Raw genomic sequence first — 57,671 nt, 5'->3', positions numbered from 1 at the left:
CCGGCAAGTGAAGCTGTCGCCCTGTATGAAGAGACGGCGGAAAGTATCGAAAAGCGTGAAAAAGTGGCCCTGGCGCGCAAAATGAACGCCCTGACCATGCCGCACCCTGACAGACGTCCGGACAAGAAAGAACGCCGCGACCTGATGAGATTTAAACACGGCGAGAGTGAGTAACTCGCGCCAGAAAGAGAGATGATTATGACTCAACACGATCAATTACATCGTTATCTGTTTGAAAACTATGCCGTACGCGGCGAGCTGGTGACGGTGTCGGAAACCCTGGAACAGATTCTGGCGAATCACACCTATCCGCAGCCGGTGAAAACGGTGCTGGCGGAACTGCTGGTCGCCACCAGCCTGCTGACTGCAACGCTGAAGTTTGCTGGCGACATTACCGTTCAGCTGCAGGGCGATGGTCCTTTACAGCTGGCGGTGATCAACGGCAATAACCAGCAGCAGCTGCGCGGCGTCGCGCGCGTGCAGGGTGATATTGCGGACGATGCAGATCTGAAAACGATGGTTGGCAACGGCTATCTGGTCATTACCATCTCCCCGAAAGAGGGTGAGCGTTATCAGGGTGTGGTCGGTCTCGAAGGCGATACGCTGGCCGCCTGCCTGGAAGATTACTTCCAGCGTTCAGAGCAGCTGCCGACACGCCTAATCATTCGCACCGGGGAACATGAAGGCCAGCCGATGGCCGGCGGGATGCTGCTGCAGGTGATGCCGGCGCAGGATGCCCAGACTGCCGACTTCGAACACCTGGCGACGCTCACCGAGACCATCAAGGCGGAAGAGCTGTTCACCCTGCCGGCGAACGATGTGCTGTGGCGTCTGTACCATGAGGAAGAGGTCACGGTCTACGAGCCTCAGAGCGTCGAATTCAAGTGCACCTGCTCTCGTGAACGCTGCGCTGGCGCGCTGAAGACTCTGCCGGATGAAGAGATAGATAGCATCCTCGCTGATGAGGGCGAGATTGATATGCACTGCGACTACTGCGGTAGCCACTATATCTTCAATGCCATGGATATTGCCGAGATCCGTAATAACGCCTCTCCGGCCGACCCGCAGGTCCATTAATCCCCGCGTCTTCCACAGGCACAGGGCGGCGATGTTGTTCATCGCGCTGTGCCTGACTTCCATTTATTCACGAGTTGAATCGATTTTCGCTGAAAGAGTTACGTAATTTTATTCCAGGAAAGCGATTACATTCACATTTCAGCAGTTTTTTTAATTACTTTTTAACCATTAATAAACATCTACCCCCAATATCCGCCCATTTCCTGAGATAATCCACTTCACTTCGTGACAGGAGTCACCGTTTTTTTCGTCATTCTGAGGAATGTCGAGATACGTAAATCTATGAGCCTGGTCGCGGTCAATACCCGGTAATAAACCCTACAATTTACAGCAGTACATCTTGGCTAAGGAGCAGTGACATGCGCGTTAATCATGGTTTAACCCCGCAGGATCTCAAGGCTTATGGTATCAATGACGTTCAGGATATCGTCCACAATCCCAGCTACGATATGTTGTTTCAGGAAGAGCTCGACCCCAGCCTGGAAGGTTACGAACGTGGCGTATTAACCAGTCTGGGTGCTATCGCCGTCGACACGGGCATTTTTACCGGTCGTTCTCCGAAAGATAAGTACCTCGTTCGCGACGACACCACCCGCGATACCGTTTGGTGGTCTGATAAAGGCAAAGGGAAAAACGACAACAAGCCGCTTTCACAGGAAACATGGCAACATCTGAAAGGACTGGTCACCCAGCAGTTGTCTGGTAAACGCCTGTTTATCGTCGACGCCTTCTGTGGCGCCAACGCCGATACCCGTCTCAGCGTGCGCTTTATTACCGAAGTGGCCTGGCAGGCGCACTTCGTTAAAAACATGTTCATCCGCCCGAGCGACGAAGAGCTGGCAGACTTCAAGCCCGACTTCATCGTGATGAACGGCGCGAAGTGCACCAACCCGCAGTGGAAAGAGCAAGGTCTGAACTCGGAAAACTTCATTGCCTTCAACCTCACCGAGCGCATCCAGCTGATCGGCGGCACATGGTACGGCGGCGAAATGAAGAAAGGGATGTTCTCGATCATGAACTACCTGCTGCCGCTGAAGGGCATCGCCTCCATGCACTGCTCAGCCAACGTCGGCGAGAAAGGCGATGTCGCCATTTTCTTCGGCCTCTCAGGCACCGGCAAAACCACCCTCTCCACCGATCCGAAACGCCGCCTGATTGGCGATGACGAACATGGCTGGGATGACGACGGCGTGTTTAACTTCGAAGGGGGCTGCTACGCCAAGACCATCAAGCTCTCTGAAGCGGCCGAGCCAGATATCTATCACGCCATCCGCCGCAACGCCCTGCTGGAAAACGTGGTGGTGCGCGCCGATGGCACGATCGATTTCGATGACGGTTCGAAGACCGAAAACACCCGCGTCTCCTACCCCATCGACCATATCGACAACATTGTTAAACCGGTTTCCAAAGCCGGCCATGCCACCAAAGTGATCTTCCTGACAGCCGATGCGTTCGGCGTACTGCCGCCGGTCTCCCGCCTGACCGCCGATCAGACGCAGTACCATTTCCTGTCCGGATTTACCGCCAAGCTAGCCGGTACCGAGCGCGGTGTGACCGAGCCCACGCCAACCTTCTCCGCCTGCTTTGGCGCAGCCTTCCTGTCGCTGCACCCGACGCAATACGCCGAAGTGCTGGTCAAACGCATGCAGGCGGCTGGCGCGCAGGCTTATCTGGTCAATACCGGCTGGAACGGCACCGGCAAGCGCATCTCGATTAAAGATACCCGCGCCATCATCGACGCCATCCTCAATGGCTCGCTGGACAACGCAGAGACCTTTACCCTGCCGATGTTTAACCTGCAGATCCCAACGGCGCTCCCGGGCGTGGATACCCAGATCCTCGATCCGCGCAACACCTATGGTTCCCCGGAGCAGTGGCAGGAAAAAGCCGACCAGCTGGCGAAGCTGTTCATTGAGAACTTTGAGAAATATACCGATACGCCAGCGGGTGCCGCGCTGGTAGCGGCAGGACCGCAGCGCTAACGGGCGCAGAGGTGAAAAAGCCGGGCTTGCCCGGCTTTTTGTTGTGCAACGTCCTGATTGGCCAACCTCGGCCGCACTCAGCTCTCTTTGGTGGGTTTCATCGGCGCCAGCATCCGGTGCACCGGCAGCCAGGCGCGGATCAGTAATCCGCCGCGTTCGCTGGAGCCAATCTCCAGCCGGCCATTATGATTGTCGATAATACGCTGAACAATCGCCAGCCCCAGCCCGGTGCCGCTGGTACTGCGGGCGCTATCGCCGCGCACAAACGGCTGGAACAGATGTTCGCGCTGCTCAGGTTTGATCCCCGGCCCGTCATCTTCCACCTGGAACCAGGCCCGGCTCGCTTCGCTGCCGCTGCTGACCTTGATCCAGCCATTGCCATAGCGAGCCGCATTCACCACCATATTCGCCAGCGCGCGCTTGATAGAAAGCGGGTGCATGCGTACCGGGATTTCACCGGCCTGTAAGGCGGTGGCGATCTCACGTTCATAGCCGCTCTCTGCAGCGATCACTTCGCCCAGCACGGCATTGAGGTCCGCCAGCTCCATCGGCATCTCCTGCCCGGTGCGCAGATAGTCGATAAACTGCTCGATGATGGCGTTGCACTCTTCGATATCTTTGTTGATCGACTCCGCGAGATAGCCGTCCTGCTCGCCCATCATCTCGGTGGCCAGACGAATGCGCGTCAGCGGAGTACGTAAATCGTGGCTGACCCCGGCCATCAGCAGCGTACGGTCGTCAGCCAGCTGCTTCACACCCGCGGCCATATGGTTAAAGGCGCGGGTCACAGAGCGCACCTCAGAGGCGCCGTACTCACGCAGCGGCGGCGGGATAATACCGCGCCCGACCTGCAGCGCCGCGTGTTCGAGATCTACCAGCGGACGGTTCTGAATACGGATAAACAGCCAGGCGCCGCCTATCGCCAACAGCATGATCGCCAGGGTATAGCGGAACAGCGGCGAGAAGTCGCCCTGATGGATCTCGGTCAGCGGTACCCGCACCCAGATATTGGGCGACAGCCAGGTCTTCAGCCACACCACGGGGGAGCTTTTATTGACCTCCACCCGCACCTCAGTGGGGCCGCCGAGCTGATGCGCCATCTGCTGGCTTAAGAATTCATAATGCTGCGCCCAGCGCAGCCCTGCGTCTTCCGCCGCTTCATTGGAATAGAGCGAAATCCCCAGCTCACGATAAATTTCACGACGAAACGCCGGGGGCACCACCAGCTGGGTGCCATCCTCCAGCTGCAGTTTGTCGGTCATCAGCATACGGACTTCGTAGGCCAATACTTTATTAAACTGCTGGAGACTCGGCAGGATCGCGAAATTCAGTACCACCAGATAGGTCGTCACCAGGCTGACGAACAGCAAGGTGACGATCAGGAGCAGCGTGCGAGCAAAGGAGCTGCGCGGCGAAAAGCGCACGCGTTTCATGCCTTAGAGCCGTCCGGGACGAAGACGTAGCCCAGACCCCAGACGGTCTGGATATAGCGCGGATGCGCCGGATCCTCTTCCACCATGCGGCGCAGGCGGGAGATCTGAACGTCGATGGAGCGCTCCATCGCAGAATATTCGCGCCCGCGGGCGAGGTTCATCAGCTTATCGCGCGACAGCGGTTCGCGAGGATGACTCACCAGCGCCTTCAGGACCGCAAATTCGCCGCTGGTCAACGGCATCGGCTCGTCTTCACGGAACATCTCGCGGGTGCCCAGGTTCAGTTTGAATTTACCAAAGGCGATAACCGCCTCTTCCTGCGATGGCGCGCCCGGCAGTTCATTCGCCTGACGACGCAGCACCGCCCGAATACGGGCCAGCAGTTCACGCGGGTTAAACGGCTTCGGAATGTAGTCGTCAGCCCCGATTTCCAGGCCAACGATCCGGTCAACCTCTTCACCTTTCGCCGTCACCATAATGATCGGCATCGGGTTGCTCTGACTGCGCAGACGACGGCAAATCGAGAGACCATCTTCCCCAGGCAGCATCAGATCCAGCACCATCAGGTGGAAGGATTCACGGGTTAACAGACGATCCATCTGTTCGGCGTTCGCCACGCTACGAACCTGGAAGCCCTGCTCGGTCAGATAACGTTCGAGCAGCGCACGCAGGCGCATGTCGTCATCCACAACCAGAATCTTATAATTCTCTTGCATTGTTTGTACTCCCAAAGGTTCACTGCAATAGTCAGTGCGTATTCTCAAAAAAGCCCGGCGCGCTCACCAGCTAAATCTGGTATACATTCCAGGCTAAATTGTTACAAAGCATATTTAACAGCAGGTTAAGTATACATTTAATCATAAGACACAGTATTTATCCTGTCGGTATTATTACGCGCTACAAATTGTGCGCAACGACAGACTGTCAGAAGGTTGAACTCACGATGAAAACGCCGCTGATCACCCGCGAGGGATATGAAAAACTGAAGCAGGAAATGGACTACCTGTGGCGCCAGGAGCGCCCGGAAGTGACCAAAAAGGTGACCTGGGCCGCCAGCCTTGGCGACCGCAGCGAGAACGCGGACTACCAGTACAACAAAAAGCGCCTGCGGGAGATCGACCGCCGGGTCCGCTATCTGACCAAATGTCTGGAGCAGTTAAAGATAGTCGATTATTCCCCGCAGCAGGAAGGCAAAGTCTTCTTCGGCGCCTGGGTAGAGATCGAAAACGACGAGGGTGACACCAAACGCTTTCGCATCGTCGGCTACGATGAGATTTTTGGCCGCAAAGACTACATCTCCATCGACTCGCCAATGGCGCGCGCCTTATTGAAAAAAGAGGTCGGCGATCTGGCTATCGTGAACACGCCGGCGGGCGAAGCCAGCTGGTATGTCAACGAGATCGAATACGTAAAATAGACAAGAACTTTCCGAGAGACACCGGGCGCGGCTGGCATTTTCAGCCGTCAGTCCGTATAACTAGTCCCTGATTTTTGACCCTAAAGATGAATTAAAAGCCATGATGAATGATTCGCTCTGCCGCATTATTGCGGGTGAACTTCAGGCCAGAGCCGAACAGGTAGAAGCTGCCGTTCGCCTGCTTGATGAAGGGAACACCGTGCCGTTTATTGCACGTTATCGTAAAGAAGTCACTGGCGGTCTGGATGACACGCAGCTGCGTAATCTGGAAACCCGCCTCGGCTATCTGCGCGAACTCGAAGACCGTCGTCAGGCGATCCTCAAATCCATCGGTGAACAGGGCAAACTGACCGACGCGCTGGAAAAAGCCATCACCACCACGCTCAGCAAAACTGAACTGGAAGACCTCTACCTGCCGTACAAGCCGAAGCGTCGTACCCGCGGACAGATCGCCATCGAAGCCGGGCTGGAGCCGCTGGCTGAGCTGCTGTGGAACGAACCGGCCCACGAGCCGGAAGCGGAGGCGGCAAAATACATCAACGCTGACAACGGCATCGCCGACAGCAAAGCGGCGCTGGACGGCGCGCGCTATATTCTGATGGAGCGGTTTGCCGAAGACGCCGCGCTGCTGGCTAAGGTCCGTGACTATCTGTGGAAAAACGCCCACCTGGTTTCCACCGTCGTTAGCGGCAAAGAAGAGGAAGGCGCCAAATTCCGCGACTACTTCGATCACCATGAACCGATCGCCACCGTGCCATCGCACCGCGCGCTGGCGATGTTCCGCGGTCGCAACGAAGGCGTGCTGCAGCTCTCTTTAAACGCCGATCCGCAGTTTGACGAGCCGCCGAAAGAGAGCCACGGCGAGCAAATTATTATCGACCACCTTGGCCTGCGCCTGAACAACGCCCCGGCGGACAGCTGGCGTAAAGGAGTCGTCAGCTGGACCTGGCGCATCAAAGTCCTGATGCATCTCGAAACCGAGCTGATGGGCACCGTGCGCGAACGCGCGGAGGACGAAGCCATCAATGTCTTCGCCCGTAACCTGCACGACCTGCTGATGGCGGCGCCCGCCGGGCTACGCGCCACCATGGGGCTCGATCCAGGCCTGCGCACCGGCGTTAAAGTCGCCGTCGTTGACGGTACCGGCAAGCTGGTGGCTACCGATACCATCTACCCGCATACCGGGCAGGCCGCTAAAGCGGCGGTGGCGGTTGCCGCGCTGTGTGAAAAGTACAACGTTGAGCTGGTGGCTATCGGCAACGGTACCGCTTCGCGTGAAACCGAGCGTTTCTTCCTCGACGTGCAGAAACAGTTCCCGAAAGTCACCGCCCAGAAGGTGATTGTCAGCGAAGCGGGCGCTTCCGTTTACTCCGCCTCCGAACTGGCGGCGCTGGAGTTCCCGGACCTCGACGTGTCGCTGCGTGGCGCGGTCTCCATCGCCCGTCGTCTGCAGGATCCTCTGGCCGAGCTGGTGAAAATCGACCCGAAATCGATTGGCGTCGGCCAGTATCAGCACGATGTTAGCCAGACCCAGCTGGCGCGTAAGCTGGACGCGGTGGTAGAAGACTGCGTGAACGCCGTCGGCGTTGACCTGAATACCGCCTCCGTTCCGCTGCTGACTCGCGTCGCCGGCCTGACCCGCATGATGGCGCAGAATATCGTCACCTGGCGCGACGAGAACGGCCAGTTCCAGAATCGCCAGCAGTTGCTGAAAGTCAGCCGTCTGGGGCCGAAAGCCTTTGAACAGTGTGCGGGCTTCCTGCGTATCAACCATGGCGATAACCCGCTGGACGCCTCCACCGTGCACCCGGAAGCCTATCCGGTGGTCGAACGCATTCTGGCCGCCACCCAGCAGGCGCTGAAAGATCTGATGGGCAACAGCAGCGAACTGCGTCATCTGAAGGCCGCGGATTTCACCGATGAGAAGTTCGGTGTTCCGACCGTCACCGATATTATCAAAGAGCTGGAAAAACCGGGCCGCGATCCGCGTCCGGAGTTTAAGACGGCGAAATTCGCTGATGGTGTAGAGACCATGAACGATCTGCTGCCGGGGATGATCCTGGAAGGCGCCGTCACCAACGTCACCAACTTCGGCGCGTTTGTCGATATCGGTGTCCATCAGGACGGACTGGTTCACATTTCGTCGCTTTCTGACCGGTTTGTTGAAGATCCACACACCGTGGTGAAAGCGGGCGACATCGTGAAGGTGAAGGTCATGGAAGTCGATCTGCCACGTAAACGTATCGCCCTGACCATGCGTCTCGACGAGCAGCCAGGCGACAGCAACGTCCGCCGCGGCGGCGGTCAGGATCGCCCGCAGGGTAACCGCCCGGCCGCGAAAGCCGCCAAACCCCGCGGTCGCGAGGCACAGCCTGCCGGTAACAGCGCGATGATGGATGCCCTGGCCGCGGCAATGGGTAAAAAACGCTAATCTCTCCCTGCCCCTGTTCAGGGGCAGTTTTTATTTTTCATACCCTGGCGATACGACCGCCATTACGCGCAAAACGGGTTCAGTCATTTCTGATAGCCTGCATTAATTCCGTCCAGGAAAGACAGCGAAATTATTATTTTCATTTCGTTAACTTAAGAAACCTTAATTAAACATTAAACCGACGAAATAATATTTCGCGCATTTTTGATTACAGCCGGACTTTGCGTCATATCAAAAAAAAGGTGATTTTCGCAATAAAAATAGCGTTTAGCGCATCATATGTATTGATGATAAAAACCATTCTCATTATCATCATTTTCAGTACGCTTTTTCCTTTTTCGTTGGCTACGGTCCCCGGCGCGGTTGTCCCAGACGCCCGGTCAATTCTTCTTCGGTTAGCGATACACAAGTAGGCCCTATGCAATTCACACCTGATAGTGCGTGGAAAATTACCGGATTCTCCCGCGATATTAGCCCAGCATACCGTCAGAAATTGCTTTCCCTCGGCATGCTGCCCGGTTCCTCTTTTCATGTGGTTCGCGTAGCGCCGCTCGGCGATCCTGTTCATATTGAAACCCGACGCGTCAGTCTGGTATTACGCAAAAAAGATCTCGCCTTAATCGAACTGGAAGCGGTTGCACAATAACGGCTGGCCGGCACAAGAGTGTGAAATATGAAAAAATTAACCGTTGGTTTAATTGGTAATCCTAATTCCGGCAAGACCACCTTATTTAATCAGCTGACCGGCGCCCGCCAGCGCGTAGGCAACTGGGCCGGGGTCACCGTTGAGCGTAAAGAGGGGGTTTTCGCCACCACTGACCACCAGGTCACGCTGGTCGACCTCCCGGGGACCTACTCCCTGACCACTATCTCCTCACAGACCTCGCTGGACGAGCAGATTGCCTGCCACTACATCCTGAGCGGCGACGCCGACGTGCTGATTAACGTGGTCGATGCCTCCAACCTCGAGCGAAACCTCTATCTGACGCTGCAGCTGCTTGAGCTGGGGATCCCCTGCGTCGTCGCGCTGAACATGCTGGATATCGCCGAAAAGCAACAGGTGCGAATTGATATCGACGCCCTCGCCGCCCGTCTCGGCTGTCCGGTCATTCCGCTGGTCTCGACCCGCGGACGTGGGATCGAAGCGCTGAAGATTGCCCTCGACCGTCATCAGGCGAACAGCGATATTGAGCTGGTTCACTATCCGCAGCCGTTGCTGCGCGAAGCTGACCTGCTGGCGCAGCAAATGTCAGCGCAGATCCCGACCCGGCAGCGGCGCTGGCTGGGTCTGCAGATGCTGGAGGGCGATATCTACAGCCGGGCCTATGCCGGCGACGCCGCCGATAAACTGGATATTGCTCTGGCGAATCTCAGCGACGAGATCGACGACCCGGCGTTGCATATCGCAGACGCGCGCTATCAGACCATCGCCGCCGTTTGCGACGCCGTCAGCAACACCCTGACCGCCGAGCCAAGCCGCTTCACCGCGGCAATGGACAAAGTGATCCTTAACCGCTTCCTCGGGTTGCCGATTTTTCTCTTTGTCATGTACCTGATGTTCCTGCTGGCGATCAACATCGGCGGCGCGCTGCAGCCGATTTTCGATGCCGGCTCAGTCGCGGTCTTTATTCACGGTATTCAATGGCTGGGCTACACCCTGCACTTCCCGGACTGGCTGACCGTCTTCCTCGCCCAGGGGATCGGCGGCGGTATCAACACCGTGCTGCCGCTGGTGCCGCAGATCGGCATGATGTATCTGTTCCTCTCCTTCCTTGAGGACTCCGGCTACATGGCGCGCGCCGCCTTTGTGATGGACCGCCTGATGCAAGCCCTCGGCCTGCCGGGGAAATCCTTTGTCCCGTTGATTGTCGGTTTCGGCTGCAACGTGCCGTCGGTGATGGGCGCCCGCACCCTTGACGCGCCGCGCGAGCGTCTGATGACCATTATGATGGCGCCGTTTATGTCCTGCGGCGCGCGGCTGGCGATCTTCGCTGTCTTCGCGGCCGCGTTCTTTGGTCAGAACGGTGCGCTGGCGGTCTTCTCACTCTACGTGCTGGGCATTGTGATGGCCATTCTCACCGGCCTGATGCTAAAGCACACCATTATGCGCGGTGAAGCCTCGCCGTTCGTGATGGAGCTGCCGGTGTACCACGTCCCGCACATCAAGAGCCTGATTATCCAGACCTGGCAGCGCCTGAAAGGCTTTGTGCTGCGCGCCGGGAAGGTGATCGTCATTGTCAGCATTTTCCTCAGCGCGCTGAACAGCTTCTCGCTGAGCGGTAAGGTCGTCGACAACATCAACGACTCCGCGCTGGCCTCGGTGAGCCGGGTCATTACGCCGGTATTTAAACCGATCGGCGTGCATGAAGATAACTGGCAGGCCACCGTCGGCCTGTTTACCGGCGCGATGGCGAAGGAGGTGGTGGTCGGTACGCTGAACACGCTCTATACCGCCGAAGATATCCAGAATGAGGAATTCAATCCGCAGACCTTCAGCCTCGGCGAAGAACTGCTCGCCGCCGTCGACGAGACATGGCAGGGACTGAAAGACACCTTCAGCCTCAGCGTCCTGGCCAACCCCATCGAAGCCAGCAAAGGCGATGGCGAAATGGCCACCGGCGCCATGGGCGTGATGGGCAATAAATTTGGCAGCGCGGCGGCGGCATACAGCTACCTGATCTTCGTCCTGCTCTATATCCCCTGCATCTCGGTGATGGGCGCCATCGCCCGCGAATCGAGCCGTGGCTGGATGACCTTCTCCATCCTGTGGGGGCTGAATATCGCCTATTCGCTCTCGACGCTCTACTACCAGACCGTCAGCTTTAGCGACCACCCGCGCTACAGCCTGGTGTGTATCCTGGCGGTGGTGTTGTTCAACGTGGTGCTCTTCGGCCTGCTGCGCCGGGCGCGCAGCCGGGTGGATGTCTCGCTGCTGGCCACCCGAAAAACGCCGGCCTCCTGCTGTTCCAGCCCGGCTGGCGATTGCCACTAAGGAGGGTCTGTGGCGTCGTTAATGGAAGTCCGCGATATGCTGGCCCTGCAGGGCCGCATGGAGGCGAAACAGCTCAGCGCCCGCCTGCGGACGCCTCAGCCGCTGATTGACGCGATGCTGGAACGGATGGAAGCCATGGGTAAGGTGGTACGGATCAGCGAAACGAGCGAGGGCTGTCTCTCAGGCAGCTGTAAAAGCTGTCCTGAAGGGAAAGCGGCGTGCCAGCAGGAGTGGTGGGCGCTGCGATGAAAGGAGTCATGCCAGGTCGTGCAACAAGGTAAATGAGTGAGACATCAGTGAAAAACGGGCCAGCAGGCCCGTTTTTTATGACTGGATTATTTATAAACGTCAGCGTTAGCGTGAACGGTTTTTTCGTTTTTCTGCCCGGCAATCACCACAAAGTATTTCCCACCCAGCTCATCCGCTTTTTTAGACAGATCGCGTCGAGCGTCCATCGGTGACGTCGTCCTGGAGGTCGTGATGCTGCCGACCTTGGTCAAATTCATCTTCGCCACGTCTTCTTTTTGGATCTCTTTCGCAGCGAATGCGCCAAACGACAGGGTGCCAATCACCAGAGATGCAACCATTCCTGTAACAAGTTTCATAGCCTCTACTCTCCATAAGGTTGTTATTGTAGGTCACGGTGGCGGAATGAAATAATCAACCACCGTAACAACCTAAGTATTGCTAGGAATGGCCCTTTTACCATGGCACGGCAAAAAAAATTACCCCAGCCGCTTTTTCAACGCCAGCAGCGGCTCGCAGAAGGCCGCGGGATGAGAAACAAACGGCGCATGCGCTGCCTTATCAAAGAGGATCGACTCGCTTTCCGGCCACAGCTTATCCAGCAGCGGAACAATCTTGCGCGGCACCAGTCCGTCCAGCCGACCATACAGCCGCAGCAACGGCATCGGCAGCCCGACCAGCGCCTGGCGCAGATCGACCGTTCTGAGGATCTCCAGTCCGCCGTTCAACGCCTCGGCGGAAGGCATCGGCAGCGAGAGCACCGCCTGCTTTAACGCCCGCGCATCCTGACGCGCGCTCTCTGTGCCCATGGTTTGCAGAGCGAGGAATCGCTCGACGGTGCGCTGGAAATCTTCGCTCAGCTGCTGCTGAAACCCGGCCAGCACCTCGGGCTTGATGCCGGGCCAGTCGTCACGGGCCGCGAAACAGGGGGAAGACGCGACCGTCACCAGCGCCTGCACGCGTTCCGGGTGCATCATCGCCACCTGGCTTGCCACCAGCCCGCCCAGGCTCCAGCCCAGCCACACCGCCTGAGGAGGAGCCTGCTCCAGCACCCGCTGCGCCATCGCCTCGAGCGACATCGCCCCATATCCGCCGCTGCGGCCATAGCCCGGCAGGTCCACCAGGTGGAGGGTAAAATGCGAAGCCAGCTGCGGCGTGATGCAATCCCATACCTGAGCGTTCAGCCCCCAGCCGTGCAGCAGCACAAGATGACAATCACCTTCGCCGATTGTTTGCCACCAGATGTCGTTCATCCGTTACCGTTCTCTTTTTTACTGGACAGAAGGCCAAATATGCTAACAGCACACAGCTTATGCTGGCTATGCCAAATGCCGCTGGCGCTCGCCCACTGGGGGTTCTGCTCTCGTTGCAGCCGCGCCCTGCTCGCCTGCCCCCCGCTCTGCCCGCAGTGTGGCCTGCCGGCGGCGACATCCCATCACCCCTGCGGCCGCTGCCTGCAAAAGCCGCCTCCCTGGCATCGGCTGGTGGCGGTCAACGACTATCGCCCACCGCTGAGCGGTCTGGTCCAGCAGTTGAAGTTTCACCATCGTCCGGAGCTGGGGCCCGCCCTGGCGCGTCTGCTGCAGCTGCGCCTTAAGCAGCGGCACGATTTGCCGCCGGTGGACGGTATGGTCGGCGTACCGCTGTGGCGCCGTCGTCGCTGGCATCGAGGTTATAATCAGTGCGACGAGCTGTGCCGGCCGCTAGCCCGCTGGCGAGGATGTTTTTGGCATCGCGATGGTCTGACGCGCCAGCGAGCCGGCGCCGTTCAGCATTCGCTTAATGCCCGTTTGCGCAGGCAGAACCTGAAAAATGCCTTTCAGCTTGAATTTGCCGTGCAGGGACTCCATATCGCTATCGTGGATGATGTCGTCACGACCGGCAGCACCGTCGCCGAGATATCCCGCCTGCTTTTGCGAAACGGCGCCGCGACGGTTCAGGTATGGTGTTTGTGCCGTACCTTGTAGACCCCCGCTGATGGGCGTATTATAACCCAGTAAAATAGTCAACTATTAGGCCAACGCTATGATCCGTATTTCCGATGCTGCACAAGCGCACTTTGCCAAACTGCTGGCAAATCAGGAAGAAGGGACGCAAATTCGCGTATTTGTGATTAATCCCGGCACCCCAAACGCTGAGTGCGGCGTATCTTACTGCCCACCGGATGCGGTGGAAGACACCGACACGGCGCTGAAATTTGAACAGCTGACCGCCTATGTCGATGAACTCAGCGCGCCGTATCTGGATGACGCTGAAATCGATTTCGTCACTGACCAGCTTGGCTCTCAGCTGACGCTGAAAGCGCCGAACGCTAAAATGCGTAAAGTCTCTGACGATGCCCCGCTGATGGAGCGCGTCGAATACCTGCTGCAGTCGCAGATTAACCCGCAGCTGGCGGGCCACGGCGGCCGCGTGTCGCTGATGGAAATCACCGACGACGGTCTGGCTATTCTGCAGTTCGGCGGCGGATGCAACGGCTGCTCGATGGTCGACGTGACCCTGAAAGAAGGCATTGAGAAACAGCTGCTGAATGAGTTTCCGGAGCTGAAAGGGGTTCGCGATTTGACCGAGCATCAGCGCGGCGAGCACTCCTACTACTAAGTTTTCTCTCCGGCGGCAACCTGCCGCCGGCTCTCTCTGGTCCTTTCTGTGTTACCGCGCAACATCTCCCGCTAAATGCCCGGCAAAAACCGGGGAAAGAGTATGACTTAAGTCTCATATTTAACATTTTCCCCCGTCAGGTGATTCTCAACCCTCACATGTTACCCGTATCATCCCCTTCAGGCACCACCGGCAAAAAAATAGCCAGCTATCCTTTCTCTGGGTAAGGATAATGCAAGTGTTTACGGTGCCAGACTATTTTGCTCCCTGATGGAGCAGATGTCTTACAGGTTGAAACTTTGACGTTACCCATAACAAATTAAGGCCAGGTAAATCATGCCATTAATCATCGTTGCTATCGGGGTTGCCCTGTTATTGCTGTTAATGATCCGTTTCAAAATGAACGGCTTCATTGCGCTGGTTCTGGTGGCGCTCGCCGTCGGATTAATGCAGGGTATGCCGCTGGATAAAGTGATCGTCTCCATCAAGAACGGCGTTGGCGGCACCCTCGGCAGCCTCGCGCTGATCATGGGCTTCGGCGCTATGCTCGGTAAACTGCTGGCAGACTGCGGCGGCGCCCAGCGTATCGCCACCACCCTTATCAATAAGTTCGGTAAGAAGCATATTCAGTGGGCTGTTGTGCTGACCGGCTTCACCGTCGGCTTCGCGCTGTTCTATGAAGTGGGCTTCGTGCTGATGCTGCCGCTGGTGTTTACTATCGCCGCCTCGGCCCGCATCCCGCTGCTGTACGTCGGTGTCCCGATGGCTGCCGCGCTCTCCGTCACCCACGGCTTCCTGCCGCCGCACCCGGGTCCGACCGCGATTGCCACCATCTTCCATGCCGATATGGGCAAAACGCTGCTCTACGGTACCATTCTGGCTATCCCGACGGTTATCCTGGCAGGGCCGGTGTTTGCGCGCTTCCTGAAAGGCATTGATAAGCCGATCCCGGAAGGCCTGCATAACCCGAAAGTATTCACTGAAGAAGAGATGCCTGGCTTTGGCGTCAGCGTCTGGACCTCGCTGGTACCGGTGATCCTGATGGCGATGCGCGCCGTGGCCGAGATGATCCTGCCGAAGGGCCACGCCTTCCTGCCGATTGCTGAGTTCTTCGGCGACCCGGTGATGGCCACCCTGATTGCGGTACTGATCGCCCTGTTCACCTTCGGTTTGAACCGCGGCCGCTCCATGGAGCAGATCAACGATACCCTGACTTCTTCTATTAAAATCATCGCGATGATGCTGTTGATCATCGGCGGCGGCGGCGCCTTCAAACAGGTGCTGGTGGATAGCGGCATGGATAAATACATCGCCTCTATCATGCACGAATCGAACATGTCTCCGCTGTTTATGGCGTGGTCTATCGCCGCAGTACTGCGTATCGCGCTGGGTTCAGCGACCGTTGCCGCCATCACCGCGGGCGGGATTGCCGCGCCGCTGATCGCCACCACCGGCGTCAGCCCGGAACTGATGGTTATCGCCGTTGGCTCCGGCAGCGTTATCTTCTCTCACGTCAACGATCCGGGCTTCTGGCTGTTCAAAGAGTACTTTAACCTGACCATCGGCGAGACCATCAGGTCCTGGTCGGTGCTGGAAACCATTATCTCCGTGTGCGGCCTGGTAGGCTGTCTGCTGCTGGGGATGGTGGTGTAAGGTAACTCCCGCCATAGAAAAAGGCCGGTCCGCATTATGCGGGCCGGCCTTTTTTTTCAGACATGCTCTTCGCCGCGCAGCGAACGACGCGGCGGGAAGTCATCAGGAGGCGGCTTTCTTGCTCGCCGCCTTACGCCGTTTATCCAGATCCTTAATCAGCTTATTGACCTGTTCATCGGCAAACATCTGCTCCAGGGTGACGGACAGCTTCCGGCGCCAGTTCGGGTATTCGGTGCTGGTACCCGGAATGTTAACCGGCGACGCCATCTCCAGCCAGTCTTCCGGCTGCAGGCCCAACAGGGCACTATTGCTGTCGGCAATGTAACGCTGCATCCCCCGATTGAGGATCCCCGTCATGCTCATCAGCGAGGCCTTATGTCCGGCACGCTTGGGCAGACAACCGTACTTATGCAGCGCATCCAGTAGCCCTTGCTTCGCCAGCTCACGGTCCTGGTACAGTCCGCGCAGCACCACCTCGTCGGGATAGAGCCCCAGCGCTTTACCTAACGTCAGATCGCCGCTTTCCCAGTAGCCGCGGAGGGTGGGCAGGTCGTGCGTTGTCGCCACAGCCATTGATTGCTCCGGGTACAGCGCCGGCGCGCGGAACGTTTTCTCTGCATCACTCTCAAAATAGAGCACCTTATAAGAATAGACGCCGCTATTGCGTAACTTGCTGACAATCTCCACCGGTACCGTGCCCAGATCTTCACCGATCACCATGCAGCGATGACGCTGGCTTTCCAGGGCCAGGAGCGACAGCAGATCGTCGACGGGATACTGAACGTAAGCGCCATGGTCGGCGGTCTCACCATAAGGGATCCACCACAGACGCAGCACCGACATCACGTGATCGATGCGCAGCGCACCGCAGTTCTGCATATTGGCGCGCAGCAGATCGATAAACGGCTCATAGGCACGAGCGGCAATAATATGCGGATCCATCGGCGGCAGGCCCCAGTTCTGGCCCAGCGGCCCCAAAATATCCGGCGGCGCGCCCACGGACGCTTTCAGGCAGTACAGTTCACGGTCGCACCAGGTCTCCGACCCGCCTTCGGCGACGCCCACCGCCAGATCGCGGTAAAGACCTATCGGCATGCTATCGCGCTGGCTGGTTTCCCAGCAGGCGGCAAACTGGCTCCAGGCCAGCCACTGCAACCAGAGATAGAAGCTGACGTCATCCTCATGCTCAATGCAGAAGGCTTTCACCTCCGGGCTGTCGATATCCTGAAAGGCCTTCGGCCAGGCCGGCCAGCCCCAGCGCAGCGGATCCTGCTGTACCTGCCAGGCGTGAAGCGCATCGAAAGCGGCCTGCCAGTAGAGGCTTTCCCCCTCGCGCAGGACAAACTCGCGGAACGCCGTCATCTGCTCATCTTCACGACGAGAGAATCGTTTCCACGCCATACGCAGCGCGGTCATTTTCAGCGTGGTGACCGCGGTATAGTCGACATCATCCGTTTGCCGCGCCGCCTGCAAGGCCTGCTGGGTCGCTGCGGACTGCCACCATGCCTGCGCCTCTTCGCTACGCTGGAAATCTTCAACCGCATTAACGTCGATGTAGATGACGTTCAGCCAGCGACGTGAAGACGGGCTATACGGACTGGCGCTCTCCGGGTTCGCCGGATAGAGGGCATGAATCGGGTTAAGGCCAATAAACGACCCGCCGCGGCGGGCGATTTCCGGCAGCATGGCCCGCAGATCGCCAAAATCGCCGATGCCCCAGTTTTTCTCCGAACGCAGGGTATAAAGCTGCACGCAGGTGCCCCACAGCTTTTTCCCCTCTTTTAGCGGCTGCGGCTCGTAGCAGCGGGCTGGCGCGACGATGGTCCGGCAATGCCAGCGCTCCCCCTCCTGAGTGAGGGTCAGGGAGTGGTACCCCTCCGGCAATTTGGCCGGCAGCGGCAGTGCTTCGCCGCCGCGGGTTTTCCCTTGATACTGCTTACCGTCCTCAGTGGTCAGGATCCACTGATACTCACCGCGTCCTGCCACCGGCAGCGACATTTTTTTGCCGTGGGTGAAAATTTTCACGTTCGGCAGCGGGTTAACCGCCACTTTCGTGGCGGCGGTAGAGCGATGCATCGCATCCAGCAGGCGCTGTTTGGTGACAGCCGCGATAGACTGCGGCTTGCCGTGCGCGTTGATATAGCTGGGGCTGATGCCCGCCGCCAGCGCGGCATTATCGAGGCGTTTACTCTCCATAGGCCTTCCTTTAGCGTTTCGCCTGCCAGATACGTTGCTGATAATCGCGGATCGAGCGGTCAGAGCTGAACATGCCGCAGCGCGCGGTGTTGAGGATAGTCGCGCGAGTCCAGGCCTCCTGGTCGCGATACAGCTCATCTACCCGTTTTTGCGCCGCCACGTAGGCTGCGAAATCGGCCAGCACCAGGTACGGGTCGCCGCCCTGCAGCAGGCTGTGCAGCATCTGGTCGAAGGCATGCTTGTCGCCGTTGCTGTAGGTACCGTTCTCCAGTTCCTTAAGCACTGCATCAAGCAGTTTGTCTTTTTTACGCCATTTCAGCGGATCGTAGCCTTTCGCCTTCAGCGCTTTTACTTCTTCTACCGTGTGACCGAAGATAAAGATGTTCTCTTCACCCACCTGTTCGGCGATTTCCACGTTAGCGCCATCCAGCGTCCCGACGGTCAGCGCACCGTTCAGCGCCAGCTTCATGTTGCCGGTACCAGAGGCTTCTTTACCCGCGGTGGAGATCTGCTCGGAGATATCCGCCGCCGGGATCAGTTTTTCCGCTGCCGATACACAATAGTCCGGCAGGAAGACCACTTTCAGCTTATCGCCGACTTTCGGGTCGTTGTTGATCGCTTCCGCTACCTTATTGATGGCAAAAATAATGTTTTTCGCCAGATAGTAGCCCGGCGCTGCTTTCGCGCCGAACAGGAAGACGCGCGGTACGCGATCGACCTGTGGATTTTCGCGGATCTCTTTGTACAGCGCGAGAATATGCAGCAGGTTGAGATGCTGACGCTTGTACTCGTGCAGGCGTTTGATCTGGATATCGAAAATCGCCTGCGGGTTAATCTCAATCCCGGTGCGCTGCTTCACAAACTCGGCCAGATGGACTTTGTTGGCCTGTTTAATATCACGATAGGTCTGACGGAATGCCGCATCGTCAGCGTATTTTTCCAGGTTGATCAGCTGGTCAAGGTCATTGGCCCACTCTTTTTTCAGCGTCTCATCCAGCAGCGAGGCCAGCGCCGGGTTGCACTGCTTGATCCAGCGGCGCGGCGTGATGCCGTTGGTCACGTTATGGAATTTGTTCGGCCACAGCTGGTTATATTCCGGGAACAGATCTTTCACCACCAGGTCAGAGTGCAGCGCCGCCACGCCGTTGACGGCAAAACCGCTCACCACGCACATGTTAGCCATCCGAACCTGCTTGTCATGCACCACCGCCAGCTTCGCCCAGACCTGCTTATCGCCAGGCCAGGTTTTATCCACCAGCAGTTTAAAGCGGTCGTTAATCTCTTTAATGATCTGCATATGGCGCGGCAGCAGCGCTTTCACCAGCTTCTCATCCCAGCACTCCAGCGCTTCCGGCATCAGGGTGTGGTTGGTGTAAGCAAAGGTTTTGCTGGTGATCGCCCAGGCGTCGTCCCAGCTCAGCTGGTGCTCATCAATCAGCACGCGCAGCAGTTCCGGGATAGCAATGGTCGGGTGCGTATCGTTCAATTGGATCACTTCGTAGTCCGCCAGTTCGGAAAGCTTGCGACCTGCCAGATGATGGCGGCGCAGGATATCGGCCACCGAGCAGGCGCACTGGAAGTACTGCTGCATCAGGCGCAGTTTTTTACCGGCCTGATGGTTGTCGTTCGGGTACAGCACCTTAGTCAGTTTTTCCGCGTCGATACCCTGCTGCTCGGCGCGCAGGAAATCGCCGTCGTTGAATTTGGTCAGGTTGAACGGATGGGCGTGTTTGGCCTGCCACAGACGCAGCGGCTGGGCGACATTGTTGCGATAGCCGAGCACCGGCAGATCCCAGGCTTCGCCGGTAATGACGAACGCCGGCTGCCATTCGCCGTTTTTGCTGACTTTACCGCCGATGCCAACCTGGACATCCAGCGCGTCGTTATGGCGGAACCAGGGGTAGTTGTTACGACCCCAGTCATCCGGGGCTTCCATCTGCTGGCCATCGTCAAAAGACTGGCGGAACAGACCATACTGGTAGTTGAGGCCGTAACCGGTGGCCGACTGGCCTACGGTCGCCATGGAGTCGAGGAAGCAGGCAGCCAGACGTCCCAGGCCACCGTTACCCAGTGCCGGGTCGGTTTCTTCTTCCAGCAGATCGGTGAGGTTGACGTCATAACCTTTCAGCGCATCGCTCACGCCCTCGTACCAGCCCAGGTTGAGCAGGTTGTTGCCGGTCAGACGACCAATCAGAAACTCCATCGAGATGTAGTTAACGTGACGCTGTCCTTGCGCTGGTTTTGCCACCGGCTGCGCCGACAGAAGTTCCGCCAGCGCTCCGCTGACCGCGCGCCACCATTGACGCTGCGTCATCTCGGAAGCGGACTGTAAACCAAAATGCTGCCACTGACGCGTCAGTGCAGCTTGAAACTGAGCTTTGTTAAATGAAGTCTGTGACATAATGAGATCCGGGTCCTTTACTAAAACGATGGCGCTAGTGTGCCGACCTCCCGATTCATCGTCCTCATCCCGACGGGGATTAGACAGGGAGGAGTGGCGGGGATGAGCGAAAAGTGTGATCCTGGACACTATAGTGTGGGTGAGAAGGCAAAAATATGCTGTAAAAATCACCGCCGTATGACAATCAAGAAGCGACGTCCGCAGGGTAAAAATTTGTTACAGGCCAATACGCGCTAAAAATCTTCCCGCCTCTCGCCAGGTTATTAAAAAAATAAATAGAGCGCTCTGGAGAAATAAGCACATTTCATCACATTGCCCCGCAAAAAAGATTACTTCTAAGAAATCACTGACAATAATTTAATAAAAACAAACGACTACTCTTCACATAAAATAAATCTCTCCCCGCTCCGCCAGCCGCCGTCTAAAAACCGCTGACGGCGAGTCCTGTCTGCGATTTTTCCCCATTCTCAACCAATGTCAAAATTTGTGACATAGAGCAAATTCAAGAGCATAAAGTTCGGACATAACTTGCAATAAATTTCATAATCACCGACCTTATTAGATATTAATTACGAAGCGCAAAAAAAATCGCAACCTCTCTCTTGCACAGCGAAATGTAGAACTATGTTGATTCCGTCCAAATTAAGTCGTCCGGTCCGCCTTGAACACACTGTGGTTCGTGAGCGTCTACTGGCGAAACTTTCCGGCGCGAACAATTATCGTCTCGTGCTGATCACCAGCCCTGCCGGGTACGGTAAAACAACGCTCATTTCTCAGTGGGCCGCGGGTAAAAACGATCTCGGGTGGTTCTCGCTGGACGAAGGTGACAACCAGCAGGAGCGTTTTGCCAGCTATCTGATCGCGGCGATTCAGCAGGCCACCGGCAACCACTGCGCGGCCAGTGAAGCGATGGTGCAAAAGCGCCAGTACGCCAGTCTCTCCTCCCTTTTTGCGCAGCTGTTTATTGAACTCGCCGACTGGCAGCGCCCGCTGTACCTCGTCATTGATGATTATCATCTGATCAATAATCCGGTGATCCATGACGCGATGCGCTTTTTCCTGCGCCATCAGCCGGAGAATATGACTCTGGTGGTGCTGTCGCGTAACTTGCCGCAGCTGGGCATTGCCAACCTGCGCGTCCGCGATCAGCTGCTGGAGATTGGCAGCCAGCAGCTGGCCTTTACCCACCAGGAAGCGAAACAATTTTTCGACTGCCGTCTGACGTCGCCAATCGAAGCCGACGACAGCAGCCGGCTGTGCGACGATGTTGCCGGGTGGGCCACCGCGCTGCAGCTCATCGCCCTCTCCGCCCGCCAGAATAACTCTTCCGCCCAACACTCCGCCCGCCGCCTCGCCGGGATTAACGCCAGCCATCTGTCAGATTATCTGGTGGATGAAGTATTGGATAACGTCGACGCCCGCACGCGTAGCTTTTTGCTGAAGAGTTCTCTGCTGCGCTCAATGAACGACGCGTTAATCGTGCGCGTCACCGGCGAAGAGAATGGCCAGATGCAGCTGGAGGAGATCGAACGTCAGGGGCTGTTCCTGCAGCGGATGGATGATTCCGGCGAATGGTTCCGCTATCACCCGCTGTTTGGCAGCTTCCTGCGCCAGCGCTGTCAGTGGGAGCTGGCGGTTGAACTGCCGGAGATCCACCGCGCTGCGGCGGAAAGCTGGATGGCGCAAGGGTTCCCCAGCGAGGCCATTCATCATGCGCTGGCGGCTGGCGATGCCAAAATGCTGCGCGATATCTTACTCAACCACGCCTGGGGCATGTTTAACCATAGCGAACTGGGGCTGCTGGAGCAGTCGCTGTCGGCACTGCCCTGGTCAAATCTGCTGGAAAATCCGCGCCTGATCCTGCTGCAGGCCTGGCTGATGCAGAGCCAGCATCGTTACAGCGAAGTCAACACCCTGCTGGCGCGCGCCGAGCAGGAGATGAGTGTGGAAATGGACACCGCGATGCATGGCGATTTCAACGCTCTGCGCGCACAGGTAGCGATTAACGACGGCGACCAGGACGAAGCGGAACGTCTGTCGATGGTGGCCCTGGAAGAGCTGCCGCTAGCCAACTATTACAGCCGCATCGTCGCCACCTCGGTGCATGGTGAAGTCCTCCATTGTAAGGGGAAACTGACCAAATCCCTCGCGGTGATGCAGCAGACCGAACAGATGGCCCGCCGCCACGACGTGTGGCATTACGCGCTGTGGAGCATCATTCAGCAAAGCGAAATCCTCTTTGCCCAGGGCTTCCTGCAGGCCGCCTGGGAGAGCCAGGAGAAAGCCTTCCAGCTGGTACGCGAACAGCACCTTGAGCAGTTGCCGATGCACGAGTTCCTGCTGCGCATCCGCTCTCAGCTGCTGTGGGCATGGGCGCGCCTCGACGAAGCTGAAGCCTGCGCCCGCCAGGGGATGGACGTTCTCTCAACGTATCAGCCGCAGCAGCAGCTGCAGTGTCTGGCGCTGATGGTCCAGTGCTCGCTGGCGCGCGGCGATCTGGATAATGCCCGCAGCCACCTGAACCGGCTGGAAAACCTGCTCGGTAACGGTCACTATCACAGCGACTGGGTCTCCAACGCCGATAAGGTGCGGGTGATCTACTGGCAGATGACCGGCGATAAAACCGCGGCGGCCAACTGGCTGCGCCAGACGCCGAAGCCGGAGTTCGCCAACAACCACTTCCTGCAGAGCCAGTGGCGCAACATTGCCCGAGCGCAGATCCTGCTGGGCGATTTCGAACCGGCGGAAATGGTGCTGGAAGAGCTGAACGAAAATGCGCGTTCGCTGCGCTTGATGAGCGATCTTAACCGCAACCTGCTGCTGCTCAACCAGCTGTACTGGCAGGCGGGACGCAAGAGCGAAGCGCAGAAAGCCCTGCTCGAAGCCCTGACGCTCGCCAACCGCACCGGTTTTATCAACCACTTTGTGATTGAAGGCGAGGCGATGGCTCAGCAGCTACGCCAGCTGATCCAGCTGAACACCCTGCCGGAGCTGGAGCAACACCGAGCCCAGCGTATTCTGCGCGACATCAACCAGCATCATCGCCACAAATTCGCCCACTTTGACGAAGGGTTCGTCGAGCGGCTGCTGAATCATCCGGAGGTGCCGGAGCTTATCCGCACCAGCCCGCTGACCCAGCGCGAATGGCAGGTGCTTGGCTTAATCTATTCCGGTTACAGCAACGAGCAGATTGCCGGCGAGCTTGACGTGGCGGCTACCACCATCAAGACGCACATTCGCAACCTGTATCAGAAACTGGGCGTCGCCCACCGGCAGGACGCGGTGCAGCATGCTCAGCAGTTACTCAAGATGATGGGATACGGCGTCTGACGACGCCGTTGCCGTTTAGCACAGCTCCAGCTGGAGGTTGTTATCGGTGATGACCTTCAGCACGCCCGCCGGCGGTAGCACGTCGGTATAGACCGCATCGACCATACTGATGCTGCCCATATTGACCATCGCATTGCGGCCAAACTTGGTATGATCCACCACCAGCATCACGTGGCGTGAATTCTCAATGATCGCGCGCTTGGTGCGCACTTCATGATAATCAAACTCCAGCAGCGAGCCATCGCTGTCGACGCCGCTGATGCCAAGAATGCCGAAGTCGAGACGGAACTGCGAGATAAAGTCCAGGGTCGCTTCCCCGATGATCCCGCCGTCGCGACTACGCAGTTCACCGCCGGCGAGAATAATGCGGAAGTCCTCTTTGACCATCAGCGTGTTGGCCACGTTCAGGTTGTTGGTCACAATGCGCAGATCGTTGTGATCGAGCAGGGCATGCGCCACCGCTTCCGGTGTGGTGCCGATATCAATAAACAGCGTCGCGCCGTCCGGGATCTCGCTGGCCACCCGCCGGGCGATACGCTCTTTTTCCGCCGTCTGGGTCGCTTTGCGATCGTGCCAGGAGGTGTTCACCGAGCTGGAGGGCAGCGCCGCGCCGCCGTGATGGCGGAGGATCATTTTCTGTTCGGCTAAATCGTTCAGGTCACGGCGGATGGTCTGCGGGCTGACCGCGAACTGCTCAACCAGCTCTTCCGTGCTGACGTAACCCTGTTTTTTTACCAGCTCGATAATCGCGTCATGACGTTGTGTTTGTTTCATGAAATATCCCTGGAAAAATGTCGCCTACCCGACCCCTGTCGGTAAGTCTTTATGCGCGTTTTCGCCCATGCAAGGTATCAACAAACGCCATCGCCAGGCCGGTCGCCAGACCAGCCACATGCGCGCCGTTAGCGATCGCCATGCCGAAAACGTCAAACCAGCCAGCAATTAACCATACTAAAGAGAAGAGTATCAACCCGCGCTGCAGATAAATACCGCTCTGCGGATCGCGCTCGCCCCGCAGCCAGACGTAGCCCATCAGCGCGTATACCACGCCCGATAAGCCGCCAAACCACGGGCCGCTAAACTGATGCTGCACGAAGCCGCTCAACAGGGCGCTGATAACGGTGATCACCACCAGTTTGCCACTGCCGATGCGCTTTTCCACCGCGCCGCCGAGATACCACCACCATAGCAGGTTGAAGAGAATATGCATCAGAGAGAAATGCATGAAAGCATGGCTGAAATAGCGCCAGGCTTCGAACTGCAGCGAAGGATCGTAGGGCCAGGCCAGCCAAATCATCACCGGCTGATCGCCCAGCAGATTTTGCAGGATAAACACCGCGATGCAGATGAGCAGAATCGCCCAGGTGAACGGGCCGGCGTTATGCCGCAGCGTGGCAAAGAAAGGAAAGCGCTGATAACGCAACCCGCTATTGGTCTGTCCGGACTGCCAGCTCGCCGCCAGATAACGCGGGTCCGCAGGATTCTCAAGGAAGCGGGCCAGCTCAGCCCTGACGCGACCGGCCTGACTCTCATCAGCCAGCCAGACGTCGCTCTGGGCGTGCTGCTGAATGGTCAGGATAATCCCCTGCGTCGCCATATAATCGACAAACGCCTGGGCCACCCGCGGATTGGCAAAAGAGGTAATCATTAACATGCAGCGAATCGCTTATTCCACACAAAGGGGGATAGTATACCTGCCAGCCGTTAAAACGTCCCGTGCGCCACTTCCGCCGGGAAATGGCGATGCCAGGCGTCGAACCCGCCATCAACGCTGTAGACCTTATCAAACCCCTGCTGCAGCAGATATTGCGCGGCGCCCTTACTGCTGTTGCCGTGATAGCACATCACCATCACCGCCGTGTCAAAGTCGTTATCACGCATAAACGCGCCCAGCGTATCGTTGGTCAGGTGAAACGCGCCCGGCGTATGGCCCATCGCATAGCTTTGCGGATCGCGGATATCGACCAGCACTGCCTTCTGCTGATGCAGTTTCTGGTGCGCTTCTTCAACATTGATACATTCAAACTGTTCCATGGTTCTCTTCTCTTTCTCGTCATGACGGGCGATGGCGGCCCAATTTTACCCTGTAGTGTACCGTCAGGCGGTAAAGAAACGCCAATATGTTACACCCATCACTCCAAAATGTTTTTTTGATGTTACCAAAAGCGCGTTTGTTTGCTATAGTGAGCGATATCGAGCATTTGTGAGCTTAAACGAAAGTGTGAGAGGGTAAGAACGTGGAAACCAAAGATCTGATTGTGATAGGCGGAGGCATCAACGGTGCCGGTATCGCGGCAGATGCCGCCGGGCGGGGTTTATCCGTACTGATGCTGGAAGCGCGCGATCTCGCCTGCGCTACCTCCAGCGCCAGTTCCAAACTGATCCACGGCGGGCTACGCTACCTCGAACACTATGAGTTCCGCCTGGTCAGCGAAGCGCTGGCCGAGCGTGAAGTGCTGTTAAAAATGGCTCCGCATATCGCCTTCCCGATGCGCTTTCGTCTCCCGCATCGTCCACATCTGCGTCCGGCATGGATGATCCGTATCGGCTTGTTTATGTACGATCATCTGGGCAAACGCACCAGCCTGCCGGGCTCCACCGGGTTGCGTTTTGGCGCAGAGTCGGTGCTGAAGCCGGAAATTGTGCGCGGTTTCGAATATTCCGACTGCTGGGTCGACGATGCCCGCCTGGTGCTGGCCAACGCGCAGATGGTCGTCCGCAAAGGCGGCGAAGTGCGCACCCGCACCCGCGCCATCTCGGCAAAACGTGAAAACGGCCTGTGGGTGGTGGAAGCGGAAGATATCGATAGCGGCGAGAGGTTTACCTGGAAGGCGCGCGGTCTGGTCAATGCCACCGGCCCGTGGGTCAAAGAGTTCTTCGACGAAGGGATGCATCTGCGCTCGCCTTACGGTATCCGCCTGATCAAGGGCAGCCATATCGTGGTGCCGCGAGTGCATACTCAGAAGCAGGCCTACATTCTGCAAAACGAAGATAAACGTATTGTGTTTGTTATCCCGTGGATGGATGAGTTCTCCATCATTGGCACGACGGACGTCGAGTATAAGGGCGATCCGAAAGCGGTGGCCATTGATGATAAAGAGATTAATTACCTGCTGAACGTCTATAACGCGCACTTTAAAAAGACCCTCAGCCGGGACGATATCGTCTGGACCTATTCCGGCGTCCGTCCGCTGTGCGATGACGAGTCGGATTCGCCGCAGGCCATTACCCGCGACTATACCCTGGATATTCACGATGAGAACGGCCAGGCGCCGCTGCTCTCCGTCTTCGGCGGGAAGCTGACCACCTATCGCAAACTGGCCGAGCATGCGCTGGAAAAACTGACCCCCTATTACAAAGGGATCGGTCCGGCATGGACCAAAACCGCGGTGCTGCCGGGGGGCGATATCGGCGGCGACCGGGATGACTACGCGGCAAAACTGCGCCGTCGCTTCCCGTTCATCAGCGAATCACTGGCCCGCCATTATGCCCGCACCTACGGGAGCAACAGCGAGTGGATCCTGAAGGAAACCAGTGCCCTGGGCGACCTGGGGGAAGATTTCGGCCATGAGTTTTATGAAGCCGAACTGAAATATCTGGTTGAGCACGAATGGGTGCGCAGTCTGGATGACGCCATCTGGCGTCGTACCAAACAGGGAATGTGGCTGAATGCCGAGCAGCAAGCGCGCATCAGCGAATGGCTGGCGCAACATACGGGAAAGTCTGAGCTGTCGTTAGCGTCCTGACATCGCGTGGCGCCAGGAGAGAAATACCCGGGCTATGGCTTGCGCCTGGCCCGGATACCTGTTCACAAATTAAACGAGACTTTTTTTCCAGTCGGCAATGTGACATTTATACTGAGTTCTCCACCCAATGCCGCAATGTAGCGTTTTAGGGTCGAAAGACGAGGGTCGTTATCAGTCTGTTCCATTTTAGCGATCGTTGGCTGCTTTACACCCATAGCCGCAGCCATCTCCGTTTGTGAAATTTGTAACTCTTCACGAAGCAAGTTTAATGCGACAGACTGGCGTATCTCTGCCGCTTTCGCTGCAATACGCTGCTGGCTTTCAGGATTCTGTTTCGCCATGAGTTCTTTTAGCGTGGCCATTATCGCTCCTTAGTCAGGTGCTTGCTGAATTCTCTATCAGCCAGAGTAATCATCTCTTTGTAAAAACGTTTCTCATTCATGCCATCCTTATTGCCCGCACATAAAATGATAGCTTTCCGCAGAGGATCAAATGCAAAAAAGGCGCGGATGGGGAGCCCATGATGCTGAACCCGAAGTTCTTTCATATTCTGAAACGTTGAATCTTTCACCGTATCAACATACGGGCGCCCAAGCTGCGGACCAAATTCAGACAGGATGAGCATCGTGGCCAACATATCCTCTTTTAAAGCTCTACTTTGTAATTCGAACCAGGCATCAAACGTATCCGTCGTTTCTACATCCCACATAGGCGATCCCTCATAGCCTAAAGGCTATCATCCATATTATAGCCATTAGGCTATGAACGTAAACTTATTGAGCATTTATCGTACTGCTGGCGAATTCACGTCAATAGTATATTCCCGCAATAGCCTGAATCCTCCCCGGCACTTTTCCGAATAAAACGTTCTCCGCACAGACAGAAACGGGGCCAAATGGCCCCGTTGTGTTGCATTGACTGGCTTACAGCCTTACCGGGTCGATATGCCAGATATATTTCGCGTACTCCTGGATCGTCCGGTCGGAAGAGAAGTAACCCATATTGGCAATATTCAGCATCGCCTTATAGGCCCACTCTTCCGGATGTTGATACAGCTCGTCGACGCGATCCTGGCAGTCCACATAGCTCCGATAGTCCGCCAGCACCTGATAATGGTCGCCAAAGTTAATCAGGGAATCCAGCAGGTCGCGGTAGCGTCCCGGTTCCGTCGGGCTGAATACACCGGTACCGATCTGCGTCAGCACCTGGTGTAGCTCTTCATCCTGCTCGTAGTATTCGCGCGGTTTATAGCCGCTGCGACGCAGCTCCTCCACCTCTTCCGCGGTGTTACCGAAGATAAAGATATTCTCTTCGCCCACGTGCTCCTGCATCTCGACGTTTGCCCCATCGAGGGTGCCGATAGTCAACGCCCCGTTAAGGCCAAATTTCATATTGCTGGTGCCGGAGGCTTCGGTGCCGGCCAGAGAAATCTGTTCCGACAGGTCTGCCGCCGGAATGATCAGCTGCGCCAGGCTTACACTGTAGTTGGGGATAAAGACGACCTTCAGCTTGTCGCCAATCTGCGGATCGTTATTGATCACCGCCGCCACATCATTGATCAGGTGGATAATATGCTTGGCCATATAGTAGGCCGAGGCCGCTTTACCGGCGAAAATATTCACCCGAGGCACCCACTCCGCCTGCGGATCGGCTTTGATCCGGTTATAGCGGGTAATGACGTGCAGCACATTCATCAGCTGGCGTTTGTACTCGTGGATACGTTTGATCTGCACATCAAACAGCGCCTTCGGATTCACCACCACATTGAGCTGCTGAGCAATATAGCTGGCGAGCCGCTGTTTGTTCTCCAGCTTAGCCTGACGCACCGCCTGATTGACCGTCGGGTAGTCGATATGCTGCTTCAGTTCTTCAAGCTGGCTCAGATCGGTCCGCCAGGTGCGGCCGATATGCTCATCCAGCACTTTCGACAACGGCGGGTTGGCCAGCGCCAGCCAGCGGCGCGGCGTGACGCCGTTGGTGACGTTGGTAAAGCGCATCGGGAAGATTTTGGCGAATTCGGCAAACAGCGACTCCACCATCAGCCGCGAATGCAGCTCAGACACCCCGTTGACCTTGTGGCTGACTACCACCGCCAGCCAGGCCATCCGCACGCGACGCCCGTTGGACTCGTCGATAATCGAGGTACGGCTAAGCAGCGCGGTATCGTTGGGATACTGCTCCTGCAGCGTCTTGAGGAAGTAGTCGTTAATCTCAAAGATAATCTGCAGATGACGCGGCAGAATTTTGCCCAGCATATCCACCGGCCAGGTCTCGAGCGCCTCGCTCATCAGCGTATGGTTGGTATAGGAGAAGACCTGACAGGTCACCTCGAACGCCTCGTCCCAACTGAATTTATGTTCATCGATCAGCAGGTGCATCAGCTCCGGTATCGACAGCACCGGGTGGGTGTCATTCAGGTGAATGGCAATCTTGTCCGCCAGGTTGTCAAAGGTCTTATGCAACATGTAATGACGGCTCAAGATATCCTGTACCGTGGCCGACACGAGGAAATACTCCTGGCGCAGACGCAGCTCGCGTCCGGAGTAGGTCGAGTCGTCCGGATACAGCACGCGAGAGACGTTCTCGGAGTGGTTTTTATCCTCTACCGCAGCGAAGTAGTCGCCCTGGTTGAATTTACCAAGGTTAATCTCGCTACTGGCCTGCGCGCTCCACAGACGCAGCGTGTTGGTGGCGTCGGTGTCAAAGCCGGGGATGATCTGATCGTAGGCTTCCGCAATAATCTCTTCCGTCTCAATCCAGCGGGTTTTCTTCCCTTCCTGCTGAATGCGGCCGCCGAAGCGTACTTTATAGCGGGTGTTGTGGCGCTCAAACTCCCACGGGTTACCGTATTCCAGCCAGTAGTCAGGGGACTCTTTTTGCCGGCCATCGACGATATTCTGTTTAAACATCCCGTAGTCGTAGCGGATCCCGTAACCGCGTCCCGGCAGGCCCAGCGCCGCCAGGGAATCAAGGAAGCAGGCCGCCAGACGGCCCAGACCGCCGTTGCCCAGTCCGGGGTCATTTTCTTCGTCGATCAACTCTTCCAGATCGAGCCCCATCTCCGCCAGCGCGCTGCTCACATCGTCATAAATGCCCAGCGACAACAGCGCGTTAGAGAGGGTACGGCCGATCAGGAACTCCATCGACAGATAGTAAACCTGGCGCACTTCCTGCGAAAGCTGCGCGCGGTTGGAGCGCAGCCAGCGCTCTACCATGCGATCGCGAACGGCAAACAGCGTGGCGTTAAGCCATTCGTGCTTGTTGGCGATGGCCGGATCTTTACCGATGATAAACATCAGCTTATAGGCAATAGAGTGCTTTAACGCCTCAACGCTCAGCGTCGGTGATGCATAGCTAAAGGGTACATTCATAACAATGACTCCAGTGGTTACATCAAGCGTTGATAAAGTTCGCGATAGGAGTTCGCGGCAACCTGCCAGCTAAAATCCATATTCATCGCCTGACGCTGCACATAGCGCCAGAGCGACGGGCGCGACCAGAGAACAAAGGCGCGACGAATAGCGCGCAGCAATGACAACGCATTGCTGTCCTCAAAGACAAACCCTGTCGCCAGACCATCGGCAAGGTTCTCCAGCGAACTGTCAGAGACCGTGTCCGCCAGCCCCCCGGTGCGGCGCACCAGCGGCAGCGTGCCGTACTTCAGACCATACAGCTGAGTTAAGCCGCACGGTTCAAAGCGGCTCGGCACCAGAATGACGTCGGCGCCGCCCATAATGCGGTGGGAGAAGGCCTCATGGTAGCCAATCTGCACCCCCACTTTGCCCGGATGTTCGGCGGCAGCGGCGAGGAAACCTTCCTGCAGCACCGGATCGCCGGCGCCCAGCAGGGCCAGCTGGCCGCCCTGCTCAAGCAGACCCGGCAGCGCTTCGAGCACCAAATCCAGCCCTTTCTGACTGGTCAGGCGGCTAACCACGGCAAACAGCGGCGCTTTGTCATCGACCTTCAGGCCCATCGCAATCTGCAGCTGACGCTTATTCTCCGCCTTCTCCTCCAGCGTGTCGCGATCGTAGCGCATCGGCAGCAGCAGATCGTTTTGCGGACTCCAGATACCGTCGTCAACGCCGTTGAGGATCCCCGACAGCCGTCCTTCATGATGGCGCTGGCGCAGCAGCCCTTCCATGCCGTAGGCGTATTGCGGTTCGGTGATCTCGCGCGCGTAGGTCGGGCTTACCGCCGTAATATGGTCGGCGTAGTAAAGACCGGCCTTCAGAAACGAGATCTGACCGTTAAACTCGAGGCCATGCATGTTGTAAAACGACCACGGCAGCTCGATATCATTCATATGCCAGGAGTAAAACATCCCCTGGTAGGCCAGGTTGTGCACGGTAAAGACCGATTTAGCCGGGCGTCCGCGCGCCGCCAGGTAGGCCGGCGTCAGGCCGGCGTGCCAGTCATGGGCATGCACCACATCCGGGCGCCAGAATGGATCCAGTCCGCTGGCCATTTCGCTTCCCACCCAGCCCAGCAGCGCAAAGCGCAGGACGTTGTCGGTATAAGCGTGCTGGTTGGTATCGTGGTATGGGCTCCCCGGCCGGTCATAGAGATGTGGGGCATCTATCAGGTAGATCCCCACGCCGTTAAAGTGGCCGTACAGCAGCGTGATCCGCCCGGCGAAGGTATCGCGGCGGGTCACCACCTGGGCATCCACCACGCCGCGGCGGATATCGGGAAACGCCGGCAACAGCACGCGGGTGTCGATACCCTCCGCAATTTGCGCCGCCGGCAGTGCGCCGATGACGTCCGCCAGACCGCCCGTCTTTAACAGCGGGAACATCTCAGAACATACATGTAAGACCTGCATTAGCGCTCCTGTTTGTGCCCCAATTTCCGCAGCATGTCGCGGGTCACCAGCACGATACCTTCCTCTGAGCGATAGAAGCGGCGTGCATCCTCTTCCGCGTTCTCACCAATCACCATACCTTCCGGGATGACGCAGGCGCGGTCAATCACGCAGCGACGCAGGCGGCATGAGCGCCCTACCCAGACATCTGGCAACAAGACTGCCGAATCAATGTTACAGAAGGAGTTCACCCGCACGCGCGGGAACAGCACCGACTGCACCACCACCGACCCGGAGATAATACAGCCGCCGGAAACCAGCGAGTTCAGGGTCATGCCGTGGCTACCGGAGCGGTCCTGCACGAACTTCGCCGGCGGCAGCGATTCCATATGAGTGCGGATCGGCCAGTTCTGGTCGTACATATCCAGCTCCGGCGTGACTGACGCCAGATCGAGGTTGGCCTTCCAGTAAGCCTCCAGCGTCCCCACATCGCGCCAGTACGGCTCAGCGTTCGGGTCAGACTGCACGCAGGAGAGCGGGAAAGGATGTGCATAAGCCATGCCAGCTTCGGTGATCTTCGGAATGATATCTTTGCCGAAATCGTGGCTGGAGTTTTCGTTGCGATCGTCTTCTTCCAGCAGCTCATAAAGATAGGCGGCGTCAAAGATATAAATGCCCATACTGGCCAGTGATTTGGTCGGATCGGTTGGCATCGCCGGCGGGTTAGCGGGTTTCTCGACGAACTCAATGATTTTTTCGTTTTCATCGACCGCCATAACGCCGAAGGCGGATGCCTCTTCAATGGGCACCGGCATGCAGGCCACGGTGCAACGCGCCCCTTTTTCGACATGGTCGATCAGCATGCGCGAGTAATCCTGCTTATAAATATGATCGCCCGCGAGGATCACCACGTACTCCGCTTTGTAGCGGCGGATGATGTCCAGGTTCTGCGTCACGGCGTCCGCCGTACCGCGATACCAGTTTTCGCCGTGCACGCGCTGCTGGGCTGGCAGCAGATCGACAAACTCATTCATCTCTTCGCTGAAGAACGACCAGCCGCGCTGGATGTGCTGCACCAGCGTGTGCGACTGATACTGGGTAATGACGCCGATACGGCGGATCCCTGAGTTAATGCAGTTAGATAATGCGAAATCGATAATACGGAACTTGCCGCCGAAGTGAACGGCAGGTTTCGCACGCTTAATGGTGAGATCCTTGAGCCGGGTGCCACGCCCGCCCGCGAGGATCAACGCCACGGATTTGATGGGTAATTGACGCGCCAGCATCAGCGGATCGTTTTTTTCAAGCCTAACCATGATTAACTCCTTTTTACACCCCAGCTTTCCTTCTCATCCCGCCGCGCCGCCGCCACGAGTTCAACCGGAAGCTTCAGGGATTACGACCTTTGAAATACGCACACTCCGTGCGCGGGCCCATGCCAGACAGCCATGATGACCGGATTATCCTCTCCGGCGAAGGGAGGAACGGCGCGCCATTCCCCCTCAGGTAAAACCATATCGACCACCTCTGCGGTGGCGTTCAGCGTGAGCAGCCAGCGATCAGACAACTGGACCTGCATACACGCTGCGCCCTGCTGCCACTCCCCGGCAGTCAGCGGCTGGGCGTTTTGATTAAGCCAGCGGACGTTGCCATCCCCCTCCTGCCACCAGCGGTTGCCGGTCAGCGCCGGAATGCGGCGGCGCAGGTGGATCAGCGCCGCGGTAAACGCGGTTAATCCCGGGTTCGCCTGGCGCCAGTCCAGCCAGGTCAACGCGTTATCCTGGCAGTAGGCATTATTGTTGCCGTGCTGGCTGTGGCCCTGCTCATCGCCCGCCAGCAGCATCGGCGTCCCCTGAGCCAACAGCAGCGTCGTCAGCAGCGCATGCACGCTGGCACGCCGCCGTTCAATCACCGCAAGATTGGCGTCTAATCCCTCTATACCATGATTGTTGCTGTAGTTATTGTTAGTCCCATCGCGATTCTCCTCCCCGTTTGCCTCATTGTGTTTCTGATTGAAACAGACGCAGTCGCGCAGGGTGAAGCCATCATGGGCCGTCACCAGGTTGACCGTCGCCGATGGCAGCTTGCCATCGCGAGCAAAAATATCGCTGGAAGCCGCGAAGCGTTGGGCAAAGTCACCCAGGGAGACGTTTTGCTGCAGCCAGAAACGACGGGCAATATCACGAAAATGGTCGTTCCACTCGGTAAACAGCGGCGGAAAATTGCCCACCTGATACCCCCCCGGGCCGATATCCCAGGGTTCTGCAATCAGTTTCACCTGCGACAGCACGCTGTCGCGGCGGATAGCCTCGAACAGCGGCGCATCCTGGCGGAATTCCGGCGTCCGCCCCATCACCGAGGCAAGGTCGAAGCGAAAGCCGTCGACATGGCACTCGTCCACCCAAAAGCGCAAACACTGGCGCGCCCATTCCACCACCCCGGGGTGGCTGAGATTGAGCGTATTACCGCAGCCGGTCCAGTTGTGATAATCGCCATCCTCCCTTACCCAATAATAGCTACGGTTGTCGATTCCGCGCAGGGAGACGGTGGGTCCTTCAAGATCGATTTCCGCGCTATGGTTGAGCACAACATCCAGAATCACCTCGATGCCGGCGGCATGAAGCGCCTTAACCGCATCACGAAACTCATCGAGGGCACGCGCGGGGTCGCTGGCATAGCGCGGATCCAGCGCAAACCATGCCAGCGGGTTATAGCCCCAGTAGTTACTTAACCCCATCCGCTGCAGACGCGGCTCGCTGGCAAACTGCGCCACCGGCATCAGCTCAAGCGCGCTGATGCCCAGCGATTTGAAGTAAGCGATCATCACCGGGTGGCCCAGCGCCTTATAAGTTCCGCGAATGGCTTCCGGCAGCTGCGGGTGCAGCAGGGTGAGTCCTTTCACGTGCGCTTCATAAATCACCGTTTCCCCCCACGGGGTACGCGGCGGTTTATCGCCAAGCCAGTCGTAATGCAGATCCACCACTTGCGATTTTGGCGCGATTGCGGCGCTGTCGCGATGATCCGGCTCCCACATTCCACCATGCAGGCGTTCGTCATCCGGCAGATCGCCCTCGACCCGATGCGCGCAGGGATCGAGCAGCAGCTTTGCCGGATTAAAGCGGTGCCCCTGCGACGGATCCCAGGGGCCATGCACCCGGTAGCCGTAGCGCAGGCCCGGCCCGGCAGCGGCCAGCCAGCCGTGCCAGATGTCACCGCTGCGCGCCGGGAGGTCGAGGCGTTGCTCATTGCCTTGCTCGTCGAACACGCACAGCTCCACCCGCTCCGCATGGGCGGAGAAGAGCGCAAAGTTCACTCCCTTACCGTCATAGCTGGCGCCCAACGGCGCAGGTTTGCCTGCCGCGAGGGTGGTCATTGCGCCTCCCGAACCAGCCAGATCGTCGCCAGCGGAGGCAGGGTCAGCGATAGCGAGTGCTCGCGGCCATGGCTGGCGATCGCGTCGCTCTCCACCACACCGCCGTTACCCTGGTTGCTGCCGTGATAGTGCATTGAGTCAGTATTCAACGCCTCGCGCCAGCGTCCCGGCTGGTTAATGCCGAAGCGGTAGTCGTGGCGCGGCACCGGCGTAAAGTTGCTGGCGACGATAATCTCATTCCCGGCCCGGTCACGGCGCACAAAGACAAATACCGAACGCTCATGGTCGTCGACCACCAGCCATTCGAAACCGTAGGGGTCAAAATCCAGCTCGTGCAGCGCTTTATGGTGACGATATGTGTGGTTCAGGTCGCGCACCAGTCGCTGGACGCCGTGGTGCCAGTTATCGCCGCCTTCCAGCAGATGCCAGTCGAGGCTGCCATCGTGGTTCCACTCGCGGCCCTGAGCGAACTCATTGCCCATAAACAGCAGTTTTTTACCCGGGAAGGCGAACAACCAGCCGTAGTAGGCGCGCAGGTTGGCGAACTTCTGCCAGGCATCTCCCGGCATGCGGTCGAGAATCGATTTTTTACCGTGTACGACCTCATCATGGGAGAGCGGCAGCACGAAGTTCTCGGTGTAGTTGTAGAGCATGCCGAAGGTCATTTTGTCGTGATGGTAGCGGCGATGCACCGGATCGAGCTTCATGTAATCCAGGGTGTCGTGCATCCAGCCGAGGTTCCATTTGAACCAGAAGCCCAGCCCACCGCCGGCTGGCGGACGGGTGACGCCGGCAAAATCGGTGGACTCTTCCGCCATCGTCACCGCGCCCGGCGTCTGTTCGCCGAGGATGCGGTTGGTGCTGCGCAGAAACTCAATGGCTTCCAGATTTTCCCGGCCGCCGTATTCGTTGGGGATCCACTCACCTGCCTTGCGGCTGTAGTCGCGATAGATCATTGAGGCCACCGCGTCGACCCGCAGGGCATCAATACCGAAGCGCTCGATCCAGTACAGCGCGTTACCGACGAGGAAGTTGCTGACTTCGCGACGACCATAGTTGTAGATCAGGGTATTCCAGTCCTGGTGATACCCCTCGCGCGGATCGCTGTGCTCATACAGCGAAGTGCCATCAAACGAGGCAAGGGCAAAATCATCCGCCGGGAAGTGGCCGGGCACCCAGTCAAGAATGACGTTCAGCCCGGCGGCGTGCGCGGCGTTGATAAAGTAACGGAAATCGTCGCGGGTGCCGAAACGGCGGGTCGGCGCATAGAGCCCGGTGGGTTGATAGCCCCAGCTGCCGTCGAACGGGTGCTCGTTAACCGGCAGCAGTTCGAGATGGGTGAAGCCCATCCATTTCGCGTAGGGCACCAGCTGGTCGGCCAACTCGCGGTAGCTCAGCCAGAAATTATTATCGGTATGACGGCGCCAGGAGCCGAGATGCACTTCATAGATAGAGATCGGGGCATCAAACTGGTTCGCCGCTTTGCGGTCCGCCGGCTGTTCCACTTTGGGCGGCAGGTCGCAGATAAGCGAGGCGCTTTCCGGACGCATTTGCGACTCAAAGGCGTAAGGGTCGGCTTTGACCCGCAGATGGCCGTGGGCGTCAATCAGTTCGAATTTATACAGCTGGCCATTATGCGCGCCGGGAACGAACAGCTCCCAGATCCCGGACTCTTTGCGGAATCGCATCGGGTGGCGTCTGCCATCCCAGTAGTTAAACTGCCCCACCACCGACACGCGGCGGGCATTCGGCGCCCACACCGAGAAACGGGTACCAGTGACGCCGTCCATGGTGGCAGCGTGTGCGCCCAGCGTTTCGTAAGGGCGCAGGTGGGTCCCTTCCGACAGCAGCCAGACGTCAAGATCCTGCAATAGCGGACCAAAGCGATAAGGGTCATCAATCAGGTTCTGCTGCCCGTGCCAGGTGACGGCCAGCTGATAGCGAAAGGCGTTTTTGCGACGTGGCAGAACGCCGCTGAAGAAACCACGCGAGTCGAGGCATTCGAGCTTGCCGACTTTGCGTCCGGTTTTCGGTTCAATAACCCACACTTCGGTGGCATCGGGTAATAATGCGCGCACTTCCAGCCCGGCGTCAGTACGGTGCATGCCGAGCACGGAAAAAGGGTCCGCGAAATGACCGGCGATTAGCGCATTAATCACGTCTCTATCGATATGATTAGACATGCTTTCATCCTGTTGTAAGTGTCGCTCATTCCTGTAACTGGCGACTTTTTTGACCTGAACGGCGCAGTGCTCTCAGCATCCTCCTGCTCCGTCCCACCTTCAGGTAAGGAATTCCTTACTTAAAGCATAGCCAAGGCTGGGTTACCTCCGTGGGGAAAAATCTAACATCCGCGTTTACTCCTTGTATTACGCAAAAAAAAAGGGGGCTTGAAGACCCCCTTTATGTTCATCCTGCGCTTACGCCAGCTGCCGAAGCATCCGGCGCAGCGGCTCCGCGGCGCCCCACAACAGCTGGTCGCCAACGGTAAAGGCCGACAGATACTCCGGCCCCATATTCAGTTTACGCAGGCGCCCTACCGGGGTGGTCAGGGTGCCAGTCACCGCGGCTGGGGTCAGCTCGCGCATGGTAATCTCGCGATCGTTCGGGACCACTTTGGCCCACGGGTTGTGCGCGGCCAGCAGTTCCTCAACGGTCGGGATAGACACATCTTTTTTCAGCTTGATGGTGAACGCCTGGCTGTGGCAGCGCAGTGCGCCAACGCGTACGCACAGGCCGTCTACCGGGATAACGGACGAGGTGGCGAGGATCTTGTTGGTCTCCGCCTGGCCTTTCCACTCTTCGCGGCTCTGGCCGTTATCCAGCTGTTTGTCGATCCACGGGATCAGGCTGCCCGCCAGCGGCACGCCGAAGTTATCGACCGGCAGTTCGCCGCTGCGGGTCAGCGACGTCACTTTGCGCTCGATATCCAGAATGGCGGAAGCCGGGTTCGCCAGCTCTGCCGCAACATGGTTGTGCAGCTGACCCATCTGGCTCAGCAGCTCGCGCATATGACGCGCACCGCCGCCGGAAGCCGCCTGGTACGTCGCCACGCTGACCCACTCCACCAGATCCTGGGCAAACAGGCCGCCGAGGGACATCAGCATCAGGCTGACGGTACAGTTGCCGCCGACAAAGGTTTTGACGCCGTTGTTCAGGCCGGCGGTAATCACGTCCTGGTTAACCGGGTCGAGGATAATGATCGCATCGTCCTTCATGCGCAGCGACGACGCGGCGTCAATCCAGTAACCCTGCCAGCCGCTTTCGCGCAGCTTCGGATAAATATCGTTGGTGTAATCGCCGCCCTGGCACGTGACAATAATGTCCAGAGCCTTCAGCGCGTCCAGATCGAACGCATCCTGAAGCGTGCCACCGGTGCTACCGCCGAATGACGGCGCTGGCTGTCCCAGCTGGGAGGTAGAGAAGAACACCGGGCGAATGGCGTCGAAATCGCGCTCTTCAACCATGCGTTGCATGAGAACAGAGCCGACCATTCCGCGCCAGCCGATAAAACCAACATTTTTCATAACGTATTCCTGCGAGGTGTGTGCTGTTTGTGCCTGGCCAGTTTCCAACTGGATTATCCCTCACCTTACAAAATGCAGCTAAAGTCGCAAGTGAAATTAATCAATGATTGCTGAACAATCAGAAATGCAACTTATCCTGCACATTGTCCACCGTCGCTGGTCGTCGTCAAAAACGCAACGATTATCGGGGAAATCCCCCGGGGAATGGAATATTTTCCGTCGCTATTTTATTGATCCTGATTATGGATTAAGCGCGAAATCGAGTGATTTGCCGCTTGCCAAAAAAAAGCGACAAACCCAGACACAGCAGGGCCTGATGAGGGATACGAGTCTTGTCGTAGTGCTCATCGTCGTGGGTAGCGGAAGGGGAAAAGAGGGAAAAAGGGCGGCTTATTACAAAGAAGCCAGGGTAAGTAGCGTTACCCTGGCTTTTTATTCCCCGCGAGCGGGAGGTGAGCGGGCTTAGCTCAGCAGCTGGAAGGCGATCATACCGACAATCGCCCCGGTGGTACCCAGGATGGTTTCCATCATGGTCCAGGTTTTCAGCGTCTGGGCTTCCGTCGCACCGGTAAATTTACCGAACAGCCAGAAGCCGGCATCGTTCACGTGGCTCACCACAATCGAGCCGCCGGCGATACAGATAGACAACGCTGCCATCTGCGCGCCGCTGTAGTTCAGTTGCTCAATGACCGGCATCACCAGACCGACCGCCGTCAGACAAGCAACGGTCGCGGACCCCTGAATGATACGGACGGCAGCCGCCAACACGAAGCAGGTAATCGCAATCGGCAGACCCAGGCCAGTCAGCGCTTCGCCGAGCGCCGGGCCGACGCCGGAGTCAACCAGCACCTGCTTGAAGACGCCGCCGGCGCCGATCACCAGCAGGATAATCCCCGCCGGCTGCAGCGCGTGGCCACAGATCTCCATCACGCGGTCTTTCGCCATCCCCTGGCGCATCGCCAGACCGTAGATCGCGACCAGACAGGCAACCAGGATCGCGGTGAACGGATGGCCGATAAACTCGAACCATTCGTAGGCGGTAGATCCCACCGGCACAAAGCGCGCGGCGATGGTTTTGAGGCCTACCAGCACCAGCGGCAGCAGGATCAGCGACAGGCTAAAGCCGAAGGACGGCATTTTGCCTTCGCCGAGATGCGGTTCGCTGATATCGTCAGGAATGTGCAGCTCAACGTAGCGGCTAATGAAATTCCCCCATAACGGACCGGCGATAATCATCCCCGGGATCGCCGCACACAGGCCAATCAGGATCATCCAGCCAAAGTCGGCGTGCATCTGCGACGCCAGCAGCATCGGCGCCGGCCCCGGCAGCAGGAACGCCGCGGCGGCGGCAACGCCTGCAAACAACGGGATCACCAGCTTCACAAGGTTAGTGCCGGTATGGCGCGCCATCGAGAAGGCGACGCTAATCAGCAGCACGATCGCCACTTCGAAGAACAGCGGCAGCGCGCAGATAAGACCGGCAAGACCAATCGCATAGTGCGCGCGGCTATGGCCGAAGGATTTGAGCATCTTGACGGCAATCTGATCGACCGCCCCCGTTTCATGCAGGATCTTACCGAACATCGCGCCGAGCGCGACGACGATCGCCAGGAAGCCCAGCGTACCGCCCATCCCTTTCTCCATCGTCGCCGCGATTTTATCCAGCGGCATACCGGAGAAGAGACCTGCACCAATAGAAACCACCATCAAAGCCACGAAGGCGTGCATCCGCGCTTTCATGACTAAAAACAGCAGCAGCAATACCGAGCCGACTGCTGTTAAAACAAGCGTTAAAGTACTCACTAGTGACTGCCTTTGTTGATCACCTCGATGGTGCTGGCCACCACGCCTTCCAGCGGCTGGTCGATATCGACGATAAGCACATCGCTCTCGTCGGCGCCTGGTTCCTGCAGCGTTTCAAACTGCGTCACCAACATTTGGGTTTTGAAGAAGTGTCCTTTGCGTGCCTTCAGACGGTTTTCGATCACGTCGAAATCGCCTTTCAGATAGATGAAGGAGAGGTTCGGGTTGCCCTTGCGCAGAATGTCGCGGTAGCTCTTCTTCAGCGCCGAGCAAACAATCAGCGACACCTTGTTGGTACGCTGCATGGCAAACGCGGCGTCATTCAGCGCCTGCAGCCACGGCGTGCGGTCATCATCGTTCAGCGGCTCACCGGAGGCCATCTTGGTGATGTTGCTGCGCGGATGCAGAAAGTCGCCGTCAAGAAACGCGGCATGCAGTTGATGCGCCACTTCGCTGGCGACAGCGGATTTCCCGCTGCCGGAAACGCCCATCAGAACATAGACGTGGTGATCATGATTAGTCGTGCTCAAAGCATCCTCCCACCGGACAGGTACGCCGCACCGTGGCTGACTCATCCAGCGCGAAGGCGGCGTATCGGTTGATTGTTACGGGTAACTGTTATCGGTAACATTGTCATGCCGGACCTGTGGAGAAGCAATATCCATTCGTGCCAGATGTGAATATGTGTGATCTACTTCAAACTTGTCAGTTTAAATTGATCCGCCCGGTGACAATGTGAAACCTAAATCTAACATCTTAGGGGTAATCGCTTCACCACGAATACGCGCCAGCAGCCGTTCGGCGCCGATGCGCCCCATCCGCTCGCGCGGGGTCAGGACGCTGGCCAGCCGCGGCTCCATCACCTGGCCGATATCGTGGCCGTGGAACCCGGCAATCGCCATATCATCGGGGATCTTCAGCCCCAGGCGCTGGCATTCAAACGCCGCGCCGACCGCAAGGTCATCGTTGGTACAGAAGATACCGTCAAGCTGCGGATATTCGCGGCGCGCCTGACGCATCAGCTCGATCCCCGACGAGTAGGACGAAGATTGCTCCACCATCACGCTATAGGGCGTCATCCCGGCGTCGAGCATCGCCTGCTCGTACCCCTTCTGTTTGATGATAGTACGTTCATCGAGACGCGCCCCCAGATAGGCGACGTGGCGATGGCCGCGGGCGATAATCGCCGCGGTCATCTGCCGGGCGGCTTCAAAGTTATCAAACCCGACGGCGATATCGAGGCACGGCGACCGGCTGTCCATCAGCTCCACCACCGGAATACCGGCGACTTCAATCATCTTCAGGGTGCGAGGCGTATGGGTGCGTTCGGTAAGGATCAGGCCGTCAATGTTCCAGGAGAGCATCGATTCGAGGCGTTTCTCTTCCATTTCCGGCTTATAGCCGTAGTGCGCCAGCATGGTTTGATAGCCGAAGGCGTCGGTGACGCTTTCGATACCGCGCAGCACTTCCGAGAAGACCTGGTTGGTTAACGATGGCAGCAGCACGCCGATGGCGCGACTGGTCGCGTTGGAGAGAATGTCAGGGGCGCGATTGGGAATATAACCCAGTTCATCGAGGGCAACGGCAATCTTGCCACGCAGCGCTTCGGAGACCTGCTCCGGGTTGCGTAAATAGCGACTGACCGTCATTTTGGTCACGCCGACAAGATCGGCTACATCCTGAAGTACGGGTCTTTTCTTTTTCATCGTCCTGACTGTGATCAACGGGGAAACATTTTCTCAGTTTATCACGGACAAAGCGCAACCTTCCCCAACATCGGAAAAGGCTGCGCAATTTATTTAACCTGGCTCAGATAACTATCAAACCGGCGGCAGATCGAACAGCAGGATCTCGCTATCGCTGTCGGCGTGAACCGAAATCGCCTGCTCGTCCCAAATCGCCAAACCGTCGCTGGTGGTGGCTTTGGTACCGTTGATGGTCACTTCACCTTTGACGACCTGGATCCACACGCGGCGTTCCGCGGCAATCTGATGAACCGACTGCTCATCTTTCAGCAGCGCCCAGCGATACAGCTCCATATCCTGGTACACTTTCAGCGAGCCATCTCGCGCATCTGGCGACAACACCAGCTGTTTACCCTGCGTGGCGTCGAAGCGGCGTTGCTCGTAGCGCGGGGTAATGCCGGTTTCTTCCGGAATAATCCAGATCTGATACAGACGCAGACGATCGGTTTTACTCGGGTTGTACTCAGAGTGGCGCACCCCGGTACCCGCACTCATGATCTGGAACTCACCCGCCGGCACCTGCTCTTTGTTGCCCATGCTGTCCTGGTGCTCCACCGCCCCTTCCAGCACATAAGTCAGGATTTCCATATCTTTGTGCGGATGGGTACCGAAGCCCTGACCAGCGTCGATGACGTCGTCGTTAATCACCCGCAGGGCAGAGAAGCCCATAAAATTCGGGTCATAATAGTTGGCGAAAGAGAAAGTATGCCAGGAATCCAGCCAACCATGGTTAGCGTGGCCACGTTCGTTCGCTTTGCGTAAGTAGATCATGTTGCACCCCCGTATGTTTTCGATGGATTCAGTGTGGACCCATTTCGCCGACGATCATAGAGGGTGAAAATTGACTCCTCTGTTCAAAAAATATGAACAAGCGCCGAGGAGCCCGTTTTGCTTATTTTGCCAGGGTGATGGTGGCCGGAGAAGGCTGCTCAAAGCCGCGCTGCAGGATCTCCATATTGGTGAGAACGTCAGATTCCTTGACGTAATTCGGCTGGCCATTGACGAGGGTGTCATACAGCGCGTCGTACACCCGACCGTAGTCGCCGGTCTCCAGCGGCACTGCTTCACGCACCGTCTCCCCCGCCTCGTTGACGTACACCAGCTCGCCGACGCTGTCGTCCGCCCCAAAACCCGGCTCGCCCGGCATGATATTGGCCTTCAGGCTGGTCTCCTGCTGGTCAATGCCGTATTTCACAAACGAACCTTTATGGCCGTGAACGATAAATTTCGGGTAGTCGATCTGCACCAGATGGCTGGTCTTAACGATGGCCTTCAGATCGCCGAAGAACAACTGGGCCTCAAAGGTGTCATCCGGGTTGGCTTTATTGCGCAGCGAACGCAGATCGTAAGAGACATGGTCCGGGCGGCCGAACAGCGAAATTACCTGATCCAGGGTATGCACGCCGAGACCATAGAACTCGCCGTTTTGCGGGCCGCCGGGGTTGGTCTCCGCCACCGGGCGGTAGTTATCGAAATGGCTTTCGATCTCCACCAGTTCGCCGAGTTTCCCGCTCTCAATCACCTTTTTGGTGGTCAGGAAGCAGGAGTCGAAGCGACGATTCTGGTAGGGCGTCACCGTGAGGCCCTTGCTGTTTGCCAGGGCAAACAGGGTTTTGGCCTCCTCCAGCGTCGGGGTGAACGGCTTTTCCACCAGCACGTTTTTCCCCGCCTCCAGCGCCTTTTTCGCATATTCAAAATGGCTGTCGGCGTGAGTGCAGACCACCACCAGATTGACCTGTGGGTCGTTTAACACGTCATCAAGATCGCTGGTGAAATGGATATGGGAATACTGCGGTGCCTGCTCCTCGGGCTTCGCCCGGCGGCGGTAGATATGCGCCACATGCCAACGGTCTTTGCGGTGCAAAACGTAAGGAAGATGGTAGCGGGTGGTACTTTTGCCGAAGCCAATAAATGCGCAGTGCAGAGTCATAACGCTGTCCTTAGTTGATGAGCTACCTTCAACCATAGCGCAAGCCGGGGCATGACTTCATCCTCTCTGTCCGCTTTCCGCGAAGATTCGCCAGAAAAAACGTGCGAGCATCACTCCGACGGACACATCAATAATGAGTTAATTTACATCAAGTTAAACCATCACTTTGCCATTACAAGCCTTGAGCAAGGCGGCAAGTCGGTGGAGAAGTGGCAGGGCTGGCCGCGGAGGAGCAGCATCCTCACTCTGCTGACGGATCTACAGCAAAGCATCGAGCCGGTCGGCGAGACGCAAAAAAAAAGCCAGCACCCGGCTGGCTAAAGTAATACTGGAAGCAATGTGAGCAATGTCGTGCTTTCAGGCTTTCCGCAGGGGTCTTCCTGAATGCAGAGCAATAATAATCATTCTCATTCGCAGTTGTCTACTTTTTTTTGCAAATAATGCGTGTTGACTCGAACGCTGTAGTCAGTGATGTTTAAAGGGACTTTTCACCTGAATGAGGAACAAGGAATGAGTGACATCGTGATACGCCATGCTGAACCGAAAGATATTGACGCGATTCGTCAAATTCACGCCCAGCCGGAGGTGTATCACAACACGCTACAGGTCCCTCATCCATCCGAACATATGTGGCGGGAGCGGCTAACCGATACGCCCGGCGTGAAGCAGCTGGTGGCCTGTATCGATGAGCAAGTCGTCGGCCATTTGAGCATTGCCGTCGTCCAACGTCCCCGCCGTAGCCACGTCGCCGATTTTGGTGTCAGCGTGGATTCGCGCTGGCACAACCGCGGCGTCGCCAGCGCGCTGATGCGTACCATGATTGATATGTGCGACAACTGGTTACGCGTCGAGCGTATTGAGCTGACGGTGTTTGCCGATAACGCCCCGGCAATTGCGGTGTATAAGAAGTACGGCTTTGAGATCGAAGGCACCGGCAGGCGTTACGCGCTGCGTAACGGTGAGTATGTGGATGCGTATTATATGGCGAGAATGAAGTAGCGTGTTGCCGGGTGGCGGCTTCGCCTTACCCGGCCTACCGTTCGTGCGGCCTGCCTTTAATTTATTCACCATGCTGGCTGAAACTGCCGGTGTTGATGGGCCTCAAAATCGCTGAGACGTTCCCGGAAGGCCGGGGCAGCCCGCATGGATGCGGGCTGAGGGCCGTGTTTTGCACGGATGCTGCCTCGGCCCGACCCGAAGCCTGCCGGGATAAGTCGAAGGTACCACGAAGTGGCGATTTTGGCGGCCAGAGCCCGGGAGTACAGAGGGCGGCGGCGACTGGCCGCCCTCTGTGCGCTCCCTGCGCCGTGAGAGTCATAACGCAGAAGAAATATCGGGAGCGCAATGTGCTCTGAATTAACACAAAGCATATGTTTTTCCCGGGCCAAAAAAGTTGCAAACCGATAACAGTATCTACGTTCGCACAGTTGTAGGCCCGGTAAGCGCAGCGCCACCGGGCAACACATCAATACCCCGCCGTTAAATCATCCGGCGAACGTGGATCGGAGGCGCCATACAGCATGCCGTCCGGCCCTACCATGATGCTCTGGGTACTGCCCATCGCCTCTTTCAGCGCCACTTTCTGCCCCTTCGCCTCCAGTAGCTTCAAGGTATCCGGGCTAAAGCCTTTCTCCACCCGCAGCTCATCCGGCAGCCATTGATGGTGGAAGCGCGGCGCGTTGGTGGCTTCCGCGACGTTCATCCCGAAATCGATGGTATTGACCACCATCTGCAGCACGGTCGTGATGATCCGGCTGCCGCCCGGGCTGCCGGTCACCAGCCAGGTTTTGCCGTCTTTCACCACAATGGTCGGCGACATCGACGACAGCGGGCGTTTTTTCGGCTCCACCGCATTGGCGTCGCCGCCTACCAGACCATAAACGTTAGGCACGCCGGGCTTCGCCGAGAAGTCATCCATCTGGTTATTCAGCAGAATGCCGGAGTCCCCCGCCACGATGCCGGTGCCAAAGGTGGTATTCAGCGTATAGGTCACCGCCACCGCATTACCCTCTTTATCGACCACCGAGAAGTGGGTGGTCTGGTTACTTTCATAGGGCGCCAGCTTGCCCGGGCGGATCTGACTGGAAGGTTTGGCCTTGTTGACATCAATCTCGGCGGCAATTGCTTTGGCGTAAGCTTTGTTGGTCAGCGCCTGCCACGGCACTTTGACGAAGTCAGGGTCGCCGAGATATTCAGAACGGTCGGCATAGGCGTGTTTCTCCGCCTCCGCCATTACCTGCATGGCATCAGCGCTGCCAAAGCCATATTTCTGCATATCAAAATTTTCGAGGATATTGAGGATCTGCACGATGTGGATCCCGCCGGAAGACGGCGGCGGCATGGAGTAAACTTCATACCCGCGATAGTCGCCGCTAATCGGCGTACGCTCGACGGCCTTATAGCTGGCGAGATCGGCTTTGCTGATAAGCCCGCCGTGCTTTTTCATCTCGTCAGCGATCTGGTCGGCGATGGCCCCTTTATAGAAGGCGTCCGGGCCGTGCTCAGCAATCAGCTCCAGGCTCTTACCGAGATTCTTTTGCACCAGTCGATCGCCCTTTTTCAGCGGCTCGCCGTTCTTCCAGAAGATCGCTTTACTGTTTTCATGCTGCGGGATCACTTCGCTGCCGTAGGTTTTCAGATCGTCCGCCAGCGCATCGTTAACAATAAAGCCCTCTTCCGCCAGCTTAATCGCCGGGCGGATCACTTTGTTCAGCGGCATGGTGCCGTACTTTTCCAGGGCGAGGGAGAAACCGGCGACGCTGCCTGGCGTGCCGGAGGCCAGATGCGAAGTCAGCGATTTTTTACTGTCCGGGTTGCCCTGGTCGTCAAGGAACATGTCGCGGGTGGCCTGTTCCGGCGCCATTTCGCGGAAATCGATCGCCGTGGTCTGGCCGTCTTTAGTCCGCAGCAGCATAAAACCGCCGCCGCCGATATTACCGGCCTGCGGATGGGTGACCGCCAGCGCGTAGCCAACCGCAACTGCCGCATCGACAGCGTTGCCGCCCTGGCGCAGAATATCCACGCCGACGCGGGTCGCCAGCGCGTCCACCGACGCCACCATCCCCTGCCGGGCGCGTACCGGGTGGAACACATCTTCCTCTACGCCATAAGAGACTGGCGGCGGCGGTGGCGGATTGGCGGCGACGGTGAAACTACCGCCCGCCAGCAACGCAGCGATGACCACCTGGCGCCATATTGTTGTTTTTATCATTGTCTTACTCCTGAAAGGTAGGTTTCATTCCCCGCTTAAGCCTGGTTGATAACTCCTAAAAAATCATTGTTATGGCGGATTCGAGGTACACTTAAGTGATCCCACGCACGGGAGGAGAAAACCATGAAAGCGATTCTGTTTCTGGCGGCGCTGATGCCGCTTGGCGTATTAGCCCAGCCGATCAATATTAATAACAACCCTAACCAGCCGGGTTACGTGGTGCCCAGCCAGCAGCGTATGCAAAATGAGATGAAGGTGCAGCAACAGCAGCAGCAGAGCATGCTGAAGCAGGATCTGAACAATCAGACCCGCTCGCAGCAGCAGCATTTGCAAAACCAGTTGCAGACGAATCAGCAGCGTGCGGCCCAGGGCGGCAATCTCAATCCGCAGCAGCAGGTGCTACCGAACAACAACGGTGGAATGCTGCGGCAGACCAACCCGTAAAGGTCAGCCGCAGCAAATCCGTCTTAAGGCTGGAAATTCGGCCCGATGACGTCAATGGCATCGGTGCAGATGCAGTCTACGCCCCAGCGCAGCAGCTCGGCGGCGCGCTGGGGTTTATTGACCGTATACACCAGAATGTGCAGGCCGGCCTGTTTCAAGCTTGCCACCCGCGCCGCATCCAGCAGTTTGTGGTTGAGATGAATCGACACGCAGCCCAGCCGGGTGGTCAATTCGCGCCAGTCATCGCGCCACTCATCCAGCAGCAGCCCGCGCGGCAGCTCGGGCGCGGCTTTCTGCGCCGCTTCCAGGGCATCAATTTCAAAAGAGGAGAGCAGCGGCGCGGTCATGCCTTGCCACAGATCGCGCGCGGCCAGGGCCACCACGTTGCCGGTCTGCGGCCCCAGCCCGGTGGTCGGCTTAATTTCGATATTCGCCATCATGCCGTGACGGCGGCAGCGCTCCGCCACCTGAGAGAGCAACGGCAGCGGCTCGCCCTTAAATTCACGGCTGTACCAGCTGCCGGCATCGACCTTCAGCAGATCGTCCCACGCCAGCTCGCCCGCCACGCCCCAGCCATTGCTGGTGCGTTCGAGATTATCGTCATGCAGCAGAAAGATCTGCCCGTCCTTCGACAGCTTGGCGTCAAATTCAATCATCGTGTGCCCGTAGCGGGCGCCGACGTCGATAGCCGCCAGGGTGTTCTCCGGCGCCAGTTTACCGCCGCCGCGATGGGCGACGATGCGGGGATAAGGCCAGTTACTCATGCGCGTTGTCCTGTTTCACCATCAAAGAGGTGCAGATGTTCCAGGGGCAGATGCAGCCATAGCGTGCTGCCGCCCGCCGGGCGCTGCTGATGCGGCAGTCTGACCACCAGCTTCTGCTCGCCCCAGCGCCCGTGGGCGAGGTTATCGGCACCTAAGATTTCCAGGGTATCCATCAGCAGCGGAATGCCACCTTGCGCCTGCGAACTTAAAATAAAGTGCTCCGGGCGGATACCGAGCGTCATTTTACGCCCGGCGTAGCGCCGATGCTCGTGATTCATCGGCAACGCCATGCCACCGGCCAGCTCGAAGCGGCCGCCGTCATCGCTGACCCGCCCTTCCAGCAGGTTCATGGCAGGGCTGCCGATAAAGCTCGCCACAAAGCGGCTGGCGGGCTTTTCATACACTTCCACCGGGGTGCCGATCTGCTCGGCAATACCTTTATTCATCACCATCACCCGCTGGGCGAGGGTCATCGCCTCCACCTGATCGTGGGTGACATACAGCGAAGTGGTTTTCAGGCGCCGATGTAGCTGCTGCAGCTCAAGACGCATCTGCACGCGCAGTTTGGCATCGAGGTTTGACAGCGGTTCGTCGAACAGGAATACCGCCGGGTCACGCACAATGGCGCGGCCCATCGCCACGCGCTGGCGCTGGCCGCCGGAGAGCTCACGCGGGCGGCGCTTAAGCAGGCCGTCCAGCTCCAGAATACGCGCCGCTTCCTGCACGCGCTCGGCGATCAGTCCCTTCCCCATGCCGCGGATCTTCAGCCCCCACGCCATGTTCTCTTCCACGCTCATATGCGGATATAGCGCATAGTTCTGGAACACCATCGCGATGCCGCGATCCTTCGGTTCCATCTCAGTCACCCGTTTGCGATCGATCCAGATATCGCCGCTGGTCACTCGTTCAAGCCCGGCGACCATCCGCAGCAGCGTTGATTTCCCGCAGCCCGACGGGCCGACCATGACGATAAATTCCCCGTCCGCCACGTCCAGCGTCAGCGGTTGAATCACCTGGGTTTTGCCATCCCAGCTTTTGCTTACTGCCTGTAGTTTTAAACCAGCCATTTTATTTCTCACTATCGACCAGGCCACGCACAAACGCGCGCTGCATGGCTAAAACGATGACAACCGGCGGGATCAGAGTGAGCAGCATCGCCGCCATCACCTGATTCCACTGGGTGGTGCCTTCGCCGGTGGCGATCATGCCTTTGATACCGGCGACGGCGGTGCCAAGATTCACATCCTGAATAATCAGCAACGGCCACAGATACTGGTTCCAGCCGTAGATAAAGGTGATGACGAACAGCGCCGCAAGATTGGTTTTCGACAGCGGCAGCACGATGTCGCGAAAGAAACGCATCGGCGAAGCGCCATCGATGCGCGCCGCTTCAATCAGTTCGTCCGGCAGGGTCATAAAGAACTGGCGGAACAGGAAGGTGGCGGTGGCCGAAGCCATCAACGGCAGCGTTAAGCCGGCGTAGCTGTCGAGCATTTTGAGGTTAGCGATGACCTCCACCGTCGGGAAAATACGCACCTCGACCGGCAGCATCAGGGTGATAAAGATCATCCAGAAGAACAGGTTACGCAGCGGAAAGCGGAACCAGACGATGGCGAAAGCCGAAAGCATCGACACCACGATTTTGCCCAGCGTAATGCCAAACGCCATGATGAAACTGTTGAGCATCATCAGCCAGAACGGCGCGCTGTTGACGCCGACGCCGTTCACCCAGATGGTCTTCATGTTCTCCAGCAGATGGCCGCCGGGGATCAGGGTCATCGGCGTTTCGAACACCGATTGGTTATCCAGCGTCGCCGCCACGAAGGCGACGTACAGCGGAAATAAAATGACGGCAATACCCAGAATGAGCATGGTGTGGCTGAAAATCGTCAGCCCGCGACGGTTCTCAATCATTGGTAACGCACCTTACTTTCAACGTAACGGAACTGCACCACCGTCAGGATAATGACGAGGAACATCAGCACCACCGACTGCGCGGCGGAAGCGGAAAGATCGAGCCCGGCAAAACCTTCGCGATAGATTTTGTAGATCAAGGTGGTGGTGGCCTGCACCGGGCCGCCGGCGGTGGCGGCATCGATCACCGGGAAGGTGTCGAAGAAGGCGTAAACCAGGTTGACCACCAGCAGGAAGAAGCTCACCGGCGCAATCAATGGCAGCGCCAGCTTAAAGAAGCGACGAATCGGCCCGGCGCCGTCGATGGCGGCGGCCTCAACCAGCGAACGCGGGATCGACTGCAGCGCGGCGAAGAAGAACAGGAAGTTGTAGCTTATCTGCTTCCATACCGAGGCGAAGACCACCAGGAACATCGCCTGGCCGCTGTTCTGCGCGTGGTTCCAGTCGTAGCCCAGCTCGCCGAGGAAATGGGTGATCAGCCCGCGCCCGGGGTTGAAGAGGAAGATCCACAGCACTGCCGCGACGGCGGGGGCCACAGCATACGGCAGCAGCATCAACGTCTGATAGAAGCGGCTGCCGCGCACCACGTAGTCGACCAGCGCGGCAAAAAACAGCGAAATAAGCAGGCCGCTGACGGTTACCAGGGTGCTGAATTTTATGGTCGTCCAGAACGAGTCCAAATAGTACGGGTCGTGGAACAGGGTGACGAAGTTATCCAGGCCGACAAACTGGCTGGAAAGGCCAAACGGATCGACACTCTGCAGCGAGTACCACAGCGCTTCGCCCGCGGGCCAGATAAAGAAAATCAGCGTGATAATCAGCTGCGGCGCGACCAGCACATAGGGCAGCCAACGCGAGCGGAATACCGGACGGGTTGATGACATTGAGATTGGGTTCCTGAACAATGCCGGGTGGCGGCTACGCCTTACCCGGCCTACATAGGGCACATCGTAGGCCCGGTAAGCGCAGCGCCACCGGGCAAGTTACAGATTACGATTTGGTCGCTTGCTCGAAGCGGCGCAGCAGCTGATTCCCACGCTGAACGGCGGAATCCAGCGCCTGTTGCGGGGTTTTCTTGCCGGTCCACACGCTCTCCAGCTCTTCATCGACGATAGTGCGGATTTGCGGCATGTTGCCCAGGCGCAGGCCTTTGGTGAACGGCAACGGCGGCTTGTTCAGCATCTGGCGGGTGGCGATATCGGCGCCCGGGTTCTTATCATAGAAGCCCTGCTGGCGCGTCAGATCGTAGGCCGCAGTGGTGATCGGCAGATAGCCGGTTTTCTGGTGCCATTCGGCGGCGATTTCCGGTTTGGTCAGGAAGTCGAGGAACTTCGCCACGCCGGTGTAAGTCTCTTTGTCTTTACCCTGCATCACCCACAGGCTGGCCCCGCCGATGATGGCATTCTGCGGCGCGCCTTTCACGTCGGCATCGTATGGCATCATGCCGACGCCGTAGTTGAATTTGGCGTACTGACGAATATCAGCCAGCGAGCCGGATGACGCGGTAGTAATCCCGCAGTCACCGTTATAGAACTTCTCGGTGGACTCGTCTTTGCGCCCGAAGTAGCTGAAATCGCCCTTCTTATTCATCTCTTCGAGCAGAGCGATATGCTTCACCTGCTCCGGCTTGTTGAACTCCAGAACCGCGTCGGTACCGTCGAAGCCGTTATTCTTCGTGGCCACCGGCAGACCGTGCCAGGCGCTGAAGTTTTCAATCTGGATCCAGCCCTGCCAGCCGCTGGCGTACCCGCACTTCATCCCGGCGGCTTTCAGCTTCGCGGTGTAGGCCGCCAGATCCTGCCAGGTCTTCGGCGGCTGCTCCGGATCTAAACCGGCTTTTTTGAAGGCGTCTTTGTTGTAGTACAGCACCGGGGTAGAACTGTTAAACGGCTGGGAGAGTAAATGGCCGGTTTTTGAATCGGTGTAATACCCGGCCACCGTCGGCACGAACTGCGATTCATCAAACTTGATGCCTGCCTCGCTAAACACCTGGTACACCGGCTTAATGGCTTTTGACGCCATCATGGTCGCGGTGCCGACTTCATACACCTGCAGGATCGCCGGGGCGTTGCCGGTACGGAAAGCGGCGATACCGGCACTCAGGCTCTGTTCATAGTTGCCTTTGTATACCGGAACGATTTTGTAATCAGGATTGGCCGCGTTAAAGCGTTGCGCCAGAGAATCCACTTCTTTACCCAGCTCGCCTTCCATTGAGTGCCAGAATGGGATGGTGGTAACCGCCAGGGCCTGACCGGCAAAAGCCAGGCTCAGCGCCAGTCCTAAAGCTGTATGTCGTAACGATATCATCGGTTATCTCTCTTGTTGTGCCGGATGCGCGATTTCACGCGTTTTATGCTCGCGGGGTAACATGACATGTTCGAATTACAGAAAAATAACTCTTTTATTACAAAAAAAAGATAGTAACGGGTCAGAGAGATGACAAGCCGATGAAAGGACGGGGGAGGTAAAGTGGGAGCTGAGACACGGATAATATTCGTGCGATTGGCTCCCGGGGTCGGCGCAAGCGCCTCGCCCGGGCTACAACGGCTTGGGTAGCCCGGCCAAGCGAAGCGCCGCCGGGTTGCGATGAACTAACCGCCGAGATAGGCGCTGCGCACCGCCTCGTTGGCCAGCAGCGCGTCGCCGGTATCCTCCAGCACCACGTGGCCGTTCTCCAGCACGTAGCCGCGGTCGGCCAGCTTCAGCGCCTGGTTGGCGTTCTGCTCAACCAGGAAGATAGTCATTCCCTGCTCGCGCAGCTGCTCGATGGTGTCGAAAATCTGCTGAATGATGATCGGCGCCAGCCCCAGCGACGGTTCATCCAGCAGCAGCAGGCGCGGCTGGCTCATCAGGGCGCGACCGATCGCCAGCATCTGCTGCTCGCCGCCGGACATGGTCCCGGCGCGCTGGATGCGGCGTTCGAGCAGACGTGGGAACAATTCATACACCCATTTGATACGGGTCTGGAACTGATCGCGGTCGGCAAAGAAACCGCCCATCGCCAGGTTCTCTTCCACCGTCATGCGTGAAAAGACGCGCCGCCCTTCCGGGACGATCGCCACCGCTTCACGCATGATTTTCGCCGTCTGCCAGTCGGTAATATCCTTACCGTCAAAGACAATGCGTCCGCTTGACGCACGCGGGTCGCCGCACAGCGTACCGAGCAACGTGGTTTTCCCCGCGCCGTTGGCGCCGATAAGCGTCACGATCTCGCCCTGCTTGATTTGCAGGCTGACGTTGTGCAGCGCCTGAATCTTGCCGTAGTGGGCGCTGACGTTGTCAAAAGTTAACATCGCGTTTTCCATCTTATGCCTCACCAAGGTATGCGCGGATCACGTCCGGGTTATTACGAATCTCTTCCGGCGTCCCGTTGGCCAGCGGTGTCCCCTGGTTCACGACGTAGATGCGATCGGAAATGCCCATCACCAGCTTCATATCGTGTTCGATAAGCAGGATGGTGGTGTTGTGATGGTTACGCAGCTCGGCGATAAGCTCGTCCAGCTCTTTGGTCTCTTTCGGGTTCAGCCCCGCCGCCGGTTCATCGAGCATCAGAATTTCCGGCTGGGTCACCATGCAGCGGGCAATTTCCAGCCGGCGCTGGTCGCCGTAGGCCAGGTTGCTGGCCTGACGGTTGGCGTGCTCCAGCAGGCCGATACGCTCCAGCCAGGTGGCGGCCCTGTCCAGCGCTTCGCTCTGCGCCCGACGGAAGGCCGGCGTTTTCAGCAGGCCGGAGAAGAGCCCGGTTTTCAGCTGCTGATGCTGCGCCACCAGCAGGTTTTCAATCACCGTCATTTCGCGGAACAGACGCACGTGCTGGAAGGTCCGCACCACGCCCATCCGCGCAATCTGCTGACCCGGCAGCCCTTCCAGGTGCTGGTCGCGCAGCATAATGGTGCCGCCAGTGGGCTTGTAAAAACCGGTCAGGCAGTTAAAGACGGTGGTCTTCCCGGCGCCGTTGGGGCCGATCAGCGAGACAATCTCGCGCTCTCTGAGCTCCAGCGACACATTGTTGACGGCCAGCAGACCGCCGAAACGCATCATCAGGCCGCTGACGGATAATAATGGCTGACTCATGCCTGCTCTCCTTTCGCCTGACCGTTCTTCAGCTTCAACTGCACGCGCGTCATTGGCAGCAGCCCCTGCGGGCGCCAGATCATCATCAGCACCATCAGGCCGCCGAGCATTAACATGCTGTATTCGTTGAAGTCACGCATCAGCTCGCGCGACACCACCAGCAGAATAGCCGCGAGGATCACCGCGAACTGCGAGCCCATCCCGCCCAGCACCACGATCGCCAGCACGAAGGCCGACTCGGCGAAGGTGAAGGATTCCGGGCTGACGAAGCCCTGGCGCGCAGCGAACAGCGTCCCGGCGAAGCCAGCAAACGCGGCGCTGATGGTAAAGGCGGTCAGCTTGATGCGCGTCGGGCTCAGGCCCAGCGAACGACAGGCGATCTCATCTTCACGCAGCGCTTCCCACGCCCGCCCCAGCGGCATTCGCAGCAGGCGGTTGATGACGAACAGGCTGAGCACGACCAGCAGCAGCGCCACCAGGTAGAGGAAAATCACCCGGTCGGAGGGATCGTATTTGACGCCGAAGAAATTGCTGAAGGTATCCCAGCCGCCTTCGCGGGCGGTACGGCTAAATTCAAGGCCGAAGAAAGTCGGTTTCGGGATCTGGCTGATGCCGTTCGGCCCGCCAGTGATCTCGGTATTGTTGAGCAGCAGAATACGCACAATTTCACCGAAGCCTAAGGTCACAATCGCCAGGTAGTCGCCGCGCAGACGCAGCACCGGGAAGCCCAGCAGGAAGCCGGCCGCCGCGGAGACCAGGCCAGCCAGCGGCAGACAGGTCCAGAAGCCGAGACCGTAATAGTGGTTCAGCAGCGCGAAGGTATACGCGCCGATGGCGTAGAACCCACCGTAGCCCAGCACCAGCAAGCCGGAAAGGCCGACCACCACGTTCAGCCCGAGGCCGAGGATGATATAGATCATCGTCAGCGTGGCGATATCCACCGTGCCGCGCGACACCATAAACGGCCATGCCACGGCAATCACCAGCAGGGCTATCAGGAACAGCTTCTGCTTCACCGTCGAGCCGTCAATCGCCGGCATAATAAACTTCGGCCCGGAGACGTTCTTAACCGCTTTCTGGAACAGCGGCCGCAGCAACTGGAAGAAAAAGACCACCGCGGTGCCAATAAAGATCCACTGCCAGCGAATATCGGCGGCGGTATCGACCACCAGTTTGGTGCCGTCCAGCTCCAGCTGCACGCCCATAAAGACGCCCGCCAGAATGAAGAACATCACGGCAGACAGCAGCGCCATTGCAATTTGCATCGGTTTCATACTTTTTCTACCTCCGGGCGGCCCAGAATGCCGGTCGGCATCACTAACAGCACCAGAATCAGCAGCGCGAAGGAAACGACGTCCTTATATTCGGTGCTGAGATAGGCAGAAGAGAGCGCCTCGGCAATACCCAGGATCAGGCCGCCGATCATCGCGCCAGGGATACTGCCGATACCGCCAAGCACGGCGGCGGTGAAGGCCTTCATCCCGGCCATAAAGCCGATGTAGGGGTTAATCACGCCGTAGAACTGACCGAGCAGCACGCCCGCCACCGCCGCCATCGCTGCGCCAATGACAAAAGTCAGGGCAATGACGCGGTCGGTGTTAATGCCGAGCAGGCTCGCCATTTTCAGGTCTTCGGCGCAGGCGCGGCAGGCGCGCCCCATCCGCGAGTAGCGAATAAACAGCGTCAGGGCCAGCATGGCGATAAAGGTCACCACCCAGATCACCAGTTGCATGGTGGTGATCGTCGCGGAGAAACTGTCGCTGTGGCCGACGACCCACTGGCCGTTAAACAGGCTCGGCAGCGCCACGTCGCGCGACCCCTGAGTCAGGCTGACATAGTTCTGCAGGAAGATAGACATCCCGATAGCGGAGATCAGCGCAATCAGACGCTTAGAGTTACGCACCGGCCGATAGGCCACGCGCTCGATACTCCAGCCGTAGGCGCTGGCAATCACAATGGCGCCCACGAATCCGGCGGCGACCAGCAGCCAGCTGGTGTCGATGCCCATCATCATCAGCGCGGCGATGATCATGAAAGAGACATAGCTGCCAATCATGTAGACCTCGCCGTGGGCGAAGTTGATCATGCCGATAATGCCGTACACCATCGTATAGCCGATGGCGATCAGCGCGTAGGTACTGCCCAGCGTGACGCCGTTAAACATCTGCTGCAGAAAATAGAGAAACTGCTCGGACATAAGGTAACCTTTTTCAAACCGCCCGCGGCTCGCGGGCGGAGGGATAACTCGTCTTTAGCGCTTATTTCGCCGCGCTCGAAGAGCCGTCGGCGTGCCACTGGAAGACACCAAACTCAAATCCCTTCAGATCGCCTTTTTCATCCCAGGTCAGCGGCCCAATCACGGTTTTCGCCCCGTGCGCTTTCAAATCTTTGATTAAATCCAGCGGCTGCTGGCTGCCAGTTCTGTCCATCGCCTGCGCCAGCGACTGAACGGCGGCATAGGTGATCCAGACGTACGGCCCGCTCGGATCTTTCTTCTCCGCTTTCAGCGCGTTGACGATGGCGCTGTTGGCAGGATCCTGATCGTAGCGTTTTGGCATCGTCACCAGCATCCCTTCCGCC

50 protein-coding genes (2 of these 50 only partly in view) are annotated in these 57,671 nt (G+C 57.8%); 17 read left to right on the top strand and 33 right to left on the bottom strand.

What is annotated here, in order from left to right; genetic code table 11:
- From hslR to pckA, 3 genes are all read left to right on the top strand, one after another.
- Nucleotides 1–174: the 3' portion of a ribosome-associated heat shock protein Hsp15 gene (gene hslR, locus CWM61_RS07995; protein ID WP_008807008.1), read on the top strand. 228 nt of this gene lie to the left of the window's left edge; 174 of the gene's 402 nt are visible here — the last part of the coding sequence; its start codon lies beyond the left edge, outside the window; it ends in the stop codon at nt 172–174.
- Nucleotides 175–192: 18 nt separating this feature from the next.
- On the top strand, nt 193–1,077 hold the full coding sequence (hslO, locus tag CWM61_RS07990; RefSeq protein ID WP_162676854.1) for an Hsp33 family molecular chaperone HslO: 885 nt from the start codon (nt 193–195) through the stop codon (nt 1,075–1,077).
- 359 nt (nt 1,078–1,436) lie between these two features.
- The gene (gene pckA, locus CWM61_RS07985; RefSeq protein WP_100631036.1) at nt 1,437–3,059 is read left to right on the top strand and encodes a phosphoenolpyruvate carboxykinase (ATP); all 1,623 of its coding nucleotides are present in this window, start codon (nt 1,437–1,439) and stop codon (nt 3,057–3,059) included.
- 77 nt (nt 3,060–3,136) lie between these two features.
- Here the strand turns inward: pckA and envZ are convergent, their stop codons facing one another.
- Nucleotides 3,137–4,492, bottom strand: coding sequence for a two-component system sensor histidine kinase EnvZ (gene envZ / locus CWM61_RS07980; protein WP_008807005.1), 1,356 nt, complete (start codon nt 4,490–4,492; stop codon nt 3,137–3,139).
- Entirely contained in the window at nt 4,489–5,208 is a 720-nt protein-coding gene (gene ompR, locus CWM61_RS07975) for a two-component system response regulator OmpR (protein WP_001157751.1), read from the bottom strand. Before ompR ends, envZ begins: the two co-directional genes overlap by 4 nt.
- Nucleotides 5,209–5,435: 227 nt before the next feature.
- Here ompR and greB point away from each other — a divergent pair, with 227 nt between their 5' ends.
- The 5 genes from greB (at nt 5,436) to feoC (ending at nt 11,581) form a co-directional block, all read left to right on the top strand.
- Nucleotides 5,436–5,909: a transcription elongation factor GreB gene (gene greB / locus CWM61_RS07970; RefSeq protein WP_008807004.1), complete on the top strand. Its 474-nt coding sequence runs from the start codon at nt 5,436–5,438 to the stop codon at nt 5,907–5,909.
- Between the two features lie 100 nt (nt 5,910–6,009).
- Nucleotides 6,010–8,340: a Tex family protein gene (locus tag CWM61_RS07965; protein ID WP_100631035.1), complete on the top strand. Its 2,331-nt coding sequence runs from the start codon at nt 6,010–6,012 to the stop codon at nt 8,338–8,340.
- A gap of 418 nt (nt 8,341–8,758) precedes the next feature.
- Nucleotides 8,759–8,986 carry a ferrous iron transporter A gene (feoA, locus tag CWM61_RS07960; protein WP_002920506.1) on the top strand — a complete coding sequence of 76 codons (228 nt, stop codon included), beginning with the start codon at nt 8,759–8,761 and terminating at the stop codon, nt 8,984–8,986.
- Nucleotides 8,987–9,013: 27 nt separating this feature from the next.
- On the top strand, nt 9,014–11,332 hold the full coding sequence (gene feoB / locus CWM61_RS07955; protein ID WP_100631034.1) for a Fe(2+) transporter permease subunit FeoB: 2,319 nt from the start codon (nt 9,014–9,016) through the stop codon (nt 11,330–11,332).
- 9 nt (nt 11,333–11,341) lie between these two features.
- The gene (gene feoC / locus CWM61_RS07950) at nt 11,342–11,581 is read left to right on the top strand and encodes a [Fe-S]-dependent transcriptional repressor FeoC (protein ID WP_004202151.1); all 240 of its coding nucleotides are present in this window, start codon (nt 11,342–11,344) and stop codon (nt 11,579–11,581) included.
- Between the two features lie 86 nt (nt 11,582–11,667).
- Here the strand turns inward: feoC and CWM61_RS07945 are convergent, their stop codons facing one another.
- Both CWM61_RS07945 and bioH read right to left on the bottom strand, forming a co-directional pair.
- A complete protein-coding gene (locus tag CWM61_RS07945) occupies nt 11,668–11,937 on the bottom strand; it encodes a YdgH/BhsA/McbA-like domain containing protein (protein ID WP_002920510.1) in 270 nt (89 codons plus the stop codon).
- Between the two features lie 120 nt (nt 11,938–12,057).
- On the bottom strand, nt 12,058–12,831 hold the full coding sequence (gene bioH, locus CWM61_RS07940; RefSeq protein WP_074387054.1) for a pimeloyl-ACP methyl ester esterase BioH: 774 nt from the start codon (nt 12,829–12,831) through the stop codon (nt 12,058–12,060).
- A gap of 39 nt (nt 12,832–12,870) precedes the next feature.
- Here bioH and gntX point away from each other — a divergent pair, with 39 nt between their 5' ends.
- From gntX to gntT, 3 genes are all read left to right on the top strand, one after another.
- Nucleotides 12,871–13,545, top strand: a complete 675-nt coding sequence (gene gntX / locus CWM61_RS07935; RefSeq protein ID WP_074387053.1) for a DNA utilization protein GntX — start codon at nt 12,871–12,873, stop codon at nt 13,543–13,545.
- Between the two features lie 58 nt (nt 13,546–13,603).
- Nucleotides 13,604–14,179: a Fe-S biogenesis protein NfuA gene (gene nfuA, locus CWM61_RS07930; protein ID WP_061153097.1), complete on the top strand. Its 576-nt coding sequence runs from the start codon at nt 13,604–13,606 to the stop codon at nt 14,177–14,179.
- A gap of 336 nt (nt 14,180–14,515) precedes the next feature.
- A complete protein-coding gene (gntT, locus tag CWM61_RS07925) occupies nt 14,516–15,832 on the top strand; it encodes a gluconate transporter (RefSeq protein ID WP_008806999.1) in 1,317 nt (438 codons plus the stop codon).
- A gap of 102 nt (nt 15,833–15,934) precedes the next feature.
- Here gntT and malQ read toward each other — a convergent pair whose 3' ends face one another.
- Both malQ and malP read right to left on the bottom strand, forming a co-directional pair.
- Nucleotides 15,935–18,028, bottom strand: coding sequence for a 4-alpha-glucanotransferase (malQ, locus tag CWM61_RS07920; protein ID WP_100631033.1), 2,094 nt, complete (start codon nt 18,026–18,028; stop codon nt 15,935–15,937).
- Nucleotides 18,029–18,038: 10 nt separating this feature from the next.
- Nucleotides 18,039–20,429, bottom strand: coding sequence for a maltodextrin phosphorylase (gene malP / locus CWM61_RS07915; RefSeq protein ID WP_100631032.1), 2,391 nt, complete (start codon nt 20,427–20,429; stop codon nt 18,039–18,041).
- Between the two features lie 624 nt (nt 20,430–21,053).
- Between malP and malT the strand changes: the two genes are divergently transcribed.
- Complete coding sequence (gene malT / locus CWM61_RS07910) at nt 21,054–23,759, top strand: HTH-type transcriptional regulator MalT (protein WP_061153094.1); 2,706 nt, start codon at nt 21,054–21,056, stop codon at nt 23,757–23,759.
- Between the two features lie 15 nt (nt 23,760–23,774).
- Here malT and CWM61_RS07905 read toward each other — a convergent pair whose 3' ends face one another.
- Genes CWM61_RS07905 through glpE form a run of 3 tightly spaced genes read right to left on the bottom strand, consistent with a single transcriptional unit; the run spans nt 23,775 to nt 25,793 of the window.
- On the bottom strand, nt 23,775–24,533 hold the full coding sequence (locus CWM61_RS07905) for a DeoR/GlpR family transcriptional regulator (RefSeq protein WP_002920548.1): 759 nt from the start codon (nt 24,531–24,533) through the stop codon (nt 23,775–23,777).
- 49 nt (nt 24,534–24,582) lie between these two features.
- Entirely contained in the window at nt 24,583–25,413 is an 831-nt protein-coding gene (gene glpG / locus CWM61_RS07900; protein ID WP_008806994.1) for a rhomboid family intramembrane serine protease GlpG, read from the bottom strand.
- A 50-nt stretch (nt 25,414–25,463) separates the two neighbouring features.
- Nucleotides 25,464–25,793 (bottom strand): thiosulfate sulfurtransferase GlpE, encoded by a 330-nt coding sequence (glpE, locus tag CWM61_RS07895; RefSeq protein WP_032733885.1) that lies wholly within the window; start codon nt 25,791–25,793, stop codon nt 25,464–25,466.
- 203 nt (nt 25,794–25,996) lie between these two features.
- On the opposite strand from glpE, the gene glpD reads away from it, so the two are divergent.
- On the top strand, nt 25,997–27,505 hold the full coding sequence (gene glpD, locus CWM61_RS07890) for a glycerol-3-phosphate dehydrogenase (protein WP_074387049.1): 1,509 nt from the start codon (nt 25,997–25,999) through the stop codon (nt 27,503–27,505).
- Between the two features lie 62 nt (nt 27,506–27,567).
- Here the strand turns inward: glpD and CWM61_RS07885 are convergent, their stop codons facing one another.
- From CWM61_RS07885 to asd, 8 genes are all read right to left on the bottom strand, one after another.
- Nucleotides 27,568–27,867 carry a helix-turn-helix domain-containing protein gene (locus tag CWM61_RS07885; protein WP_074387048.1) on the bottom strand — a complete coding sequence of 100 codons (300 nt, stop codon included), beginning with the start codon at nt 27,865–27,867 and terminating at the stop codon, nt 27,568–27,570.
- Nucleotides 27,867–28,214: a type II toxin-antitoxin system RelE/ParE family toxin gene (locus CWM61_RS07880; protein WP_074387047.1), complete on the bottom strand. Its 348-nt coding sequence runs from the start codon at nt 28,212–28,214 to the stop codon at nt 27,867–27,869. The genes CWM61_RS07885 and CWM61_RS07880 overlap by 1 nt, the downstream gene beginning before the upstream one ends.
- Nucleotides 28,215–28,428: 214 nt before the next feature.
- The gene (gene glgP, locus CWM61_RS07875) at nt 28,429–30,876 is read right to left on the bottom strand and encodes a glycogen phosphorylase (RefSeq protein WP_061153092.1); all 2,448 of its coding nucleotides are present in this window, start codon (nt 30,874–30,876) and stop codon (nt 28,429–28,431) included.
- 17 nt (nt 30,877–30,893) lie between these two features.
- The gene (gene glgA, locus CWM61_RS07870; protein WP_004202133.1) at nt 30,894–32,327 is read right to left on the bottom strand and encodes a glycogen synthase GlgA; all 1,434 of its coding nucleotides are present in this window, start codon (nt 32,325–32,327) and stop codon (nt 30,894–30,896) included.
- The gene (gene glgC, locus CWM61_RS07865; protein WP_008806989.1) at nt 32,327–33,622 is read right to left on the bottom strand and encodes a glucose-1-phosphate adenylyltransferase; all 1,296 of its coding nucleotides are present in this window, start codon (nt 33,620–33,622) and stop codon (nt 32,327–32,329) included. The genes glgA and glgC overlap by 1 nt, the downstream gene beginning before the upstream one ends.
- A gap of 80 nt (nt 33,623–33,702) precedes the next feature.
- Nucleotides 33,703–35,679: a glycogen debranching protein GlgX gene (gene glgX / locus CWM61_RS07860; protein ID WP_100631031.1), complete on the bottom strand. Its 1,977-nt coding sequence runs from the start codon at nt 35,677–35,679 to the stop codon at nt 33,703–33,705.
- Nucleotides 35,676–37,862 carry a 1,4-alpha-glucan branching enzyme gene (gene glgB / locus CWM61_RS07855; protein ID WP_100631030.1) on the bottom strand — a complete coding sequence of 729 codons (2,187 nt, stop codon included), beginning with the start codon at nt 37,860–37,862 and terminating at the stop codon, nt 35,676–35,678. The genes glgX and glgB overlap by 4 nt, the downstream gene beginning before the upstream one ends.
- 237 nt (nt 37,863–38,099) lie before the next feature.
- The gene (gene asd / locus CWM61_RS07850; protein ID WP_061153088.1) at nt 38,100–39,206 is read right to left on the bottom strand and encodes an aspartate-semialdehyde dehydrogenase; all 1,107 of its coding nucleotides are present in this window, start codon (nt 39,204–39,206) and stop codon (nt 38,100–38,102) included.
- A 103-nt stretch (nt 39,207–39,309) separates the two neighbouring features.
- On the opposite strand from asd, the gene CWM61_RS07845 reads away from it, so the two are divergent.
- Nucleotides 39,310–39,672, top strand: coding sequence for a hypothetical protein (locus tag CWM61_RS07845; protein WP_074387043.1), 363 nt, complete (start codon nt 39,310–39,312; stop codon nt 39,670–39,672).
- Here the strand turns inward: CWM61_RS07845 and gntU are convergent.
- The 5 genes from gntU to CWM61_RS07820 form a co-directional block, all read right to left on the bottom strand.
- Nucleotides 39,669–41,009 (bottom strand): gluconate transporter, encoded by a 1,341-nt coding sequence (gene gntU, locus CWM61_RS07840; protein WP_061153086.1) that lies wholly within the window; start codon nt 41,007–41,009, stop codon nt 39,669–39,671. The genes CWM61_RS07845 and gntU overlap by 4 nt on opposite strands.
- Nucleotides 41,009–41,539, bottom strand: coding sequence for a gluconokinase (gene gntK, locus CWM61_RS07835; RefSeq protein WP_012540395.1), 531 nt, complete (start codon nt 41,537–41,539; stop codon nt 41,009–41,011). The genes gntU and gntK overlap by 1 nt, the downstream gene beginning before the upstream one ends.
- Nucleotides 41,540–41,719: 180 nt before the next feature.
- On the bottom strand, nt 41,720–42,715 hold the full coding sequence (gntR, locus tag CWM61_RS07830) for a gluconate operon transcriptional repressor GntR (RefSeq protein ID WP_002920777.1): 996 nt from the start codon (nt 42,713–42,715) through the stop codon (nt 41,720–41,722).
- 114 nt (nt 42,716–42,829) lie between these two features.
- Complete coding sequence (locus CWM61_RS07825; RefSeq protein WP_061153085.1) at nt 42,830–43,525, bottom strand: pirin family protein; 696 nt, start codon at nt 43,523–43,525, stop codon at nt 42,830–42,832.
- Between the two features lie 121 nt (nt 43,526–43,646).
- Entirely contained in the window at nt 43,647–44,684 is a 1,038-nt protein-coding gene (locus CWM61_RS07820; protein ID WP_074387041.1) for an oxidoreductase, read from the bottom strand.
- Nucleotides 44,685–44,735: 51 nt separating this feature from the next.
- Here CWM61_RS07820 and CWM61_RS29105 point away from each other — a divergent pair, with 51 nt between their 5' ends.
- Both CWM61_RS29105 and yhhY read left to right on the top strand, forming a co-directional pair.
- Nucleotides 44,736–45,005 carry a hypothetical protein gene (locus tag CWM61_RS29105; RefSeq protein ID WP_165785150.1) on the top strand — a complete coding sequence of 90 codons (270 nt, stop codon included), beginning with the start codon at nt 44,736–44,738 and terminating at the stop codon, nt 45,003–45,005.
- A 189-nt stretch (nt 45,006–45,194) separates the two neighbouring features.
- Nucleotides 45,195–45,683: an N-acetyltransferase gene (gene yhhY / locus CWM61_RS07815; protein ID WP_004181470.1), complete on the top strand. Its 489-nt coding sequence runs from the start codon at nt 45,195–45,197 to the stop codon at nt 45,681–45,683.
- A 466-nt stretch (nt 45,684–46,149) separates the two neighbouring features.
- Here yhhY and ggt read toward each other — a convergent pair whose 3' ends face one another.
- Entirely contained in the window at nt 46,150–47,895 is a 1,746-nt protein-coding gene (ggt, locus tag CWM61_RS07805) for a gamma-glutamyltransferase (protein ID WP_100631029.1), read from the bottom strand.
- A gap of 123 nt (nt 47,896–48,018) precedes the next feature.
- Between ggt and CWM61_RS07800 the strand changes: the two genes are divergently transcribed.
- A complete protein-coding gene (locus CWM61_RS07800) occupies nt 48,019–48,339 on the top strand; it encodes a DUF2756 family protein (RefSeq protein ID WP_100631028.1) in 321 nt (106 codons plus the stop codon).
- 23 nt (nt 48,340–48,362) lie between these two features.
- Here CWM61_RS07800 and ugpQ read toward each other — a convergent pair whose 3' ends face one another.
- The 10 genes from ugpQ to livK form a co-directional block, all read right to left on the bottom strand.
- Entirely contained in the window at nt 48,363–49,103 is a 741-nt protein-coding gene (gene ugpQ, locus CWM61_RS07795; RefSeq protein ID WP_061153079.1) for a glycerophosphodiester phosphodiesterase, read from the bottom strand.
- Complete coding sequence (locus CWM61_RS07790; protein WP_044649551.1) at nt 49,100–50,170, bottom strand: sn-glycerol-3-phosphate import ATP-binding protein UgpC; 1,071 nt, start codon at nt 50,168–50,170, stop codon at nt 49,100–49,102. Before CWM61_RS07790 ends, ugpQ begins: the two co-directional genes overlap by 4 nt.
- A 1-nt stretch (nt 50,171) precedes the next feature.
- Complete coding sequence (ugpE, locus tag CWM61_RS07785; protein ID WP_064323935.1) at nt 50,172–51,017, bottom strand: sn-glycerol-3-phosphate ABC transporter permease UgpE; 846 nt, start codon at nt 51,015–51,017, stop codon at nt 50,172–50,174.
- Nucleotides 51,014–51,901 (bottom strand): sn-glycerol-3-phosphate ABC transporter permease UgpA, encoded by an 888-nt coding sequence (gene ugpA / locus CWM61_RS07780; protein WP_074387038.1) that lies wholly within the window; start codon nt 51,899–51,901, stop codon nt 51,014–51,016. Before ugpA ends, ugpE begins: the two co-directional genes overlap by 4 nt.
- A gap of 106 nt (nt 51,902–52,007) precedes the next feature.
- Nucleotides 52,008–53,324, bottom strand: a complete 1,317-nt coding sequence (ugpB, locus tag CWM61_RS07775; protein ID WP_061153075.1) for a sn-glycerol-3-phosphate ABC transporter substrate-binding protein UgpB — start codon at nt 53,322–53,324, stop codon at nt 52,008–52,010.
- Between the two features lie 284 nt (nt 53,325–53,608).
- The gene (livF, locus tag CWM61_RS07770; RefSeq protein ID WP_100631027.1) at nt 53,609–54,322 is read right to left on the bottom strand and encodes a high-affinity branched-chain amino acid ABC transporter ATP-binding protein LivF; all 714 of its coding nucleotides are present in this window, start codon (nt 54,320–54,322) and stop codon (nt 53,609–53,611) included.
- 1 nt (nt 54,323) lies between these two features.
- Entirely contained in the window at nt 54,324–55,091 is a 768-nt protein-coding gene (gene livG, locus CWM61_RS07765; protein ID WP_008806972.1) for a high-affinity branched-chain amino acid ABC transporter ATP-binding protein LivG, read from the bottom strand.
- Nucleotides 55,088–56,365, bottom strand: coding sequence for a branched chain amino acid ABC transporter permease LivM (gene livM, locus CWM61_RS07760; RefSeq protein ID WP_008806971.1), 1,278 nt, complete (start codon nt 56,363–56,365; stop codon nt 55,088–55,090). Before livM ends, livG begins: the two co-directional genes overlap by 4 nt.
- On the bottom strand, nt 56,362–57,288 hold the full coding sequence (gene livH, locus CWM61_RS07755; protein ID WP_002920807.1) for a high-affinity branched-chain amino acid ABC transporter permease LivH: 927 nt from the start codon (nt 57,286–57,288) through the stop codon (nt 56,362–56,364). Before livH ends, livM begins: the two co-directional genes overlap by 4 nt.
- 61 nt (nt 57,289–57,349) lie before the next feature.
- On the bottom strand, nt 57,350–57,671 hold the 3' portion of the coding sequence (gene livK / locus CWM61_RS07750; protein WP_002920808.1) for a high-affinity branched-chain amino acid ABC transporter substrate-binding protein LivK. 788 nt of this gene lie beyond the right edge of the window; 322 of the gene's 1,110 nt are visible here — the last part of the coding sequence; its start codon lies off the right edge, out of view — the gene reads right to left on this strand; it ends in the stop codon at nt 57,350–57,352.

The organism is Klebsiella sp. K-Nf6 (assembly GCF_002806655.1).
Taxonomy (GTDB): domain Bacteria; phylum Pseudomonadota; class Gammaproteobacteria; order Enterobacterales; family Enterobacteriaceae; genus Klebsiella; species Klebsiella variicola.
This window is presented reverse-complemented; position numbering and strand designations above follow the sequence as displayed.

Bases quoted from the DNA above. Each gene is read 5' to 3' on its own strand.
- CWM61_RS29105 (WP_165785150.1), top strand. From the start codon at position 44,736: ATGACTTCATCCTCTCTGTCCGCTTTCCGCGAAGATTCGCCAGAAAAA.
- glgB (WP_100631030.1), bottom strand. From the start codon at position 37,862: ATGTCTAATCATATCGATAGAGACGTGATTAATGCGCTAATCGCCGGT.
- greB (WP_008807004.1), top strand. From the start codon at position 5,436: ATGAAAACGCCGCTGATCACCCGCGAGGGATATGAAAAACTGAAGCAG.
- pckA (WP_100631036.1), top strand. From the start codon at position 1,437: ATGCGCGTTAATCATGGTTTAACCCCGCAGGATCTCAAGGCTTATGGT.
- feoA (WP_002920506.1), top strand. From the start codon at position 8,759: ATGCAATTCACACCTGATAGTGCGTGGAAAATTACCGGATTCTCCCGC.
- yhhY (WP_004181470.1), top strand. From the start codon at position 45,195: ATGAGTGACATCGTGATACGCCATGCTGAACCGAAAGATATTGACGCG.
- feoB (WP_100631034.1), top strand. From the start codon at position 9,014: ATGAAAAAATTAACCGTTGGTTTAATTGGTAATCCTAATTCCGGCAAG.
- malQ (WP_100631033.1), bottom strand. From the start codon at position 18,028: ATGGAGAGTAAACGCCTCGATAATGCCGCGCTGGCGGCGGGCATCAGC.
- gntR (WP_002920777.1), bottom strand. From the start codon at position 42,715: ATGAAAAAGAAAAGACCCGTACTTCAGGATGTAGCCGATCTTGTCGGC.
- malT (WP_061153094.1), top strand. From the start codon at position 21,054: ATGTTGATTCCGTCCAAATTAAGTCGTCCGGTCCGCCTTGAACACACT.
- CWM61_RS07790 (WP_044649551.1), bottom strand. From the start codon at position 50,170: ATGGCTGGTTTAAAACTACAGGCAGTAAGCAAAAGCTGGGATGGCAAA.
- ugpE (WP_064323935.1), bottom strand. From the start codon at position 51,017: ATGATTGAGAACCGTCGCGGGCTGACGATTTTCAGCCACACCATGCTC.
- gntT (WP_008806999.1), top strand. From the start codon at position 14,516: ATGCCATTAATCATCGTTGCTATCGGGGTTGCCCTGTTATTGCTGTTA.
- ugpA (WP_074387038.1), bottom strand. From the start codon at position 51,901: ATGTCATCAACCCGTCCGGTATTCCGCTCGCGTTGGCTGCCCTATGTG.
- nfuA (WP_061153097.1), top strand. From the start codon at position 13,604: ATGATCCGTATTTCCGATGCTGCACAAGCGCACTTTGCCAAACTGCTG.
- livG (WP_008806972.1), bottom strand. From the start codon at position 55,091: ATGAGTCAGCCATTATTATCCGTCAGCGGCCTGATGATGCGTTTCGGC.
- livM (WP_008806971.1), bottom strand. From the start codon at position 56,365: ATGAAACCGATGCAAATTGCAATGGCGCTGCTGTCTGCCGTGATGTTC.
- CWM61_RS07800 (WP_100631028.1), top strand. From the start codon at position 48,019: ATGAAAGCGATTCTGTTTCTGGCGGCGCTGATGCCGCTTGGCGTATTA.
- CWM61_RS07905 (WP_002920548.1), bottom strand. From the start codon at position 24,533: ATGAAACAAACACAACGTCATGACGCGATTATCGAGCTGGTAAAAAAA.
- CWM61_RS07820 (WP_074387041.1), bottom strand. From the start codon at position 44,684: ATGACTCTGCACTGCGCATTTATTGGCTTCGGCAAAAGTACCACCCGC.
- glgP (WP_061153092.1), bottom strand. From the start codon at position 30,876: ATGAATGTACCCTTTAGCTATGCATCACCGACGCTGAGCGTTGAGGCG.
- gntX (WP_074387053.1), top strand. From the start codon at position 12,871: ATGCTAACAGCACACAGCTTATGCTGGCTATGCCAAATGCCGCTGGCG.
- malP (WP_100631032.1), bottom strand. From the start codon at position 20,429: ATGTCACAGACTTCATTTAACAAAGCTCAGTTTCAAGCTGCACTGACG.
- CWM61_RS07825 (WP_061153085.1), bottom strand. From the start codon at position 43,525: ATGATCTACTTACGCAAAGCGAACGAACGTGGCCACGCTAACCATGGT.
- CWM61_RS07965 (WP_100631035.1), top strand. From the start codon at position 6,010: ATGATGAATGATTCGCTCTGCCGCATTATTGCGGGTGAACTTCAGGCC.
- CWM61_RS07880 (WP_074387047.1), bottom strand. From the start codon at position 28,214: ATGTGGGATGTAGAAACGACGGATACGTTTGATGCCTGGTTCGAATTA.
- envZ (WP_008807005.1), bottom strand. From the start codon at position 4,492: ATGAAACGCGTGCGCTTTTCGCCGCGCAGCTCCTTTGCTCGCACGCTG.
- livF (WP_100631027.1), bottom strand. From the start codon at position 54,322: ATGGAAAACGCGATGTTAACTTTTGACAACGTCAGCGCCCACTACGGC.
- ompR (WP_001157751.1), bottom strand. From the start codon at position 5,208: ATGCAAGAGAATTATAAGATTCTGGTTGTGGATGACGACATGCGCCTG.
- ggt (WP_100631029.1), bottom strand. From the start codon at position 47,895: ATGATAAAAACAACAATATGGCGCCAGGTGGTCATCGCTGCGTTGCTG.
- CWM61_RS07945 (WP_002920510.1), bottom strand. From the start codon at position 11,937: ATGAAACTTGTTACAGGAATGGTTGCATCTCTGGTGATTGGCACCCTG.
- bioH (WP_074387054.1), bottom strand. From the start codon at position 12,831: ATGAACGACATCTGGTGGCAAACAATCGGCGAAGGTGATTGTCATCTT.
- glpG (WP_008806994.1), bottom strand. From the start codon at position 25,413: ATGTTAATGATTACCTCTTTTGCCAATCCGCGGGTGGCCCAGGCGTTT.
- asd (WP_061153088.1), bottom strand. From the start codon at position 39,206: ATGAAAAATGTTGGTTTTATCGGCTGGCGCGGAATGGTCGGCTCTGTT.
- glgC (WP_008806989.1), bottom strand. From the start codon at position 33,622: ATGGTTAGGCTTGAAAAAAACGATCCGCTGATGCTGGCGCGTCAATTA.
- CWM61_RS07885 (WP_074387048.1), bottom strand. From the start codon at position 27,867: ATGGCCACGCTAAAAGAACTCATGGCGAAACAGAATCCTGAAAGCCAG.
- hslO (WP_162676854.1), top strand. From the start codon at position 193: ATGATTATGACTCAACACGATCAATTACATCGTTATCTGTTTGAAAAC.
- glgX (WP_100631031.1), bottom strand. From the start codon at position 35,679: ATGACCACCCTCGCGGCAGGCAAACCTGCGCCGTTGGGCGCCAGCTAT.
- ugpQ (WP_061153079.1), bottom strand. From the start codon at position 49,103: ATGAGTAACTGGCCTTATCCCCGCATCGTCGCCCATCGCGGCGGCGGT.
- ugpB (WP_061153075.1), bottom strand. From the start codon at position 53,324: ATGATATCGTTACGACATACAGCTTTAGGACTGGCGCTGAGCCTGGCT.
- livH (WP_002920807.1), bottom strand. From the start codon at position 57,288: ATGTCCGAGCAGTTTCTCTATTTTCTGCAGCAGATGTTTAACGGCGTC.
- CWM61_RS07845 (WP_074387043.1), top strand. From the start codon at position 39,310: ATGATTGCTGAACAATCAGAAATGCAACTTATCCTGCACATTGTCCAC.
- glpE (WP_032733885.1), bottom strand. From the start codon at position 25,793: ATGGAACAGTTTGAATGTATCAATGTTGAAGAAGCGCACCAGAAACTG.
- glgA (WP_004202133.1), bottom strand. From the start codon at position 32,327: ATGCAGGTCTTACATGTATGTTCTGAGATGTTCCCGCTGTTAAAGACG.